The following is a 57,671-nucleotide window of genomic DNA, read 5'->3' on the forward strand; positions in this document are numbered from 1 at the left end:
ATTATACTACTAATCCCTGTATTTTTTTCTCCAATAATAATTTCATATGCTAGTATAATAAACGATATATATCTTATTAATAATAGCTCCGTACTCTTTCTCATAATTCTCTCCAATTCCTATATTATAGTTTAATAATACACCAATTTTTTCCTTTTGAATAATTATATTTTATAAAAAAATACTGCAGTAATTTTAAATTTACTACAGTATTTCTATTACTATTCTTTTCTTTTATAAACTAAGTAAATACCTGTACATACTAAAAATAAAGCTATTAATACTTTTATATCGAAGATATTTTCCTTAAGTACTATTGATGACAGTATCGTTCCAAAGACAGGTATTAAGAAATTAAAAACAGATATTATTCCTACTTTATTGTATTTTAAAAGCTGTGACCATAATGCAAAAGCTATTGCAGATAATAATGCCATATATATTAATAAGGAAGTTGATTTTATAGTAAAACCTGTAAGCTTGCCTCCTAAAATATATCCTATTATAGTTAAAATTAATCCACCTATGGCTAGTTGATAACCAGTTACAGTATAGGCATCTTTATTTTGGCTGATTTTCTTACTATATAATGATGAAACTGAAAGCATAAAGGCTGCTATCATTATAAACCCTTCTCCTTTAAATGAGAATCCACCTGATAAAGCTGAAGTTCCGCCTCCAAGATTTACAAGTATAACTCCTAAAAATCCAATTATACAACCTAAAATCTTATTAAAATTTAATTTATCATTTTTATATATAATATGAGCTAATATAATGCTAAAAAATGTACTTGTTCCATTAACAATTGAACCTTTTACACCAGTAGTATATGTCATTCCTAAATAAAAGAATATGTATTGAATAGTAGTTTGTCCAACTCCTAATATTGTCATTTCTTTTAGATCTTTAATAGATAACTTAAATATATTTTGTTTCATTATTAATTGTAATATAAGTACAAAAATCCCTGCTAAAAAAAATCTATATCCGGCAAATATAAGCTTTCCACCTACATCATTACTTGTAATATTAAAAAGCTCATATCCAACTTTTACTGATGGAAATGCACTCCCCCATAAAAACGTACAAATTATAGCAATAAAAATTATATTTATTTTATTAGTATAAAACTTTTCTTTATCCATAATTATTTTCCTTCCAACTTATTATAAAGTTATTATATAAAAGTAATTATACTATTTAAATTAATAATGGGGTAATATTTTTATAAATTCCTAGAAAATAAAGAAGTACAACTTTAAATTATTTTAATAAATTTAAAGTTGTACTTCTTAGATCCCTCATCAGTTAATAGATCAAGTATTATATAACCTCTTTTCTAGATTTATTTTTCAATAATAAAACTATTTCTTGTTTTATTTGCTATTTTTACTAATGTTAGCATTACCGGAACCTCAACTAATACTCCAACAACTGTTGCTAGTGCAGCTCCTGATTGTAATCCGAAAAGAGAAATGGCTACTGCAACTGAAAGTTCAAAGAAATTACTTGCTCCTATCATTCCTGCCGGTGCTGCTATATTATGAGGTAATTTCCAAAACTTTGCCCAAATATATGCAAATCCAAATATAAAGAATGTTTGAATTGTAAGTGGAATTGCAATTAGTAATATATGAATTGGATTATTTATTAGAGTATCACCCTGAAATGAAAATAATATTATTAAAGTTAAAAGTAATCCTACTACTGTCACATTATCAAACTTCTTTAAAAATACATTTTCAAAATAATTCTTATCTTTATTTTTAATTACAATAGTTCGTGTAACATACCCTAGTAATAAAGGAATCACAACAAATAATACAGTTGATAAAACTAAAGTTTCAAATGGTATGGAAACATCACTTACTCCTAGTAAAAATGCTACGATAGGTGCATATGCAATTAAAATAATTAAATCATTTACTGCTACTTGTACTAAAGTATAGGCTGGATCACCTTTTGTTAAGTGGCTCCATACAAATACCATTGCTGTACAAGGTGCTGCTCCTAATAAAACTGCTCCTGCTAAATATTCCTTAGCTAAATCTTGTGCGATAATTCCTTTAAATACTATAAATAAGAAAAATGCTGCAATTGCATACATAGTAAATGGCTTTATTAACCAATTAGTAATACAAGTTACAATAAGCCCCTTAGGTTTTTTTGTAGCATTTAATATACTTGAGAAGTCTATTTTTAACATCATTGGATATATCATAAGCCATATTAAAATAGCTACTGGTATTGATACATTATAGTACTCAAACTTGTTTAATGTTTCAGGTATAATAGGAAGTAATTGTCCAATTGAAATACCTATAATAATACAAACAGCCACCCATATTGTTAGATATTTTTCAAATATCCCTAGTCCCTTTCCCTTATTTTCTTCCATAATTCCCTCCTATATTTCTTTTCTGCTAATCTTTTTTGCTAAATCTTTTACCTTATCTTCTATTATTTTTGCAACTTTAATAAATTCTTCATCACTTTTACCAGTAGGATCTTCTAATCCCCAGTCTTCAACATAACTTGCAGATATTACAGGACATACTACATTGCATCCCATCTTTATTACAATATCCACATCTGGTATGTCCGTAAGTAATTTAGACTTTTGACTTCCACTCATATCAACATTATATATTTCCTTAATTATTCTTACTGCATCCTGATTTATTTGTGGCTTTGTTTCAGTTCCAGCTGAATAGCTTTCAAAAACTTCACTTCCATATAACTTTCCTAATGCTTCTGCCATTTGTGACCTACATGAATTATGAACACATATAAATGCTACCTTCTTTTTCATATTTAAATCTCCTTCTACTTAATTAATTCTAATAGTTTATCGCCTTTTACTTCTTCAGCTTTCCATTCAATTACTGCAAAATTCCCTTTAGATATTTCGTCTACTTTATTTATCCATTGTATTTCATTACTTGCTTTTGCTTTTAATATTTTATTATTAGAGTTAGTAGCATAAAGGCTTGAATTTATTACCCACCATTTGCTCTTTATTCCTGCTCTATTTAAATCCTTCTGTAATCGCACAGCTTCATATACAGGTGTAGTTTCTGCTAAGCTTACAATAATAACTTCTGTTTCATTTTCATTCCTTAGGGTTGGTAAAAGCTTTTTAACTGATTTAGGTATATCTCCCTCTGATCTTTGAATTTCTTTATGATAACTTTGGGTTGAATCTAGAAGTAATAAGGTATGACCGGTTGGTGCTGTATCAATAACTACAACTTCATTTTCAGATTTTTCAACTATTTCTGCAAAAGCTCTAAAAACTGCAATTTCTTGAGTACAAGGAGACCTTAAGTCTTCTTCAATATATTCCATATCAGCTTCACTCATAGTTTCTCTTGCTTTACTTAAAACTTCTTCCTTATATTTTTCTAGTTCTTCTTTTTCATCAATACTACTTAAGGTTATTCCGTAATTTTCATCAACAACAAACTTTAAATGAGCTGCTGGATCAGTAGTTGTTAAATGAACTTTTTTGCCTTTTTTAGCTAGTCCTATTGCAATTGCAGCCGCTATAGTTGTCTTTCCTACTCCTCCTTTTCCCATAGTAAAAATAACTTTTTTATTATTATCAAATAAATATTCTACAATATTTTTCAATTTAGGAATTGTTGTTGCCTTTATTATATCTGAGCTTATTCTTATATTGCTGTCTTTTAATAATGCTCTTACATTTTCAAGTCCAGTTATATTATAAGGTCTTAGTGGGATTTTATAAGTTTCAATGTTTTTTAAATCACTAGGCATATTCCTTAATGAATTTTGTTGTTTATTATATAATGCAGTTGATAATTTATCATCATGATTTTCCAACACTCCATTAATAACTAAAACCTGATTCTTTACACCAATTTCTTTTAGTTCATTAGATGCTCTTTCTGCCTCCTTTAATGGAGATAATTCTGGTCTAGATACAAGAATGAGAGTTGTTTTTCTACCATCTGCTAAATTATCTACTGCATTTTTATAAATTTCTTTTTTACTTTCAAGGCCTGATAATTGACCTAAGCATGACGCACCATGAGTATTTTCACTTATAAAATCACTCCAGGCTGATGGCAATTGAAGCATTCTTAAGGTATGACCAGTTGGTGCTGTATCAAAAATTATATGGTCAAATTCATCAGCTGCCTTTTCATCAGTAATAAATGAAGAAAACTCATTAAATGCAGCAATCTCAACTGTACATGATCCTGAAAGTTGCTCTTCCATATTATTTATTACAACTTCTGGCAACTTCCCCCTATATGGTGCGATAACACTTTCTTTATATTCTGATGCTGCTTTTTCTGGATCAAAATTTGCTACTACTAAATTAGGAACTTCTTTTATTTCAACTCCCTTATTGTTTAGCTCTATATCAAAAACATCTTGAAGGTTAGATGCTGGATCTGTACTAATAAGCATTATCTTCTTTCCTTCATCTGCTAAAGATACTGCTGTTGCACAAGCCACTGAAGTCTTACCAACTCCACCTTTTCCTGTGAAAAATAAATATTTAGTTAAGTTTATCTCTTTTATATCAAAGGTTTTATACATATATAACACTTCCTTTTATTTAACAGCATCCACCCTTACAAGAACAAGAATTTGAGCTTTTAATTTCTGCTTTTAATAGATTTGGAGATATTTCTAACAAAGAACAAATTTCATCATTAGTTGGATAGCTACCCATTTTTACAACTTTCCCATCAACCATTGTTACTGGAAGTACATTAACATCTTGCTTCATCAATATTTCATTTATAGTTTTGTTGTCAACAAATATTTGAGGGTTACTTGTTAAATTATATCTTTCAACTAATATTCCCTTATTATTTAAGTTATTTAATATTGTAGAAATTCTTAAAAGCTCTGGATTTACAGATGGGCCACATACCCCTGTTGAGCAGCACATTGCAGGATCAAAAATAATCATTTTCTTCATAATTTATACACCTCTTATTTTATTTTTTACATACACATTCCTTTTGCTTACAAATACATTCATCAGTATCAGTAATGATATTCATTAAATTTAAAATTAATCTGTTAGCATTAGTTATATGTAATTTATAATAATTCCATATACCTTCCTTTCTTGATAGAACTAGCCCACATTCTATTAATACCTTTATATGGTGAGATAATGTAGGTTGGGTAAAATCAAAACTTTCTAACAAATCACAGGCACATTTTTCTCCACAGGATAGAATATCTAATATTTTTAACCTATTAGGGTCTCCTAAAGCCTTAAATATTTTAGCATTTATTTCATAATCATTATTCATATTAATTCTCCTTAAATAGATATATATCTATTTGTAATATAGATTATTATCTATATAATGTCAATATAACCACATTTATATATGGTATTAATATTGCTTAAATAGATATATATCTATATGATATGTTTTTCGCTTAAATTTGTTACGCTTATAAACAAAAAATCTTAACAATTTCAAACATTGTTAAGATTTTTACTATACATTATGCATTTTCAATTATCAATTATCAAAGTATGCTCCCCATCATTGGGTAATCTTCTTCTCCATTCCCACCATTTATAGATTTTATTCCAGAATGGAGAAATGTAGATCTTATTATTGAATTATTTCCATATCTATTTCTTATAGAATCTATAGCCTTATCTAAAGCACGTTGTTTTTCTATTGTTTTATTATCAAATAAAGAGCTTTGAAAAAATTCATTACTACATAGCTTTGTTACTCTAACTCCAATTTGCCTTATAGGTTCTCCCCTCCAGCACTCTTCAAAGGCTTTAGATAACTCACTAAAAATTTCATCAGTTGAATCTGTATAGTTATCTATAGTCTTTTGATGAATATATCTTTCAAAGTTATATCCTTTTATTGATATTGAGACTACTCTGCATAAGCTTTGATGATTTCTTAATCTATTGGCAACAGATTCTGTAAGAGATAATATTATCTTTAATGCCTCGTCTTTACTAGTAACATCCCAGGCTATAGTAGTAGAATTTCCAATTCCTTTAACATCTATATAATTATATTTTCTAACTGAAGATTCATCTACTCCATTTGCATAGTTATATATTACTTTGCCATGACTTTTAAAAACACTTTCAAGAAGCTTTAAATCAAAGCTTGCTAACTCTCCAATTGTGCTTATATTTAATTTATCTAATTTTATTTTAGTTGCCCTTCCTACCATAAATAAATCTTCTACAGGTAAGGGCCACATTTTATCTTTTATTTCTTCTTTAAATAAAGTGTGTATTGAATCCTTAGGATTAAAATCACTTGCCATTTTAGCTAATAATTTATTTGTACTTATTCCTATATTAACTGTAAATCCAAGTTCACTTCTTATTCTATCTTTTATTTCTACTGCCTTTTCCATATAATTTTCTTTATAATGACCCATATCCATGAAAACTTCATCTACAGAATATCTTTGTATTTGAGGTGAATATTCATAAAGAAGGTTATACATAGCATTACTACAATCTACATATAGCTTATAATTTGGTCTAAATATTTTTAAACTAGGACATTTCTTTAATGCCTCTACGATAGTTTCCCCAGTTTTTATTCCGTATTTTTTGGCAGGTATAGATTTAGCTAGGACTATTCCATGCCTTTCATCTCTATTTCCACCTACAATGGAAGGTATTTTTCTGATATCTTCTATAGTTTCTCCTAACTGTAGCATCCTAATAGCTGTCCATGAAAGATAAGCTGAATTAACGTCAATATGAAATACTATTCTTTCATTCACTCCATTAACCTACCCTTCTAATATTTAAACAATATCCATTTGTAAGTATTTGAATCATATTTTATCTCATATAATTTTTCTTCTCCATTTATACAACTACTACATACAAATCTCTCCATTATATTACCAGCTAATCTTTCCTTTTCTCTTTTTAATATCTTCTCTATTTTTATAACTTTAACTTCATCTTCATCTATCTTAAACCTAATAGGATTAATGGAACCATCCTTATTAAACCATGCTATCATTTGTATTGGTTTAGCAACAACTTTCAAAGATATCCCTCCCTTGGAAATTTATAAATTTATTATAACCGAACATACGTTCTTTTGTAAAGATAATTATATTATGCCTTTTTATTGAACAAAATAATCAAAAAACACACTTTCTTTTATTTACATATTATTTATATTACTAAACACCTAAATAATATGATTTATTTTTAGATTACTATTCTACAATTTGCTCTTTATTAAAATTTAATCCTTCTGTAAATCTAGCTACCATCATTGTACAAACTGTATTTCCAGCAGAATTTAATAGTGTAGCTGGGGCATCTATTATTGTAGCTATTACAAGCATTAAAGCTATTGTTTCTGGAGGGAATCCCAATATACTTAAAATAAGTATTTCTCCTATTGCTCCACCACCAGGAACAGCACCTACAACAGCACCTACTAATAATGAAAGTAAAATTACCATTATTATAGTTTTAAAATTCATAAAATCAATTCCAAGTACACCCATTACAAACAGTATTTTAAACACAGCTCCAATAATAGAACCATCTTTATGGATATTAACTCCCAGTGGCATTATAATCTTTGCTAAAGTTTTTGATACACCCATTTTATTAGCAGATTCTATATTTATTGGGATACAAGCTGCACTTGAACATGTGGCTAAAGCTGTTACAGAAGGTCCCGAAATATTTTTCCAAAATATCTTAACACCATCTTTTTTACCAGCTATAAAAGCATAAAAAGTGAAAAATGCAAAGAAATAAACAATTGTTATACCAAGATAGACAACAAAAGCTTTTGCAAAACCAGTTGCTATTTGTCCTCCTAATGCTCCTATTGTGGTGGCAAAGTAACATCCAAGCCCAATTGGAGCATAGTACATAATTATACTTAGCATTTTCATCATTACTACAGAACCGCTATTTAAAAGATTAGCAAAGGGTGTGCCTTCTTCTCCAGCTAGAAAAGTAGCAAAACCTACTAAAATTGATATTAATACTATTGCAAGCATATTGCTTCTAGTTAATAGACCAGAAAAATCTCCAACAGTTATACTTAAAACTATTTTCTCAATTACACCAACCTGTTCAACTACAACTTCCTCACTTGAAGATAATAATGAAGTGAATGATGATATATCTAACCCTTTCGTTGGATTAAAAACTATATAACCAAGAGTACCAATAATTGAAGATACTACTGCTGTAAATCCAAAAATTATAATTGTAACTCCAAGAATTTTACTGAGTTTTTTACCACTTCCTATATTAGCAATTGCTGAGGATATGCTAAAGAATACTAATGGTACTAATATTGTAAAAATCAAATTTAATAATAATTCCCCAAGTGGTGCAAGAACTGAGGCTTTCTCACCCATAATTAGTCCAATTGCTCCACCTATAATAAGTGCAGTTAATAGTATAATGCTTGACTTGTAATTAGATAATACATTTATCTTTTTTGGCATTTTAAGTTCCTCCATTCATCGAAAATATTTATGCTAGTAATTATTAAATATTAATAAAAATCCTAAATTAATGACGATATTTATATCTTTTATGCTTTTTTTCACAAAAAAGAACTATTTATTTTAAAAATTCTATTTTTTGCGAAAACTTTACTTTGTCCATTTATCCTAATGTATAAGTTGGTTAAATAATAAAATCCAGTAAGATAGTTAATTGTCTTACTGGATTTTCATTATTTAAACTTATATATTAAACTTTTGTATAATCTCATTAAGCTTTTGAGCAAGTTCAGCTTGATTTTGAGCTGATTTAGCAACTTGTTCTATTGCATTTGTAGCTTCTTTCATACTTTCTCTAATATTTTCTGCTTGTTCACTTGATTCTTGTGAAGCTCCAGCCATATTTTGAATTGCATCACCAACTTGTCCAACTGTGGCTGTTATTTCTTCAGACATCGCAGCGATTTCATCAGACATTTGGCTTACAAATTCTGAATCATCATAATACTTCTTCCCTGTTTCAGCATAAGAATCTAATTGTGAATTTACTTTACTATTAATAAATTCTAATATATCAATCCCTGCTTCAGTACTATCTTTAAATGCATGTTGTACCTTTAAAATAGTTTCATGAATACTCTTTACTGCTTGTGATGATTGTTCTGCAAGAACTCTTACTTCATCTGCAACAACAGCAAAGCCTTTTCCTTGCTCACCTGCTCTTGCTGCTTCTATAGCTGCATTTAAAGCAAGTAAATTAGTTTGTCCAGCAATGTCCCCAATAGTATCTGCCATAATTTTTATACTTTCAACAACTCTACCTTCTTCAATTGCCTTTTCCATCTTTTCTTTCTTTTCATTATAGATTTCTCTAGTTTCTTTTATTGCCTCTTCGCTATTATGTCTAACATCCTTAGCTCTTTTTTTAGAAGAATTTGATACATTACTTCCATCTAGTGATTTTTCTGATAAAATATTTATACTCGCATCTACTTCCTGCATAGATGCACTTATTTCCTCTGTCACCGCTCCATTTTCTTGTATTCCTGAAGTAATAGCATCTACAGCTTCATCAATAATAACAACTTTTGAAAACAGTTCTTCTACTGTTGCTGAAAGTTCTTCTGCGGATGCACCAATCTCCTCAGAATCTTTAATTATTAACTTTATTAAATCCCTTATGTTTTCCTGAGCTTGATTTAATGCATCAGCTGTTTGCCCAAATTCATCTTTTCTCTTAAAATTAATTGGATCACTAAAATCGTAAGAAGATAATCTTATAGCGAAATCCTTTATTTTTATAAGTGGTGTTACAATTTTCTTACTTGCATACAAAGCTAAACTTAGTGCAATAGATAAAGAACTTATAAGTAAAAATATATTAATTATTATCCCATTTATTAAATCTTCTTTATGTACGGTCTCTTTTAACGCTATTATTTCATTAATATCATCTATGTAATTTCCAGTTCCTATTACCCAATTAAATGGCTCATATAGCTTGCTGTAGCCTCTTTTTTGTACAGCTTCAGTTTCTCCACTTTTAGGAAACCAATAATCTGTATATCCACCATCTTCTTTTTTCCCATTTTCAATTATATCTTTTATCATATAATTGCCTTTAACATCTTTTGAATCAAGTCTATTTGTTCCTTCAACCTCAGTTCCTAAGCATACAACATTTACTCCTTCAATTGTATCTGCCCAAAAGTATCCCTCTTCACCAAATTTTAAACTTCTTAATAAATCAGCACTTTGCTTTTTTGCCTGATCAGCTGTAAGTTCTCCTGTTTTAGTTTTTTCATTAATTGAATCTATCATTGAAATAGCAATTTCTACTTGCTCTTTAATCATTTTGTCATAATCTTCTATTAAACTCTCCCTTTGTGCAGATAATAATTTATTGTTGTTTTTTATATTTTGAATGGTCATTGTAACACTTATAAGTAAAGCTGTTACTAAGGCTATTCCCATTGTCATAAGAATTAATTTTGATTTAACTTTTTTCATATAATCCTCCTTATATAGCATATGTTATAGATTTAAGGTTCTTTTTCATCTCTCTATAAATATTCGTATAAGGAGAATAAAACTGTACTATAAAAATATATATAAATTCAGTTTTTAATATTTTTTATTTCTTAATATTTATTTTTATATAAATTAGATCTTTGATACATACTTAAGATGTATCAAACTATATAAGTAAGGTAGTTTCATCTAGCCATTTATATTCTTGATTTAAATTTCTTATGTCATTTACCAATTTAAATAAGGCTACATCTTTTTCTTTACATTCTAGCATTATATCAACATCTCTATTAAATAACTTTAATGTTTCAATAAAGCTTATAAAATCATATGCATCTATAAAATCTGAATGTTTCTTATCAACTTTATCTATTAAATTCTTATCTCTAGGAGATGAAAAATGCATCTTAGGTGGTAAATTTTCATTATTCCATGTATCTAATATATCTTTTATAATATCTACAATAGGTTCGTCATTATTATTACAATTATGATGGTGTATATCTAAAACCATAGGGATATTTAAAATCTTACATAAATTTAAGGTTTCCTTAGCTGTATATGTTTTATCATCATTTTCAATAATAAGTCTTTCTTTTATTGATTTAGGAAACTCATTAAAATTTTCTATAAATCTCTTTAGGGATTCTTCCTTCCCCCCAGTTGCTCCACCTACATGAATTACCATCTTTCCATCTTTATAATTCATATCTTCAAACCACTCTGCTTGCCTACTTAAATTAACAATTGTATTTTCTACAACCTTAGAGTTCACGCTATTTATCACATTAAATTCATCAGGATGGGTATCCACCCTCATATTTGATTCCTTAATAAGCTTTCCTATATACTGAAAGTCTTTCTTAAATATTTCTCTATGTCCCCAATAACCTACCTCAGGATGAGTTGCCAATGGGATTAAAGCAGAAGTTATTCTATAAAAATGTATTTGATTTTTTATATTATATTTTAATATTTGCTCAAGAGCTTCAAAATTTGATAATGTTACTGTCTTTAGCTTCTCAAGTTTCTTTTCTTCAGATGAAATTTTACTATAATTTGAAAAGGTAACAGTACTGGAACTTGTTGATTTTTTGCCTAATACTTTTGAAATAGCTACATATCCAAGTCTTATTTTCATATCTATTCTCCTAACTAAGAATCACTTGAAAATATTATTTCCTAATAACTTTAAATATAAACCTTTAAAACGTAGTTCATCTAAAATAATATTTGATAATAAATGACTTAATTGTAATCACTGTGGTGTTCCTTATTCATCTACTACTACATTAATCATTATTCTAGATTGTACATATTATTACAACATACTAAAAAGGTAGTAGCCCACTGATACTAAGCTCCTACCTCTTTATCTTCAAATACTCAATTATTTTACATAAGTGAAAGTAAATTTACTATAATATTTCTGCATTACTTTCTGTAACCTTTTTGAACCAATTAAAGCTCTTTTTCTTAAATCTCTTTAAGTCTCTCAAATCTGTTTCTGTACGGTTTACAAATATAAACCCATATCTTTTACTCATTTCTCCTTTTGAACTTAATATATCAATAGGTCCCCAAGTTAAGTAACCTATTATATCTACACCCTCAGATATAGCAACCTTCATTTCTTCTATATGTTTTTTCAGATAATCAATACGATAATCATCCTCTACTGTGTTATTTTCATCTAGTTCCTCTTTTACACCTAGTCCATTTTCAAGCACAAATATAGGCATATTATATCTTTCATATACATCCTTTAGCGCTAATCTAAAGCCTACTGGATCTATTGTCCATCCCCATTCGCTTGCTTTTAGATATTCATTTTTTACTATATTATCCATTCTAGGATATAGATTTATCTTATTTTCACTACTTGAGCCTATAGTTACACTCATGTAATAACTTATTCCTAAATAATCTACCTTACCACATTTTAATAACTCAACATCACCATCTTCAAAATCCACTTCAATTCCTTTGTTTCTTAAACTAGAAATATAATAATTAGGATACTCACCTCTTGAAAAAACATCTAAATACAAGTATGAGGTATATTCTTTAAATTTCGTCATTAAAACTGTATCTTCTGGATTACAAGTAGCTGGATAAGGGAATAAATAATTTATCATACCGCCCATTTTTCCATCTTTATCAATTTCACGTAGAATTTTTGTGGCTTTAGAGTGAGCGATGAAGACATTATGAATCATCTGACAATAAAATTTATCTTCATTTACTCCATCTGGGCATTTTGCTCCATATGGCTCTGTCCATATAGTACTATTAATTTCATTAAAGCTTATCCAATATTTAACCCTATCTGAATATCTTTCAAGTACTGTTCTAGCAAATTTTTCATATAAATCCACAACTTTTCTTGATGCAAAGCCATTGTACTTTTCTTGAAGAACTAATGGCATATCAAAGTGATATAAAGTCATTACTGGTTCAATACCATTATTAACGAGTTCATCTATTAAATCATCGTAGAATTTTAATCCTTCTTCATTTAGATTTTCTCCATCTGGATAAATTCTAGTCCAAGCTATATTTGTTCTAAAAGACTTTAATCCAAGCTCTTTAAATAAAGCTATATCTTCTTTATATTTATTGTAGAAATCTATAGCAACGTTCCAATCGGAAGCACCTTCTTTAATAGGTCTATTATCTACTATTGAAATACCTTTTCCGCCTTCATTCCAAGCTCCTTCTATTTGAAATGATGTTACAGCTCCTCCCCATAAAAAATTTTGTTGTAATGTACCTATATTCTTGTTCATGTTATATCCTCCTGTGTTTTATTATATTTATCTTAAGCTTCAACAGCTTCCTTATTATTTGCTCCAATATTTTCTTCTTCTAATGCCTTTTTATCTGCAATTTTAAAGAATGGATAATAGCAGATTACTGATATTAGTGATGCTAATATCACGAATATTCCGAAATTAATACCTGCTCCAGCTAAAAAACCTATTGCAAAAAAAGGAGTTGTATAAGGTGGTAACACAGCTGGAATTCCTATAATGTTAATATTCATTAAAACATATCCTACTATAAATGTTATTAATGGAGTACATATCCACGGAATAAGCATTGATGGATTCATTACAATAGGAAATCCGAAAATTATTGGCTCAGTTATATTAAATATATTAGGAATACCACCTAACTTACCTAAGGTTTTATATCTTTTACTTTTTGCTCTAAAGGCCATTAAGAAACTTAAGCCTATTGTATTCCCAGATCCCCCAAGTGCTATAGTAGTCAAGGCATAGAAGTTCATTGTAAGCATATTAGGAATTGGTTCTCCATTAGCTAATGCTATTGTATTTGCTGTAGCTGCAGCAATCCAAAAAGGCATCATGATAGATTTAGTAACAGTAGCACCATGTATACCAAAAAACCACAAAATTTGAGCAGCCATAATAACAAGTATATATGCAATAAAAGAATTCCCTATCTTTGAAAATGGTACCTGAATTAACCCATATATAAATTGATGAACGTCTTTGAATGGTGTTAATTGAAATCCTGCTCTTACTAATAAAAAGATAGTAACTATTATAAACGCAGGTATTATTGCTTCAAATGGCTCAGCAACCATCGGTGGAACTCCTTCCGGCAATTTTATCTTCCAATTTTTATTTATAACAAAGTCATAAATTTTCACTACTATAATCGCTATAATCATAGCTACAAACATACCTTGTGCTCCAATCCATGTCTTAGGAATAACGCCTTCTACTGCTATAGAATTACCAGCAGCATCTAATACATTGGTTGAAAATGGAGTAACGATAAAAAAGCTTATTAAAGATATAAATCCTACAGCAAAAGCATCTCGTTTAAACGATTTCGCTAACTGATAGGCTATAGAGAAGGCTACAAACATTCCCATTAACTCTGTTGTTGCACTTATAGGTATATTTAGAATTTTATCAAGCCCAGTGGAAGCTAAAAAATTTGTGTATCCTGCTCCCAAAGGAAGACTCTTTAATAAAGTATAAACAGCACCAATCATTGATGCAGCAGTTAATGCAATAAACCCTCTACTTATAGCAGTTATATATTTATTTGCTTGTACCTTTTCTGCTATAGGCAATAATTTTTCTTCTATAAAATTTGTATTCATAGAAACACTCCTCACTTTAACTATAACTAATAATAGTTTTATTTAAATTTTATTTGAAATTATTTTTTTCTCTAATTTAACTATAGTACTTTGCATATGTATCATCTTTTCAATTAAATCTCTAGCTAATATAGACGTCATTAAATGATCCTGCGCATGTACTAACAGTAAACTTACTTCTGTTTTATTTCCTACTGCTTCATTTTGAATTAAACTTGTCTGCATTTTATGAGCATTGCTTATTGCAATATTAGATTTTTTTATTAAATCTACTGCTTCTTCATATTTTCCAGACATCGCTTCATCTAAAGCTTCAAATGCATAGCTTCTTGCCTCACCAGAGTTTGTAATTAAACTAAATACTATTTGCTCCATTTCATCCATGTTCAATCCTCCTACTTTTAATGTATCTAATTATTATCACTTTATATGCTGCTATTAAATAGTTCCTTTGCTTGTTCTAATATTTTATCACCTCTACATAACCCATAATCCATGCTATCTATTACTCCAATAGGCTTATCAGTTTTTTTCTCAAGTTCTTTTTTTCTAAATCTAATTTGAGGTCCTAGTAAAATTACATCATAATTTTCTACCACTTCTTCAAAGTCCTCTCCAGCTTTAGCTTTAATAATAAAATCCTTTTCATCTGGTGCCAAAGCCTGTTTCATTTTTTCAACAACAAGACTTGTAGACATTCCTGCCGCACATATCAATAGTATCCTCATAAATTATTCCTCCTTATAAATATTTTCAATAACTTTAAAAGCAATTCTTGTGCCAAAATTTATAAACATCAAAAAAGGGCATTTTATATGCCATAAAATGCCCTCGTTCCTACTTATGTATTAGTTATTTAATACACTATTTATAAATTATCATACACTATTTATACTATATAACAATCTGTATTAAATACTACTACACTTATGGTTTATATTCTTTTTATAATCATTAAAATAAAACATATCTCATCTTCATCTATATCTATTGAATACAATTTTTCTATACCTCTTAAACTCTCTTTTATTATATCCATTTCACTTTGGTATTTTATCTTAAAATCAATTTTTCTTTTACAGGATTTTCTTTTGTTATTTTTAATTATGCTGTTAATCGCACAAGTCATATGAAAAGTAAGAGCTATAAACATATCTAAATCAAATTCTATATTCATCCTTTGAACTACATTTTCCAAAAATATATTAAAGGATTTTTTATAGGTTTCTATATCTAGAATTTCTAAATCGCCTCTTATTTCATCAAAAATCTGATTTTGAACATACTCATAATCTTTAAGAACTTTATTCCTTATATTATCTATACTTTTTATTATATTTCTAATTTTATCATATCTATTAAACATAACTAGATCCGTTAAAGATATAAACGGAATAGAATGAATCCCTGGATCGATACTACCAACTATAGCAACTATCCTTTTGCTTTTTAATATCTTTGATATCCTTTTATTCATTTCCTCACGTTCACTAATTGCTATAGGGATTATCTCAATATTTTTATTATCTAAATCTATGTTATCTTCGATAAGTGCTTTTATTCTCATGGCACTTCCTTCTCCAGTTATACAGACAGTAACTATTACATTTTCTTTATTTGAAACATTCTTATTAAATAATTTACTTCCATAATTTAATGACATAGCCATATTTTTATTTACATAATCACATATAGTATCAATATTTCTTTCAGTTTCTGCCCTTCTAGCTATTTCCAATGCCACAACTGTAGTAACAAGTTCTATAGTTCTAATTTTTATACCCGTTTCATTACTTATTAGCTCTCCAAACATACTTAAAGAGCCCATATCTACTAACAATATTACTCCAGATCCATTGTTTTTATCTACAATTAAAGTCTTAAGCTCTTCATAACATACCTGCGAACTTTTGTCTAAGCTCATATCATATGCTAATACTGTATCGATACTTAACAACCTATTCACAACTTCAGCCATAGAGGTTGCAGTACTTCTACCATGCATTGCTATAATAATAACTGGTTCTTTACCCCTTCCTTCTTCTTCAATCTTATCGGCACTTAAAAACATTGTCATATATGCAATTTCATCCTTAGGAATTTTAACTCCTAAATTTTTCTCTAATTCTAAACTGAAATTATTACATATTTTATACTCCTCAGGATATTTAGTAATAATATCACTAATGTTATGATTTATTATTATTTTCCCAGATCTTAATCTATCTATAGTAGCCTCAATATGAAGACACAATCCATAAAAAATCTTAGTAGAAAATGCTTTCTTAAGATTTTCAGAAGCATCCCTTAATAATATTTCTACTAAATTTATTACTTTTTTTGATACAACTTTTGAAATTTCTATATTATTATTTTGAAATCTATCTATATAACTTCTGAAGTTCTTTTCTATTTCATACTTCATTATTAATTTAATATCTTCTTCATTATAATGGTCTTTATTTAATTCATTTAATCTTTTTTCTATTCTTTCGTAAAAATTTTCTTCACAAAACTCCTCCACCTTTTTACCATTATTACCCACGCCTTTATTAGTAAAAGATATAAATTTAAAACTTATTAAATCTTCTAATTCTTTTTTATACTCTTTTTGGTAAAGCATGCCTTTTTTTACGTGCTCAGGCAAGTGTATTATTTCAACTTCTATCTTTTTAGAATTCCTTGATAAAGAATCTATAAATGCATTGGCACAAATAAGCTTTATATCACTTTTAAGTTGTCCTACATTTCCTGGGCAGTTATAAGATACTAAACTTTTTAAAACTTCATCTTTAACTACTAACTCTTTATGTACTCTACTTGCTTCTTCTTTAAAAAAGTCACTTATAAATTCAAATTTCTCTTTTATTGTACGTTCCCTTAATGATGGAATATTTATTGTCATAGGTATTCTTCTACTAAAGGTTTGTAGTAAAGCACTATCTTTTTCTTCAGTTGTTGCACATATTATCAATATGTCTACCTGTTTCTTGACACCTGCATCTCCCATTGGTGAGAACTGTCCTTTATCGATAAGATAAAACAATAACTCTTGACCTTCTGGAGGCAATCTATGAATTTCATCTAGAAATAATATTCCACCATCTGCCTTTTCTACTATTCCTACATAACTATTCTCTGCTCCAGTATATGCACCCTTTTTATATCCAAATAATTGTGATAATAGCATTTGAGGATTATTAGAGTAATCTGCACAGTTAAACTCAATAAAAGGTGCCTTAATATCTAAAACATTATTTTCTATAGCAAACCTATGCATAACTTCTGCGAACATAGTTTTTCCGACACCCGTAGGGCCTAGCAGTAAAGTATGCAATCCTTTAGGTGGATATAAAATAGCAGCTTTAGCCTGCTGTATAGACTTTTTTAATGTTTCTTCGCTTCCTATTAAGTTTCTAAAAGTAGATTTCCCCATTATCCCTTCAATACTTTTTTCATTTATCTCTGGTATTGAATATAGAACAGGCCTTCCAATTATTTTTATTATTTTCCCTTCTTTATGAAGCTTATTTAAAATAGCACTAACATTTGGACGCATTACGTTAAGAGTGTCTGCTATGTAATTTGTAGTTATCCCCTTAAAGTCATTATTTCTTTTTTCATACTCTGCCTCTATAAAATTATATATTTTATCCTCTAATTTTTCGTTTTTCATATAAAGTTGCCTCCAAAAATTATTCAGTAATTTGATTGCATTTATTATAGCTTTGGTAAATCCTTTTTGAATTATTAAATTATAAATATAACCACTTTTTTCTCTTAAAAGTAACATTTAAAATAATTTTAATATTAAAGACTCATTCTTTATTGTGAATATTGAGTTTTAAGAAATTTTGCATTGTTTGATATATAACTATTTGAGATAAGTCCTCTGGAGATTCACGTTTATTATTTTTTATCCATTTAACAAGCACGGCTATTGCAGAACTGACATTTGCTTCTAATATATAATCTGCATACTTTAAACTCATTTCATCCATATTATCTATATTATCATTGTAGTATTTCCTTAAAATATCGGCATAGGACTCATGTAAAATATTTATTCTATTAACTTTTATTAAAAGTTCAATAACACTTGAATTCTTAGACCAAAATGTAGTAAATGGCTTTGTGAGCAATGGTCCTAGAGGTATTTCATTTTTAGATTGATATTCTAAAAGATATTCCTTTAGCTCTATGCATTTTTGATCACATTTAAATCTTAAAACATCATCTTTTGTATCAAAATTTCTATAAAATGTTGATCTCCCTATATTTGCACGATTTACAATATCAGTTATATTTATACTTTCATATTTTTTTTCATCTGATAAATCCTTTAATGCCATATAAATCCATTCACTAGATTGAAATGATCTTTTATCTTCACTTATATGATACATGTATCTACCTCCTGTTTCACATCGGTATTAACCGTTGACTCTGTGTGTTCTCAATTATATAATAGTAACCACATATGGTACAAGTATATCATTAAATAATATTTATATCTTCTTACTATCATATTTACGGTTCATATGTCTCGAAATTTATATATTAAATAAAATTGTAAATTACACTTAATTATGTAAAAATTTAAAGAAAATATAAAGGAGCTATTCCATGAAAAAAAGTACAAATAAGAACTCTATGATTACTAGTAAGAATAAATTCCCCTTAAGTTTTTTAATTCCATATATACTAATCATGATTTTATCTGGAATTTTTTTATTAATCAATGATAATTCAATAATTGGCTGGGCAATTTTTTTTATTGTTGGCATTATTGTAGTAAGTTTAAAAAAGTTTATATTATTTATTAATTCTACATTCAAGGTTATTTTCTTGATTCTTATTATAGTGGTTCTTGGGTTTAATTCTATGTTTACCAATCCATTCCAAGTAAATAGACCATTATACTCTATGGAAGGACGAGTTGCAACTGATGCTGTAAAAACTCAAAACGGCTTGGTATCAGGATTTTACAACAAAGATAAAACAGTAAGGGAATTTACAGGAATCCCTTATGCTGCTCCTCCAGTAGGAGAATTAAGATGGAAATCCCCTCAACCAGCAAAATCTTGGGATGGAGTTCGTCAATTGGATCACTTCTCAGATGCAGCAATGCAGAGTAAATCACTCCCTATTTTCTCAAAATATTTAGGACTAGCACTTGGAACAGATGAATTACTGAAGAATTCTAGTATAAAATATAATGAAAAAGTAAGTGAAGATTGTCTATACTTAAATGTTTGGAGTAGCGCAAAATCAAGTAACGAACGTCTACCAGTCATAGTATATATACATGGTGGTTCATTCGTCTATGGTTCTGGTTCAATGGACGTGTATAATGGCGAAAATATGGCGAAAAAAGGCGTGGTTTTTGTTAACATTAATTATCGTCTTGGAATTTTTGGATTTATGGCACATCCAGAGTTAACAAAAGAGTCAGAATACAATTCTTCAGGAAACTATGGGATCTTAGATCAAATCGCTGCTCTTCAATGGGTAAAAAATAACATTTCAGAATTTGGTGGTGATCCAGATAATGTTACAATCGCTGGTGAATCTGCAGGTGCAGGATCTGTTAACATTCTTATGGCATCCCCGCTAGCAAAGGGCCTATTTCATCGAGCAATTGCTGAGAGTGGAGCATTCTTCAGTTCCGAAAGTAGAGAATCTGGAGGAAACCCTGAAAGAAAATTATCAGAAGCTGAAAAAGATGGAGTTGAAATTCAAAAGTCTTTAGAAAAAACTTCTATTTCTGATATGCGCGAAATGTCTGCTAAAGACTTGTTAAAACTTTCTAAGAATCAGACCATAGTTCCTAATATAGATGGTTATGTTTTACCAGATACGGTTTATAAAATTTTTAAAGAAGGAAATCAAAATGATGTACCTATTCTCGTAGGTAGTAACTCTGATGAGGGCTCTCTTTTAACTTTACCTTGGCCAGCAACTGCTACTGTTAGTGCTGATAAATTTAAAGACATTGTTGCAAAAAGATACGGCTCACTAGCAGATGAATTATTAAAACTTTATCCAGCAGATTCAAATAACAAAGCCGTAGAGTCTCAAGTTAAAATATCAACAGACCACTTGTTTACTTGGCAAATGAATACATGGGCAAAGCTACAAAGCAAAACAGGAAAGTCAAAAGCTTACTATTATTATTTTGACAAAGTACAACCTGGTCCATCTAGATTTAAAGAACTAGGTGCATATCATTCAGCAGAAATATCATATGCTTACAATAACCTGGATAAAATTGATTTACCATACACAGAGATAGATAAAAAACTATCTGATATCATGTCTTCATATTGGATTAATTTTGCCACAACAGGTAATCCTAATGGCCAATCATTACCAACTTGGAGAGAATATAATGAAGAAAGTGATCAAGCAATGAGATTAGGTGACAAGGTTGAAATGATAAAAACTCCTAATAAATCAGCTTTAGAATTGTTTGATATCCACGAAGAGAATCTTAGATTAAAGAATATAAAATAAATAAATACAAAAATGACCTCTAAATTTAAAAGAGGTCATTTTTCTTACTAATATTTTAGTTTATAAATGCCATGCTCACCTGTTTTTTTATCTTTAAAATATTCTCTCATTGGAGGTTTAAATGTAAAAATTATAAATACTATGATATGAATCACTATACCTACTATTGCTATGTATCTTAACTTTTTATTAGGTAAAGTTATGCAAGCTATGACATAGGATATTGTTTGCCCAATTAATATCCCTATTAAGTAAGCTACTATATCTACTATCATTTCAGTAGTTCCGCTAGAATCTTTGAAAAATAAATTCCACAAAGCAATTATTGAAAAGCAAACCAGATCAAAAACTAAAATTCCAATAAACTTACTAAACAAAAAATTCTTAGCTTCTTTTCTTACAAAAATATACTCTATAGCCGAGTATATTAAAATTGGATATAAGCCCAATTTCCAATGTTCCCAAACACTTTCATTTATTGGTGCTATAAGTCCTATAAGCATATTCTCATTTGAAAATTCATAAAGAGAATGCCATAGAGAACCTAAAGCAAAAATAACTAACACCCCAATAATTTCAAACTTAAACAACCTTTTACATTCCATATTATTTCTCCCCTTAAAATATCTCTATAATATTTTATGGAGAAATTTAAAATAAATACATTTTCCTGAATTAAGCATTAAAGATTTTTATAAGGTTTTCTTTTGTTCTATAATCACAAAAGGCTGCTTGTACATTATTTCTATAAATTTCTTTATATTCATCTAAAGTCATATTGAATGTATTTATCACATTATTAGTTTCTTCATTTAAAGATATATTTGAAACTGTTCTATTATCAGTACTAATGTTTACTTTTATTCCATCCTTATGATATTTATATATAGGATGCTCACTATACATATTCACAGCTTTTGTATCAATATTACTCTTTGGACACATTTCTAAAGTAACTCCCAAGTCCTTTACTAAATTATAAGCTTCTTCATCATTATAAATAAATAAACCATGTCCAATTCTTTCTGCTCCTAAGAGCTTTATAGCATCTCTTACATTCTTCCCAAAGCCTGTTTCACCTGCATGAATAGTAACTCTAAATCCTTTTTCCTTAGCCAATTTTATTGCATCTACATATTCATAAACAAAGTCTTCTCTTTCTGCAGCTGCTAAATCTATTGCAACAACACCTTTTCCAAGAAATTTTTCTCCTGCTTCTATAGACTCATATACATGTTCCAATCCTAATCCTCTTATACAAGATACTATTATATTTCCCTTTATATCATAAATCTTTTCTGCATCTCTAATTCCTTCAATTACACTTTGGATTACTTCCTCTAATTTAAGTCCTTTTTTTATATGAAAAATTGGAGCAAATCTCACTTCTATATATTTAACATTTTCATTTGCTGCATCTTCCAATAATTCATATGCTGCTCTTCTTAAGTTTTCTCTAGTTTGTAATACCATATTAGGTAAATCAAACTTTTGTAAATATTCATCTAAAGAACTACATGTCTCTCCAACTGTCAATAAATTTTTTACGTAGCCATATTCATAACTTTCTAAAACTATCTCTTCCTTTTTAGCAAACTCTATAACAGTTTCAACTCTTAGACTTCCATCTAAATGACAATGTAATTCTACTTTTGGCAACTTACTAATATCCAAACAATCACTTCCTTTTTTATATAAAAAAAATTCCTGACTACGAAGAAATCACAAATAAATGATTTCCTCGTAATCAAGAATTATTGGTTCTTGGTAGAGACCCCTAAACCGTATTATTAGGGTTATACGAAGTATTTTATATTCCTTTTAAATTATACTAATTTTAACACAAATACTAAAATAGTCAATAAAAAATTATACTTTTTTGTCCTTCATAATAATAAATACTCGTTGTAGTATTATAAATAAACATAAAAGTGCTGCAATAACAATTTTTGTCCACCAAGAGCTCAATGTTCCTTCAAAAATTATTATAGTTTGTATAACTCCCTGTGTAAGTACTCCAAGCAAAGTTCCAAATACGTATCCAACTCCACCTGTTAACATTATTCCCCCTATTACAGCTGATGCAATTGCATCCATTTCTAAACCAACTGTATGTTGTCCATAACCTGATAACATATAAAAACTAAATACAACTCCTGCAAGTGCTGAACAAAATCCACTTAAGGTATAAACTAAAATCTTCGTCCTATCAACATGTAGTCCCATAAGTCTTGCTGATTGCTCATTTCCACCAATTGCATATACTGCCCTTCCAAACTTTGTGTACTGTAGTATATATATTGCTAAGACTAAAACTACTATGGCAATAACTACACCCCAGGAAATAAATCCATCACCAATTTTTATTCTAGCTTGGCTTATTTTTGAATAAGTTTCATTAGTAATAGTTATAGTATCTATACTTACAAGGTAACATAACCCTCTAGCCAAAAACATTCCTGCAAGTGTTGCTATAAAAGGCTGAATTTTAAATTTTGTTACTAAAATACCCATCAATGTTCCAAAAACACATCCAATTAGAAGCATAAATAAAATAACAATCCAAGGATTCCAACCCCTATTTTCAAGAAGATCTGCAGATAGCATACATACAAAAGCAATTACGGCTCCAACAGATATATCTATACCACCAGTAATAAGAACAAATGTAACACCAATGGCTGTTATAAGTAGAAAGGCATTATCAATAAGCAAATTCAAGAATGTTTGTAGTCTAAAGAAACCTGTATATTTAAAAGTTCCAAAAGCACATAAACCTAAAAATAGAATTACTGTTATAAATATAGGTAAGTATTTAGTTTGTAATATTTTGTTTTTCAACACTAGTAAGTTTTGCACTATTAATCCCCCTCTTCTTATCAATCAAATTCCTAAAAATAGTTCTAAATTGTTCAGATTGTAATAAACAAATAGTAATTACAACTAAAGCTTTTACAACTAATGTAACTTCAGGTGGAACACCAAAAGAGTAAATAGTAGTTGTTAGACTTTGAATAATCAATGCGCCAACCATACTACAAGGAATAGAAAACTTACCTCCTGACATAGGATTTCCTCCAATAGCAACAGCTAAAATTGCATCTAGTTCTACATATAGACCTAAATTATTGGCATCAGCAGATTTAATATTAGAGCTTAATAGTATAGCTGCAATACCTGCACATAAACCTGATATTGTATAAACAAAAACCTTAATCCAATCAACTTTAATCCCAACATATTTACTTGCTGTAGAATTACATCCTGAAGATTGTATAAATAATCCAAAGGCTGTTTTCTTAACAAGAAGTATTATAAGCAAAAGACAAATAGCTACTATATAAATAGAAAATGGTAATCCAAATAAATATCCTCCACCAAAAAAGAAATATGGCTTATAATAAATTGTAATTATCTGAGCCTTTGTTATAAGCTGTGCTATTCCTCTTCCAGCAACCATTAATATCATAGTTGCAATAATAGGCTGAATTCCAATTTTCCCTATTAATACACCATTCCAAAGACCGAGAAGGGAAGCTACTACTAGTCCAATAATAATTGCTAAAGGCATTGGAATTAGACTAACATATTCTTGAACTCCATCTACAAAACTCATTTCTCCACCAATTAAGCTTGCAACTATAGCTGCTGTAATTGCAATTACAGATCCAACTGAAATATCTGTACCAGAGGTTGCTATTACAAGGGTAAGACCTATAGATAAAATCATTAAAGGTGCACCTCTATTAACAATATCTATTAAGCTACCAAATAAATGTCCATCTCTCATTTCTATTTTGAAGAACCCTGGAGTAAAAAATAAATTAAATAATAAAACTAAGGTAAGTGCCACAAGAGGCCAGAATATTTGATGTTTCCTTATACTTTTTATTGCATTCATATTAATTACCTCCTGCTATAGTATTCATAATAATATTAGTTTCTAAATCCTTGTCCACAAGCTCTTTAATCTTAACTTTATCTCTTAAGACTATCAATCTACTACAAGTTCTAAGCATTTCGTCTAACTCTGAAGAAATAAATATTACCGAAATTCCTTGATTTGCAAAATCTAATACTAACTTTTGAATTTCAGCTTTTGTTCCAATATCTATTCCTCTTGTTGGCTCATCTAGTATTAAAAGCTTTGGTCTTGTTAATAACCACCTAGCCAAAATAACCTTTTGCTGATTGCCTCCACTTAACTCATTTACAAGTTTTTCTGCTGATGGAGTCTTAATATCTAAAAGTTTAATATATTCTTCTGCTATTTTCTCCTGTTCTTTAAGTGGAATATATTTAATCCATCCTCTTTTTACTTGAAGAGCTAAAATAATATTTTCTCTTATTGATAAATTAGGTATTACTCCTTCTTTCTTTCTATCTTCTGGACAATATGCAATTTCTTTTTTTATCGCCTCTAGAGGATTTTTTATTTTACTTTTCTTATTATTTATAGTTATCTCCCCTGTATCAGCCTTTTCTATTCCAAATAATAAATTAACTAATTCAGTTCTACCAGAACCTAATAATCCGGCTAATCCAAGAACTTCTCCCTTATAAATTACTGTATCAAGTGGTTCTAAAAGATTCTTCTTGCCTAAATTTACTGCCTTTAAAAATACTTCTCGTTCGGTTTTGTCTTCTATATTATCAATTGGCTTGATAATTGAATTTATCTCACCATAATCTTTTCCAATCATTTTCCCTACTAATTGAACCTTTGGCAATTCACTAGTTTCATACTCTCCAACTAATTTTCCATTCCTCAATACCGTAATCTTATCTGAAATTTCATATACTTGATCTAAGAAATGAGTAATAAATATAATTCCTATACCTTGAGATTTTAAATTCCTCATTATTTCAAATAACTTTTTAACTTCCCCTTCATCTAAACTAGCAGTTGGCTCATCTAAAATTAATATCTTAGCTTCAATATCAACAGCTCTTGCAATTGCAACCATTTGTTGAATAGCAATAGAATAACTATCTAAATTTTTTGTTACATCAATATCTATATTTAATTTTTTCATAGCTAAACTTGCTCTTTTATTTATTTCCTTCCAATTAATTCTTCCAAACTTCATAGGTTCTCTTCCAATAAATATATTTTCTGCTACAGAAATGTTATTACACAAGTTTACCTCTTGATATACTGTACTAATTCCAAGTTCCTGAGCTTCATATGTTGATTTTGGATTTATTTTATTATCTAAGAAAAGAATTTCTCCACTATATAACTTTTCAACTCCTGTTAATACCTTAATTAAAGTTGATTTTCCTGCTCCATTTTCCCCCATTAATGCATGGATTTCTCCTGCTCTTAAGGTGAATTCAACATCATCTAATGCCTTTACACCAGGAAACTCTATGCTTATATTTTTCATTTTTAGTAATATATCTTTTTCTTTCATAGCTACATCTCCTTTTTTGTTATATTTAACATAAGCTGTTGCAATAGTATTTTTTATGCAACAGCTTACATTAAATTAAAGAAAATTAATATAAATTAATATTTTCTATTTGGAAGATCGTCTGCTGCTGTATCTTGTCTATATACACCCTCTTCTGATGGTATAACCTTAGGAACTTCTTTTCCTGCAACTATATCTTCACAAACATCAAAGAATTGAGGTCCAAGTAGTGGATTACATTCTACTGTAACATTTAATTTTCCAGCTATCATAGCTTCAAAAGCACCTTTAACTGCATCAACTGAAACTATTTTTATATCTTCACCAGGTTTCTTTCCATACTCTTCAATAGCTTGTATAGCTCCTATTGCCATATCATCATTATGTGCAAATAAAGCTTGAATATTTTCTCCATCAGACTTTAAGAAAGCTTCCATAACTTCTTTACCCTTAGCTCTTGTAAAATCACCAGTTTGAGATTTAATAATTTTTATATCAGGATATTTTTCCTCTAATCTTTTTAAGAATCCTTCTTGTCTTCCAACAGCTGCTGAAGATCCAACAGTTCCTTGAAGTTCAACTATATTTCCCTTTGAATTTATTAATTTAGCAAGTTCATCTGCTGCCTTTATTCCTTCTTCTACGAAGTCAGATCCTAAATAACAAGCATATAAATCCTCTGGAACATCAGCTTTTCTATCAACTAATACTAGTGGAATTCCAGCATCTTTAACTTCTTTAAATACAGTTTCCCATCCAGATTCAACAACTGGAGATACACCTATAACGTCAACACCTTGAGCTATAAATGAACGTATAGCTTTTATTTGATTTTCTTGCTTTTGTTGAGCATCAGAGAATTTTAAATCAATGCCTCTTTTTTCAGCCTCTTCTTTAACAGAGTTAGTACATGCAGTTCTCCATTCACTTTCTGCTCCTAATTGTGCATATCCTACAACAAGTTTCTTATCTCCACTATCTTCCCCCTTAGGTTCCTCTTTACCACCAGAACATCCAATAGAAAGAGCCATAGCACTAGCTAAAACTAATGATAATAATTTTTTAACCTTCATTATAATCCCCCTTAATTTTTGATTACGATTACAATTAAATTCTAATATTTTTACCATTAAATGTATTTACAATAAACAAGCTTAATTTATAAAATTCTGCACAATAAAATAAAGGAGATAGATATTATATTCCTTGAGACCTCACAGGCTCCAAGTCGCCAGAATATAATATCTATCTCCTTATAAATCAAACTTTATCTAATTACAAATATAAAAATCCAAACTAAAAAAATAAATATTGCAGCACATAAATTAACAATAGCAACTACTTTATTTTTCTTCCAATTCTGAATGGCTTGAATCAATAATACTACACCCAGTAATGGTTCAAATACATTTATTGCATTTTCCCAGATACCAAAAATCTGCATACACGCTAATACTATTATGATTATCGAGCAAATAACAGAAATTATAGATAATACTTTCTTACTAGTACTTTTTGAGCTCCATACCTCTTTAATCATTCTCTTTATACCTCCTATATATTCCCATAACTACAAATTGGAATTTGCCTCTATCAATACTTATAAAAAACTCTCGTCCTCCGTTGGATAATGTTGTGGCAAAGTAATATACCATCTTGCACCAAATTTATCCATTACAACAGTTGCTAAAGGACTCCACGGAAATTCGCATACATCAGTTATAACTTTACCTTCCTTTTTCAAAATTGAAAAAATTCGATAAAACTCATCTTTTGACTTAACTGTATAACCCATCTCAATAGGATTATCATACGACAAGTTCATGCCATTAGGAAGGTTCTCATCATTTGCTTCCGCAACCGCGAGAAAAGGCTCACCATCCTTCAACAATTCTGAATGAAAGTAATTTCCGTCTTCATTTAGCACATGATATCCTACTTCAAGTCCAAATACATTACAATATAGCTCTACAGCTTCTTTACTGTTTTTTGCATAAATGCCTATTCCAATACTCATAATTCATCTTCTCCTAACTTAAAATATTGTAAATTCTGATCAGTCTCTACAAATTCTTATTTATATATGTTATCAGAATTATTCTTAGTTGGCATTATAATACAATTACTAACTTCCTATATATTAATTAATTTTTTTCATTAAATACATATATAAACTTTTCACCATTTTCAATTGTATCTTTCTTGTGAGTATTATCATACCCTATTAATTCTAAAGCTAAAATTTTATGCTCATCAATCTTGTTTATGGTGTACTTATATACTGCATCTCCGGAGTGTATTTCACTTCCTTGTACCTTCATTTCAGAAACACCATTTTTCCCATCACTTCTGAAGGTTTCCATAATTCCTTTTGAAATTTCTATATAATCCTTTGAATTTAATTGGTTAGGTATATCAAAATCTGTATTTATATCATTTCCATTGTATAGATACCATCTTCCATATAATTCTTCATATGATGAATTATATGGTTTCTCATATGAAACAAAAATTACTATCGTAAGTATTAATAAACAAATTAGTCCTATAACGCAAAACTTTTTATTCTTATCCATATAATCTCTCCTATTCTTATCTCCAAAGACTTGCTTTATTTTATTTTCAATAAACTTTTCAATAAAAATCCCTCTTATAAAAATTCTCATTTCCAAGTTTCTTTGCTGTAAGTCTAAATATAACGCAGCCATCTGGACATACAATATCCTTGCTGTATTCACTATCTCCTCCGATATTTTGTAAATCTCCACCACTTCTTACCGCTTCCATAATTGGGAACATAAGCATCATCACCTTAGAACAAATCCCCTGTCCCTCTGCATTTACAGGACATCCATAGGTACAAGTATACTTATCTCCTACTTCCTCACCATTTCGACAATACCCCTCTGTGTAGTCACTATGAAGAAATCCCGTTACCTCAATCTCAAATTCATATTCCTCATCATACCATTTTTTCATAATTCCCCTCCAAACTCTAATTTAAAAATAAACCTGTCTCTTCTTATAATTCTTACTGATTTCCTATAACTTGATGAATCCATAGTAGTTTAAAGTTACTAATTAATTAAATTTCTGAGTATCCTGTCTCACAATTACAGGGAACTTTTCAGGGAGCATCATAAGGCCAACAGTCTCGCCATCTTCATTTTCATATTTAACAAAATAATCTCCAAATCCATATGAGTATTCACCACTCTTAAATTTGAATCCTTTAGTAGGATAATTTATAGTAATATAAACTTGAGATGATACTCTTGCAACTATATTTGGTAAAATACCTGTAAAATGAAATACTATTAGGCAGGTTAGAATTATTCCTATTAGCACTGTTAAAGCTGTAGTTTTATATTTATTTTTCATTTACTTCCTCCTCAATACCAATACAAAAGGCAAATTGTACTATTTATTATTCGATAACTTATAATATTTTTCTTCATTTATATTCCATCTAAATGGTAAGCCAATTATATTGCCTATTAATAAACCAAAGAATAAACCTAAATTAAAGTCATTCCTTCTGAATACTGAATAGATTATCAAAATTACCAAACTCACTATACTATTAATTATAAGATTATATAAAACGTACTTTAATTTATATTTTTTCTATTCTTCAAAGCCCTCAATTAATTCTTCATCAATTCAAATCTATGGATAAGCCTCATTGGAATTTCATACACTTCAAGAGCAACAATGGTTCCTCTTATACTGCTAAAATTATCTCTAAAATAATCAAAAATACTGTTAAAATCACTTTTATCACAAACTGTTACTGTTGAATGAAACACTGGATAACCACATTTTACAGAGTATTCAAAGCCAAAACTCCCACAATATTCATCTAACTTTTGGTGGAAACCATAGTAAAAATCAACTAAAGGTGAGGAAATACATGGGCTTGCATATATTACATCAGTATTACAAGAATGTCCATGAGTATATACGCCCAAAGATTTAAACTCAATTTGTAAAGGTGCTTTTGATTTAGCATATTCCTCGAGCCAATTACAAAGAAGTGTTTCATCAATATCCTCATAAGCAGCAATAGTCATATGTGGTGCCCATGGCTTATCAGAATAATAACTTTTCTGTATAGAATAAGCTCTTTGCTTCCATCTCAAAAGTAATTCCTCTGTTTTTTCATCAAATCTAGCTATTACACAATACTTCTTCATTGTATATCCCCCTAATTAACTTTAATCTAATTATTCATTTTTATTTTAAGTTTATACATACAATATCCAATAAAATATCCTAAAAAGTTTATTAAAAAGCATATATAAGGGGATATTGAATTAAGCGTAGAAGACGTCTCATTTATTAAGTATCTTAATCCATATATGGGGGCACCGTACCAAATTATAATAGGTGCAAGAAGCATACCGTTAAAATTAAGAATTGAAATAAGTCCTATAAGCAAATAAGTAATAATGCTTATCCCCCAATATATTAAAGTAAATTTGATATATGATTTTTCGTTTTTCAAGCCACAATAAACGCTTAGTAAAAACCAAAGAATTAAAAATGTAGTAGATACTTTTAAATTTAAAATGGTTGCATTATTCCCCATAAGGTGGTTTCCAAAATTCAATATTATAGCTGGTATGGTTATTGTAATAATAAAAAAACTTAATGCATATCTCTTATTTATTTTCACTAAATCCCCCCGTTTTATATTTAATACTCTTATAAAATACTCATTTAATTCAATACTAACATAATTTGTAAATTAATTCTATTTATTCCTTAATCAATGCATAATGCATACTTTATAATGCATACTTTATAATGCATACTTTATGAAATAACTCAGACAAGCTAAAATAATGCATAATGCATAATTAATAATGCATAATTTATGGAATAACTCAGACAAGCTGAGTTATGAAATTTATAAATTCCGACACAGGAGGAATTTACACCTTAATTCTTTCATTTTTTCATTCTTTCATTACTTCCTTTTTCAAAACTCCGTTAGGAGTTTTCTCCTTAATTATTCATTGTGCATTACCCATTATGCATTTTCCTCTAGCAATAAGTTCTTTCACTTCGATTTTGCGAATGCAAAAGAGAATCTTCACTATTTTATTTAATGAATGACGATACAGAAGGAATTTACACATAAATTATCCATTACACACCTCAATCAATGCATAATGCATAATTGATAATGCATAATTTATGGAATAACTCAGACAAGCTGAGTTATGAAATTTATAAATTCCAAAGGAATTTAATCCATAATTTTTTCATTAATTCCTTTTTCAAAACTCCGTTAGGAGTTTTCACATTAATTATCAATTACGCATTATGCATTATCCATTTTGCGCTAGCAATAAGTTTTTTCATTCTTTCATTTTTTCATTCTTTCATTTTACAAAACTCCGATAGGAGTTTTATCCTTAATTATCCATTACGCATTATCCATTATGCATTCATAACCTCTGCTCCTAGTAGGCTCTGCTTAGCCACTCTATATCAAAGTTCTCTTCTTCAAAGATTTTTTCATCTGTGATTATCATGCTAGTTGAATCTTTTCCGCTTAATATATCCTTTGAAATCTTCATAATCTCTGGACCAATTAGCGGATTACATTCTATTATGCAATTGATTTTCCCATCCTTCATAGCTAGAATCCCTTGTTTTATAGCATCTATTGATATTATTTTTATATCAACTCCTGGCTCGAACCCAAAATCCTCAATTGCTTCTATTGCTCCAAGTGCCATATCATCATTATGAGAAAATACAACGATTTGTGAAGACTTACATTTTTTATATTCTTCTTTTAAAAAATTCTCCATGACTTTTTTCCCACCTTCAATGGTGTAGTTTCCATTTTCAGATGCTACTATTTCAATATTTCTATTAGAAGCATAAATTACTTCTTCAAATCCTATTTTTCTTTCTATTGATGGTGTAGATCCAAAAATACCCTTAATCTCAAAAACACTTATATTATCTTCTAAATTTTCTAAGCACCATTTCCCAGCTCTTCTACCTTGTTCTCTCATATCACTTCCTAAATAAGTATTGTATAAGGTTTTATCTTCTATATTAATAGTTCTATCAGATAAAATAACTGGAATATTAGCATCTTTTGCTTTCTTTAATACTTCTTCAAATCCATAATCCCTTACTGGTGAAAAAGCAATAATGTCTACCTTCATATCAATAAATTCATTTAATATCTTAATTTGATTTTCATAGCTTAAATCAGCTTTAGCATAAATTAAATTAATACCAAAATCCTTTGCTGCATTTTTTATAGATACTTCATTTGCTGCTCTCCATCCACCTTCATCACCAACATTACAAAAGCCTAATGTTATTTCTTCCTTTTCAACCTTATTTTCATTTTTAAACTTATATTCATCTATATTATTTTTAGTAATTAAGCTACTTCTTAAAATAACCTTCTTAGGAATCCCCTTTTCTTTATTTAAAATATCCATTGCATATTGAATTGCTTCTTTTCCACCTGTTGGACAAGTAAATGTACAATTAAGAATGTCTTTCTCAACTAAATTTAATCCACCAGTATCCCCAGTTAACCCATCTATACCAATAAACTTTACATCTTTTTTATAATTAGAACTTTTATAAGCATTATAAGCACCTAAAGCCATGGCATCACTATGTGCAAATACTAAATCAATATTATTATTTTCTTCAAAAATTCTTTTCATTTCATCTTCTGCTTCATCACGATTCCAATTCACACTTATATCTTTCATTAAATTAATATTGTTATATTCATTAATTTTACTTCTAAATCCACTACTTCTTTCTATGCTGGCATTAGAATATAAATTTCCCTTTATTTCAACAACATTACCGCCACTATCTTTTAATAAATCTACTACACAATTCCCAACTTGCTTTCCCAAAACACTATTATCAGGACCTATATACAAGGTATAGTCATACCCCTCTACACCTCTATCTAAAACTATTACTGGAATATTTTTATATACTTCTGCAACTTTTTCTGTTACATCCTTAGAATTAGATGGAGAAATAACTAATAAATCTATGTCATATTGCATAAGCTTATCAATATCATCAATTTGCTTACTTGAACTACCTACAGCATCTAAATATATAACTTGAAGATTATCATAATTACTAGCCTCTTTCTTTATTTCTTCATTAATTTTGATTTGCCAAGGCTCCATTAACTGTGATTGAGAAATACCAATTACAAAATTTTTTTCTTCATTATTTTCTTTGCCTAAAAAATTATTATAAAAAGTGACTATAACTGCAAATACTGAAAAAACTACAAGTAATATAAGCGCAAAAAAATAAACAAAATCTTCATACTTTATCTTCATTATTCATACACATCCTATAATCATTTGGAGATATCTTCATATGCTTTTTAAATACATTGCTAAAATAATGTTGAGTACTATATCCAACTAAATTAGCAATTTCATATATTTTGATATCCGAATCTTTCATAAGCTCTATAGAATTTTGAAGTCTAACATGAGTTAAATAATCAATAAAATTCATTCCAAGCTCTTTTTTTAATAACCTGGTTAAATAAGTTTGGCTAATTCCAAGTTTATTAGATAGTGTTTCTATAGATAAGTCTGAATCATAATAATTCCTGTTAATATACTTTTGTACTTCTAAAACAATTGGAGTCTTTTTGCTTTTTTCTATTACATTCTTTTTTAACTTATTAAATGTATCTTTAATATTTATTGGATCTTTATCTAATAATGAATTTTCTATTATAATATCAATATTAAATAATTTGCTTATATTTTCCTCTAACTCTATTAATGTTTCCTTCCACTTTTTTATAGATTCAACTTCTAAAATTATAACTATTCTTGATGCTGAATATTGAAATACATATGAATTTTTAAAACTACTTACAAAATCTCTTGATATATTTATGATTCCGAAAGATACTAGTTCTTTTTCATTTTTATTAACAATACCAACAAAATTCTTTTCTAATATTTTTATAAGAGCTAGTCCCATATTATTATTGTAATTAAAGTTGAAATTTTCCATTCTAAGCTTCAGTTCATCAGAATTCAATTTCCCACTAACCCAAGCTTTAAAGAAGTTATCCTTTAAATAAGAAATATTACTTTCAAGAACTTCTTTCTTAAAATTCTCTTTTTCATTTTCTTTTTTTCTTAAAATAAATTCTTCTTTTACTTTATTAATTAAATTCTTAAAATTCTCTCTATCTATTGGCTTTAAAATATAATCAAAAACCCTAAGCCTTAATGCTGCTTGAACATAATTAAATTCATCATATCCTGATACAATTACTATAATTGGATTAAATAAAACTTTATTTATTTCTTCTATTAACTGTATTCCATTTAAAAATGGCATACAAATATCAATAAATAATATATCTGGCTTTTTTTCTTTTACTAAACTTAAAGCTTCTTCCCCGTCCTCTGCTTCACCAACTAGTTCAAAATCATTTTCTTCCCAGTTTATTGTATTTTTAATACCTCTTCTTATCCTAGGTTCATCGTCAGCAATTAAAACTTTAATCAAAAATAACTCACCCCTATTCCTTATAATTATTTTCAAGTGGTAGCCTTATTTCTACCTTAGTAAAATCCCCCAGTTTACTACAATATCTTAATCCATATGAGGTTCCATAACTAAGCTTGATTCTAGTATTAACATTAGATATGCCATAACCAGATCCACTTTCAGAATCAATATAAAAACTGTTGCTTGTTTCTAACATAGAATTTATATTTTGAAGTCTTTCTTCTGATATTCCCGCTCCATCATCTTCAACAATAATAAGAATTTCATCATCCAACTTCCTAAAATTAATTCTTATATTTCCCTTTCCCCGCTTTTCTTTTATTCCATGATAAATAGCATTTTCTACTATAGGTTGTGTTATAAGTTTTAAAATTAAAATATCCAAAATATCTTCATCATAAGTTATCTCGTAGCCTAACTTATCTTCATATCTGTATTTTTGAATAGTTAAGTAACTATTAATATGCTCGATCTCATCTCTAAGCTTAATAAATTCCTTCCCTTTACTTAGCCCAATTCTAAATACCTTAGTTAAAGCTCCAACTAAATGTACAATCTCCTTTGCATTGTAATCTTCAGCCATCCAAGCTATAGTATCTAAAGTATTATATAAAAAGTGAGGCTTTATTTGAGATTGTAAGATTTCAATTTCTGCTTTTCTCTTGCTCCTTTGCTCTTTATAAACCATATTTATAAGCTCTTTGATCTCACTAACCATATGATTAAAACTATGACCAAGTTCTCCAAACTCATTGTTATACCTTTTATCTTCAAATTTTAAGTCTAAATCCCCTGATTCTACCCCCTTCATTAATGTTCTTAATTCCTTAATAGGAGTTACTATACTATTAGTAAATAAAAGAGAAAAGAATACAGCCAATAATAAAGTTGATATAGTTATAACCAACGTAAACCTTTCCATAACGGTTATATCTTTTGAAATATCCTTAAAAGAAAAAACTCCAATACTTTTCCATCCTGTTACATCACTTGTGTTATACATAATCTTAAAGGTTTCATTATTTATAGATTTTATAAAGCTTCCATAATCATTATTAAAATTATTATTACTTATTCTATATATAATAGGATTTACAGGTGAATAAACAATATTGTTGTTATTATCTAAAAGATAAAAGAATCCAGTTTCTCCAATATAATTGTCCCTTATTATATCATCAAACTTTTTTAAATTAATATCTGCCATAATAACACCAATTATATTATTTGTATCTTTATCTATAACTGCCTTGCTAATAGTAATAATATCCTCTGCACTATAGTTTTTATAAGATTTTAAATTTCTCCCAATAGGCTTACTAAAAAAATTAACTTTTTCCTCTTGATTTATTGCTTCTACATACCATATTTCTTTTGTTAATTTATCCCTTGTCTTTTTTTCAAGATCATTACTTATATATTTATCATCATTATTTACAACTAAAAGCCCAGCAATCTCAGAATTAACCTCTGTATATATACTTAAGCTCCTCTTAATTCTATCTTCTAGGATTTTCGCTTCATTTTCTGTTAATGTATCTTCTTGATTTAAGAAATTTATTATATCCTCAGAATTTGAAATATACATTAAAATATTTTCAACAGATTTAATATAATTATCTATATTAATTTCTATTTGATTTATCATTTGGCTAGTATGCTGATCAACCTTGCCTTCTACAATTCTTGTATAAACTAAATTAGAAAATACACCTAAAGTAGTTATAGGTAAAAACATGATAACTAAAAAGAATATTAAAAGTCTATTTCTTATAGTTTTCTTAAACATAATCTTCTGAATACCCCCTATATGAATTATACCTTTTGCTAACAGTAAATGGAATATTTTACAAATAAAAATAGTAGATAAATTATATAATTTATCTACTATCTTTATTTAAGAAGTATTGGTTCATTTTAATTATCCCTATAATCTATAGTTATTAAATAAGTCAATTGATTAAAATTTAAATGTATCAGGATCTGGTCCTGTTCTAAGATTTTTATTCATATCATCGATTAATTTAACTTCTTCATTAGTTATCTCAAAATCAAATACATCTGCATTTTCTTTAATTCTCTCTTCATGTACAGACTTAGGAAAAACTACAATTCCTTTTTGTAATAACCATCTAATTATTACTTGTGCCACTGATTTATTATACTTCTTACCTATTTCTTTTATCACATCGTTTTCTAAGCATACACCTGAACCAAGGGGAGACCATGCTTCTAACACTATTCCTTTTTCTTTACACATTGCTAAAATATCATTATCTTGCATTTGTGGGTTAAACTCCATTTGGTTAACAGCTGGAACAACCTCTGTATTATCTAATAAATCTTGAAGATGGTGGGTTTTAAAGTTTGAAACCCCAATTGCTTTAGCTCTTCCACTTTTATAAATCTCTTCCATAACCTTATAGGCTTTAATATACTTATCCTTAACTGGCCAATGTATTAAGTATAAATCTACATAATCTAATCCAAGCTTATTTAAACTAGATTCAAAGGCTTCCATTACTCTTTCATCTCTCATATCCTGATTCCACAACTTTGTTGTTATAAATAATTCTTCCCTTGGAATTCCACTTTCTCTTATTGCTTCACCAACAGCTTCCTCATTTTTGTATCCTGCTGCAGTATCTATATGTCTATAACCAGCTTTCAATGCAGCCAATACAGCTTTTTTTGTTTCTTCTCCAGTTCTCCAGACTCCAAGTCCAAACTGATAAATTCCATTCCCAGTATTCATTGTTATCTTACTATTTATATTCATAGTACACCTCCTAAGTAATTTATTACTTTTTATTATATCAAAAAAATTTAGAAAATAATGAAAATTAAAATTTTAACAATAAACCCCGCAGATATTATTGTAATATTTATGAAAGTATTCAATAAAAATATATTTAGATATAGATAAATTATTTTAGACTTTTTTAAAATATAATGATAAAATATATATATAATTATATTTTAGAGGTGGTTTAATGATTGGGTATTCAGATTCTAATGAGAATAAAATTAATAAACTCTTAAACTATGTTCATGCATTCTTTCTATCAAGTATATATTTTGGAATATGTAATATACTATTCATTTTACCAGTTTATTTATTAGAACTAAACTTCTATATTATATTTATATCCTTAGTATTTTTAGGTCCAGCTTTAGTTGCATTATGTTCTTTTATAAATAAACTAATCTTTGATGAATGTTTTGCAGTGACTAAAGAGTTTTTTAGAGGATATAAAAATAACTTCCTAAGTTCATTAAAAGTATGGATCCCTCTATTAATCATAGCTTCTATAATTATTTTCGATTTAAGATTATGTTTAGCAAATGGTAAATTCACATTATTAATTATCCCACTAACTATAATGTTAATAATAGATATAATTTTAATGTCATATTCATTAGTAATCATATCTAAATATAAGATTAAGACTTTAGATACTTTAAAGCTTTCATTATACCTTCTAATAAGAAACCCTTTTACTTCAATATTAAATTTAGCTATTATAATATTATGTACCTTTATTTTAATAAACTCTAAATCAATAATTGCATTTTTCATTGTAAGTATTGGTTGTTTTTTAGTTATAAAAAATATGAAGAATTTATTTTTCTTTATAGATAACACTTATTTAAAATAATAAATAATGTGAAAATATATTATTTAAATAATCAATAACAGAAAGGAGATTTCTTAGAGTTTTTATCTTCTCTAAGAATAATTACTACAGATATGATACATATAAAAGATTTAAAGGATGGTATTTCAGTTTTTAAAGCCCTAAGTTCAGAGGTAAGAATAGATATATTAAATTTGCTTTCTGAATATAAACAATTAAATATAAATGAATTATCTGAAAAGCTTAATTTAACCAACGGCGCTTTAACTATGCACATAAAAAAATTAGAAGAGTGTGGACTTATAGTTACAAATAATTTAACTGCTAAACATGGATTACAGAAGATTTGTTCTTTACATGAAGATAAAATTATAATAGATATGGAATTAGACACCCCTGAAAACTCTTATGATTTAGATTTATCTATAGGACACTATTCTTCTTACGAAATAGAGCCAACTTGTGGTATTGCAACTAAAGATAAGTTAATTGGTGAAGTTGATAATCCAAATTATTTTGCAGATCCAGAAAGAATAAATGCATCTATACTTTGGTTTACTAAAGGATTTATAGAATATAAAATTCCCAATTATTTAAAACCTACTCAAAAGTTTTCAGAAATTCAACTTTCTATGGAAATAAGTTCTGAAGCTCCTGGTATATGTAATGATTGGCCTTCTGATATTAACTTTTCTATAAATGATATAAATCTTGGAAGTTGGACCAGTCCTGGAGATTTCGGAGATAGCAAAGGCCTTCTTACCCCTTCTTGGTGGTTTCCAAATTGGAATCAATATGGACTTTTAAAATTGCTATCAATAAACCAATATGGGACTTTTATAGATGGATTAAAAATATCAGATGTAACATTAGACGATTTAAATTTAAGTTATAAAAGCGATCTTTCCTTAAAAATATCTGTTCCTGAAAGTGCAAAACATATAGGGGGGTTAACTATTTTTGGTAAAGATTTTGGAAACTACAATCAAGGTATCCATATGCGCGTTATATATAACTAAAAGTGGAGAAATAATTTATTCTCCACTTTTTTTATTAGTATATATTAATTTCATATCACTTATCCCTTAATACCAGTAATAGCAATAGATTCTATTATCCACTTTTGGAAGATTATAAAAACTATTATTATTGGTACCATTGACATAATGGATGCAGCCATAATTAGTGGAAAATCTGTTTGAATAGCGTATGTTGCATTAAAGGATTGTATAACCGTTTGTATCGTCATTCTTTCAGGTGTATTTATATATATAGAAGGAGCTAAGTAGTCGTTCCATATTCCCATAAACCAAAGAATAACTTGAGCTGATATTGCTGGCCCTGATAATGGTAATATTATCTTATAATATATTTTAAAGAATGAGCATCCTTCTAATCTTGCTGCTTCAATAAAATCAGTTGGTATGCTTTGCATGTATTGCCTTAAGAAGAATATCATACTAACATTACCAAATAATCCTGGAATTATTAATGGCTTTAATGTATCAACCCACCCTATTTTTGAAAAAATTATAAATTGAGGTATCATAATTATAGCGAAAGGAATCATCATAGTTCCAAGCAATGCTAAGAAAATAGTATTTTTATGTGGATATCTTAATTTGGCAAAAGAAAATGCTGCTAAGCTTGATGTAAATGTACCTATTGTAGTTACTAATACACATACTATTAAGCTATTTTTTAATCCACTTAATAAAGGTCCTTTTGTCCATATCTCTGAATATTTAATCCAATTAATTTCGGATGGTATCCATACTGGTGGCATTGCAAAGACTTCTAATTTGTTTTTTACTGAAGTTGATAACATCCAAATCAAAGGAACTATCATAACTAATGAGCCAGCTAAAAGTACTAAGAATAAAATAAAATTAACTAATTTATGCTGCTTTTTACGGCTATGGGTCTTTGTTTCTTTTTGATTTTTCTTAACACCTATATTTTTTTCAACATTTAGCATTAATTTCACCTCCTACTCTCCAAATACTTCATTACCTTTATATTTAAATTGAATTAAAGTTATTGTAAATATAAAGATAGCTAATAACCATCCTACAGCACTTGCATAACCCATTTGATAGTTTTTAAATGCCTTATCCCATAAATAATAAACAATAGTTGCAGCACTATAATTAACACCACCGTTATCAACCATTATTGAAGGTTCAATAAACATTTGTGATCCACCTATAATACTTGTAATAATCAAGTAGAAAGTAACAGGTTTTAAAGTTGGTATAGTAATATATCTAAATAATTGAAAAGTATTAGCTCCATCTATTTCAGCTGCTTCTTTTAAGTCCTTTGGAATACTTTGTAATCCTGCTAAATATAGTAGCATAGATGTACCTAATCCCTTCCATATAGTCATGGCCATAATAGCTGGTTTAACTGTAGTCTCATTATTTAACCAGTTTGGACCATCTATTCCAAATATACTTAATACTTGATTTAATAATCCATAATCACCGTTATAAACCCATCTCCATAATATAGACACTGCTGCAATAGATGAAATAACTGGAATATAGTATAACACCCTAAAAGTGTTCTTTCCTGGAATATCTCTGTTCATGGCAAGTGCTAATAATAAAGATAATACAAGTCCTATCGGTATCCCTATCATCATAAATAAAGTATTCCATATAGATTTCCAAAAGTTTGTGTCTGCAAAGATTTCTTTAAAATTTTGTAATCCTATGAATTCAGCTTTCCCTATTGATGTCCAATCTGTAAATCCAGCATAAAGTGAGAAAAGTAATGGTACAAATGCAAATAAGAAAAATTGTAATACAGGTGCAAGAACGAATAAATATCCTTCTCTTCTTTCTTTTGCATAATATCCGGATTTAAACTTAGATTTAGCTTTTAACTCCATAACGCCCTCCCATATATTCAACATAAGTGCTAGGGTTTCTCCCTAACACTTATTTGAAATTATTTTAATTCTTAGCTTTTTCTTTTGCTTCTTTTTCGATTGCCTTATCTAAAAGAGCTTGCATTTCAGGTTCAACTTTTTCACAATAATCCTTAGCTGAAATTTTGCCATCTAATACATCTTGGATTCCTTCAAAGAATTTGTTATACCATTCAGCATTATATGTTCTTTCTCCTGGAAGCGGCTTACCATATTTTTCAATTAAATCAATAAATACTTGTTTATTCTGAGGATTATTATCTGTATTTAAATAATAATCTTTAGCTAATGATTTTATATTTGGAACTTGTATTTGTTTATCTGCTACCATCTTATTTGCATCAACATCTGTAGATAAGAAAATAGCTAAATTAACTGCCTCTTGAGGGTATTTAGTATTTGCTGAAACTGCGAAACCAACTGATCCTAACCAACTAGATGTTTCTCCTGTAGATCCTGCTGGCCAAGGGATTAAGTCATACTCAAATGGAAGCTCTTCAAATGCTGCTATATCCCAAGGAGCAACTGCAAAGAAAGCTAACTGTCCTTTTATCCATCTTTGATAAGTATCTAAAGTTTGTGCTTGTTCTGCTGATGGTGTAATTTTATATTTTAATGTTTGATCTGCAAAGAATTGAAGTGCTTCTACAAATTTTGGATCTGTTACTGTAACTTTAGTCGCATCTTCATTTAGCCAATCTGCACCATTACTATATACGAATGGTTGAAGTGACCAGTTAACATTTAAACCAGTTCCCCAAGAAGAATCCTCTCCACCTGTATCATTAGTAAGTTTTTTAGAAACTTCCATGAATTCTTCCCATGTATATGGCTTTTCTTTATCTGGCAAAGGAATTCCTAACTTCTCAAATAATGTCTTGTTATATCCAAAACCAAAAGGACCTACATCTTTTGGCAATGCATATAAACTTCCTTCTCCAATTAATTCTCCATCATATTTATATTTCTTTAATGCAAGTTCCCAAATATCATCTAAGTTAATAATTCCATCAGCCTGTGCTTTTTCAATATATTCATCTAAATTGAGCATTTTACCTGAATTAACCCATGCCTTTACATCTCCAGGTCCCATATAAACAACATCTGCCATAGTATTAGAAGCCATTGCAGCTTGAATTTTTTGACCATATTGATCTTGCGTAGTTGAAACAAGCTTAACTTTAACATCTGGATATTTTTCTTCAAATTTTTTTATAACTTGCTCATAAACTTCTGTTTCTTGAGGTTGTCCAAAACCCATCCATGTTATTTCTTTTTTTCCATCAGTAGTTTTAGCTCCTTCACCCTTGGAACTATTGCCACATCCTACTAAAATAAGAGCTGTAGCCATCATAGCAAAAAATCTTTTTGACCTTTTTAACATAAATAACCCTCCCAAATTAAATTATTCTCTTTTATACCTCTAAAATTTAACAATATATCTATAAGTTTAAACTTCAAATTCCTTATTATCTTTTGAGGGAACTCCAAAATTAGGTGTTCCATCATCATTCCAATAAATAATTTCAACTCTTGCATGCCTATTTGGGTCTGATAAAGGATCTCCCTTTAACTCTAAATAATTTCTAGAATGGTAAACTAGTAAATCTAATTTTCCATCTTCTGATATTGTGAAACTATTGTGTCCAGGTCCATATTGCTTATTTTCATAAGAAGATTTAAATACTGGTTCTTTTGCTTTAACCCACGAATTTTTATCTAAAAGATTACTATTTTCATTTGCTATTAACATTCCCATACAGTAGTTTTCATCTGTAGCACTAGCAGAATATGTTATAAATATCTTTCCATTCTTTTTAATAACTGCAGGTCCTTCATTTACCCAATACAATTTTGTTTCCCAATCATATTCTGGCTTTGATAATAAAACAGCTTTACTTTTCAACGTCCATGGATTTTCCATTTCAGCTATATAAATGTTTGAATTAGATTTAGGTTCAACTTCACCTTCTTCTTGGGCCCATACATAATATAATTTGTCATTATGTGAAAAAGTAGTAGCGTCTAATGAAAATGAATCCCATCCTGTATCAATTCTTCCCTTTTCAATCCACTTCCCTTTTAAAGGGTCCTCATCTTCACATTCGATTACATACATCTTATGATTAAATGTTTTTCCAGTAATATTTTTATCTGGAGCTGCTGCAAAATATATATACCATTTATTATTGATATAATGAATTTCTGGAGCCCATATTAATTGACTCATTTCTCCTGATTGGTGTTTTTCCCATACTTTAAAAGTCTCTGCATCTTGTAAATCATTTATTTTTTTTGCTCTCCTAAGTTCTATATAATCAAATGAAGGTACTGAAGCCGTAAAATAATAATAACCATCTATATGCTTATATATACAAGGATCTGCTCTTTGAACTACAATTGGGTTATTGTAGATATTACTTACCATAAATTCTCCTCCAAATTCGTACTGTAATTTTCTGTGTAACTTTTTAAATATTATTCAACTAAAATAGCCTACTGATACTCTTTGTACATATTAAAAACATGGTAGGTTCTCGTTAAAACCATTTTTTATCTTCTGTCAATATAACTACTTATAATACGTTTACAATTTCAGCTGAATTAGTAATATTAATACTGAAATCTTAATTGTTTTAGAGCTTGTACAATATCTCCATTTGTATCGTTTACATTGGGTGTGTAAATTTTTTTGAAACATATATTTCCTCATAAATACTTCTTCCTAGATGCTTATAAAAGTTCTATTTATTTCTTTATTCATCTTAGAAAGTTTTTTCAATATTTAAGCCCTCTCTCACCCCTTAGTTATATATAATAAAATCTACATTTATAATATACTATTTTTTATTATAATAGTCAATAAATTGTTTTAGATAAACCTAAAATAATTTAATTATATTCTATTATTTTTAGATTTTAAATAGCTTTTTCTAGCATTTAGATACTTAATTTTACTTAAAAAAATAAAAATAGATATTATTTTATAGTTTGTTAAAATAATACCTATTTCAGGAAATTCCCATAGATTTATTATATATTTTTATATAATATTAGTGTATTTAATTTTTAATTCCCCATAAAGCTACACCATTATCACTACCCATAAGGGTAAAAGTCATAGTATATGCTTTTTTATTTATATCATATTGCTTAATAAATACCCCTTTGTACTCTTCTCCATCTATGTTAATATTTATTTTATTTCCATCTTTAAATTCAAAAGTCCCATCAACATCTCCTGTTATTGTTCCATTCTTATTTAATTTTATATTTACAAATTCTCTAACAAAATCAAATATTTCTCTTCCATGATTAATAAAACTATATTCACCTAAAATATCTTTTTCTTTATACTCATCAATAACTTCTCCAATATATCTATATGGAGAAACTACAAACCAACCATCCTCATTTAAATACATTTGATGAACTCTAACTTGATGAGATTCACCTGTATCAGGAAACCTAGTATGAAATATTAAAAAATATCTCTCTGTTTCTTCATCATAATAAACAGAATTGTGTCCTGGTGATACATATCCTCGATCTGATGGATCTAAAAAGGTCTCATCTACGTCACTATTTACTGGGTATCTAAAATTTCCAAATAGTTTATTACCGTAATTCATAATATATTGATTTTGTGATGCTAATGCTTTTCCTCTTACCCCTTTTGATTCAATCATATCATTTCCCATGGCATCATAATATGGCCCATCTGGATTTTTAGATCTAGCTACTCTCATATTATAACCAGCATCCGCTGTTAAACCTCCAAAAGATAGGAATAAGTAATAATATCCTGTTTCGCTGCTATAAGTAACATATGGTGCTTCTATTTGAGAGTGATATCCACCTAATAATTTTTTGCCATAAGTTCCTTGTCCATCTAATATAGACCCATTGTTAGGATTTAATTCCAATATAAATATTCCCCCTGAATATGAACCATACATCATCCAAAATCTGCCTTCGGCATCATAAAAAATAGCAGGATCTATAGCATTAGGATTTATATTTGCATCATATATTTTTTCTTCTCCATTTTCATCTAAGTATTTTAACTCTTCTTTTCCACTAGATTTTACTAATAATCCTAAATTTTTAAAGGGTCCATCAATACTATCTGCAACTGCATACCCTATGGCCCCTTGTGGAGATGATCCTTCACATACACAATAATATAAATAATATTTTCCATCATTTAATTTTATCCAATCACTAGCCCAAAAAGTAGAAGTTTGCCCCCATTCTAATGCTTCTTTTAACTCTAATTTTATATTATCAAATAACTTTTGATTTATAACAGAGTCTGAAATACTTGTCCAATTTATTAAATCTGTTGATTTAGCCTCAGCCATATGTGATCCAGTTATATAAAAGGTATCATCTACTCTTATAACTGCAGGATCATGAACAGAAACATTTTGAAAATTTATATCAACCTTCTCATCTTTTGAGTCGCAGCCAACATTACTTAAAATTAAGCCTGTAATAACTGCTACTGAAATATATTTATTTATGAATTTATTCATACACTCCTCCTTAATTTAGATTTTTATATGTTATCCTAGATGAGAATTTTTTGTTATTCATTTTATATTCTAGTAAAATAAATACTATATCTTTCGTGATGAATTTTATAAAATGGTATTAGCTTTATGAAATCCTCATTATTATCATTGGTGAATTTAAGTTTAAACTCTAAATCTTTATCTCTTAATTTCTCTATATTGTTTAATAAGCCTCTATCTTCACCAGATATTTTAGGAATACTTATGCCCATATGATTATTTAAGCTTAAATGATCTTCTACTATATCACTTTCTGGAAAGTTTTCTCTCCCCAATGCTCCTGCTAACACTAGAGGTCCATACATAAAACAAACTTTATTTTTATCTTCTCTTGATTTATAGATGTGTAAATTCATATTTAAATCTATATCTAAAGTATCTCCCTTTTGCCACACCTTACTTATTGAAATATATCCTTTTTCTTTTTTAAAAGGTATTTCATTATTATTTAACATAACTTTAATATCATTATTTATCCAATATGGAACTCTTATTTTTATTTCATAATCATGATTATTACTTTCTTCTATTATTATTTTAGTTTTTTCTTCTCTTGGGAAATCTGTAATTTGATTTATTTTTATATTTTTATCTTCTATTTCTAGACTAGAACTTATAAATAGATTAATATATAGAGAATTATCATCTAAATAATATATGTTTTTCGTGTACTTACCCGGATTCTCCATACCTGTTCCTGTACAACACCAAAATGAATTATCTGGTGAACAATATACCTTAAAATGACCTGGTTTTGTGGATACAAAATATGTTTTCATTCCACTTACAGGATCTTGTGATGCAAGTATATGATTATATAATGCTTTTTCATAATAATCCATATACTTACTCTCTTTATTCCACTTATATAGATACTCTGTAAGCTTTAGCATATTATACGTATTACATGTTTCGGCTGTTGTAACCCCTAAAGCTTCACTTCCTATTTTACCAAAATGCTCATCTATACTATTTCCACCAATTGCGTATGATCTTTCACTTGTAACTATATGCCAAAAATACTCACTTGCCTTCCTATATTTCTCTTCCTTTGTTATATCATAAAGCTTTGCAGCTCCAAGAATTTTAGGAATTTGTGTATTAGCATGTTTCCCTTCAAGTTCATCTTTCTCATTCATAAGCGGATATATAATTTCCTTATCTATAAATCTTATTGCTAAATTTAAGTAATCTTCATCTTTAGTTATTTCGTATAAATCTCCCATTACCTCGCACATTCCACCATGCTCACAATAAAGCATTCTATCAAATTCGTCTTCTGATAGATTATTTAATCCTTCCTTTGCCCAATTTGATAACTTTATTAATATCTCTAAAGCCTTTTTATTATTTGTTAACTTATATGAATCTAAAAGCCCTGAGTAAATTTTATGAATACTATACCAAGGAACCCAACTACCACCTAATTCAAATCTCGTTACATTAAAAGTTTTACTAAAAACTTTATCAAAGCAGTCTCTTTTAAATCCGCTTACGTAATCACTGCCTTCTATATCTTGTAAATATCCTAATTCATCTATTGTATACTCTAACTTTTCTTTAATTTTTTCATCTTCTGTTGCTACATACATATATGATAATGCTGAAAGATAGTGTCCTAGAGAGTGTCCACTTATTTCCCGTTCTTCCCATCCACCATATCTCTTATCTTTAGGCTCTAATCCTATTGCTTCATAACATGGAGCCAATAACCTATCAGCATTTAAATAAAGTAAATATTCTTTTCCTTTATTTTGGGCTTCTTTAAATATTCCACTTAATAATCTTATTTTACTCATATATTAACCTCTCAATTTTTAATATAAAAAATAATACCAATCCTCATACTAGTAGTACTTAAATTGATATTATTTTTTATTTATTATTTTACCAATACCTGTTTTTATTAGGACAATAGTTCTTTTTTACGGCAGCTCTAATTTCTACGAAGCATCCACATAATTTACACATTCCATTTATTAGTAAGTCACATTCTTTACATATATTTAATCTTCTTTTATATTCTTCATCACTAGATTTAATATAGTCATCTATTGCTGAAATATATTCCTTCATATGGATATATTCTGCTTCACTTAAAACTTCGTCCATAAGACATCTTTTGCAAAATACTTTACTCATATTATTCAATAATAAATCTCATAACACTGCATTTTGGAATTGTGAAACTTAATCCATTTTCTGATACAGTAAAGTTATTGAATTCTTCAATCTTAACTAAATTGGACTCTTCAAATGTATTGCAAGCATTCATTTCATTAGTTAATATATTTGCTGTAATCTTGGTAGGCTTTTTACCTAGCAATTCTGTTTCTACCTTATAATCATCACTGATAGATAGATTATTAATAGTAAATATTATTCTACCATCCTTATCTACTGAAGCTGATTCATGTAAATTAGGCACTAAATTTTCCTCTTCTAATCCTATTTCTTTACTTTCAATATAACTTTCTAATAAAGTTGCTTCTTGATGATCCTTATACATATTAAATACATGATAAGTTGGTGTTAACACCATATTTTCACCTTCTGTTAATATAACAGCTTGTAATACATTTACAATTTGAGCTATATTGGCCATTTTTACTCTTCTTGAGTTTTTATTGAAAATATTTAAGTTAATACCTGCAATAAGAGCATCTCTCATTGTGTTTTGTTGATATAAAAATCCTGGATTACTTCCAACTTCTACATCATACCAGCTACCCCATTCATCTACAATTAAATCTACTCGTTCTTCTTTATCATATTTATTCATGATATTTATGTGATTTTTTATAAACTCATCCATTCTAAGAGTCTTTTTCAGTGTTTTATACCAAGTCTCATTATCAAAATCTCTTGCATCGCCTTTTTTAGCCCATTCTCCAGGTAAAGTATAATAATGTAAGCTTAAACCATCCATAAAATTGCCAGCTATTTTCATTACTTCTTCTGTCCAATTATAATTATTATCAGGTGGCCCACATGCTATCTTATATAATTTGTTTCCTGGATAGTTTCTGCAATAAGTTTGATATCTTCTATACATATTAGCATAGAATTCTGGAGTCATATTTCCACCACAGCCCCAATTTTCATTACCTATCCCAAAATACTTAACCTTCCAAGCTTCTTCGTGTCCATTTTCTTTTCTAAGATCAGCCATTGGAGATACTCCATCAAAAGTTAAATACTCTACCCATTCTGACATTTCTTGAACTGTACCACTACCTAAATTACCATTTATATAAGGTTCACATTCAAGCTGTCTACATAACTCCATAAATTCATGAGTTCCAAAGCTATTATCTTCTAAAGTTCCACCCCAATGAGTGTTTATAAGTTTCTTTCTTTTTTCTTTTGGTCCAATCCCATCTTTCCAATGATATTCATCAGCAAAGCAACCACCTGGCCATCTTAAAACTGGAATCTTTATTTCTTTTAAAGCTTGTACAACATCTATTCTCATACCATTTACATTAGGTATATCAGAATCCTCTCCAACATATATACCTTCATAAATACATCTTCCTAAATGTTCTGAAAAATGTCCGTATATCTCTTTACTTATTTTTGAAAGTTTTTTCTCAGTATTTATTATATATTTAGCCATTTTCTCACTCCTTAGTTTTTATCTCTTATTTATTTAACATCCAATAGATGCTATTCCACTTTAACTCATTTGAAAAGTCTCTTATATTAGTATTTTCCCCTATAACAACTGCTTCTAAGCCATACATATCTGCAATATCGCATAATTGTTCTGAATCAACAACATATGAAAATGAAGTATGATGAGCTCCACCAGCTAATATCCATGCTTCAGCACCAACTTTTAATGATGGTTCTGGTGTCCATAAAACTCTAGCAACAGGAAGATTTGGTAAATCATTTTTTACTTCCTTTGCATTTACCTCATTTATTATTAACCTCATTCTTCCACCTAAATCTATTAATGAAGCACATACAGCCTTGCCTGCTTGACCATTAAATATAAGTCTAGCTGGATCATTTTTTCCTCCTATTGATAAAGGTTTTACATCTATTCTAGGTTTATTATCAGCAATAGTAGGACATACTTCTAGCATATGAGCTCCTAATATCATTTCATTATTTGGCTCAAAATGATAAGTGTAGTCTTCCATAAATGAAGTTCCAATATTACTTGACATTATCTTCATTAACCTAACTAAACCAGCAGTTTTCCAATCTCCTTCTCCGCCAAATCCATATCCATCTTCCATAAGCCTTTGTACTGCTAAGCCTGGTAATTGTTCCATTCCATGTAGCACTTGGAAATTAGTTGTGAAAGCTGTATATTGTCCTTTTTCAAGAAATCTTCTTAGTGCAATTTCTACTTTAGCTTGGTATCTTATAGAGTCTCTAACACTACCCTCTATTTTTCCTTCTTCACAAATATCATATTTTTCTTCATATACCTTAATCAAATTATCTACTTCTTCTGTTGTAACTTTATCTATCTCTTCTACTAAATCACCAATACCATATGCATCACAAGTCCATCCAAGTTTTATTGTTGCTTCAACCTTATCTCCTTCAGTTACAGCAACATCTCTCATATTATCATCAAATCTAGCTATTTTTATATTTTGTCCTTCTACGAATGCAGTTGCAACATTCATCCATTTATTAATATCCTTATGAACTTCATTGTCTTGCCAATGTCCAACTACAACTTTTCTCTTATTTTTCATTCTTGTATTTATAAATCCAAACTCTCTATCTCCATGAGCTGATTGATTTAAATTCATAAAGTCCATGTCAATACTTTCCCATGGTATATCTCTATTAAATTGTGTGTGTAAATGAAGCTGTGGCTTATTTAAAATTGACAAACCTCTAATCCACATTTTTGCTGGTGAAAAAGTATGCATCCATGTAATTATTCCTGCACAGTTTTCATCATTATTTGCCGCACTACAAACCTCATATATTTCTTTAGAATTTCTTACTGTTGGTTTATAAACTATATTATATTTAATTTCTTCTATTCCATTTAATCCTTCTACGATTTGTTTAGAATCTATAGCAACTTGCTTTAATGTTTCTTCTCCATATAAATCTTGGCTACCTGTTACAAACCAAAAATCATATTCTTTACTTTTTAACATATCAATCCCTCCTACCCTCTTATTTTAAATTAATTATTTTTGTCCATAGTATGCATTCTTCCCATGTTTTCTATAGTAATGTTTATCTTGAAGTTCTTTATCTATTGGAGTTATACTATTATTTAAGCTTTCTGTCATAAGAGCCATTTTAGCAACCTCTTCTAATACTACTGCATTTGAAACTGCTTTACTTGGAGTTTCTCCCCATGAAAAAGGCCCATGACTTCCAACTATTATTCCTGGAACGCTTAACACTTCTATACTTTTTGATTCTAAGGTTTCTATTATTACAAAACCTGTATTTCTTTCATACTCTGTTTTTATTTCTTCATTTGTTAGTTTTCTAGTACATGGAACAGAGCCATAGAATGTATCAGCATGAGTTGTCCCATATGAAGGAATATCTCTTTTTGCTTGTGCCCATGATGTAGCAAAAGTTGAATGAGTATGAACTATTCCTCCTATATTAGGATACTTTTTATAGAGTTCTATATGAGTAATTGTATCTGATGAAGGTCTTAGACTTCCTTCAACTACATTGCCTTCTAAATCTACAACTACCATATCCTCTTCTTTCATATTGTCATAACTTACTCCACTTGGCTTTATAACTACTAAGCCTTTTTCTCTATCTATTCCACTAACATTTCCCCAAGTTAAAACAACTAAATTATTTTTAACTAGGGCTAAATTTGCTTCAAAAACTTCTTTTTTTAATGATTCAACCATACAACCTCCTAAAGTTTTCTCATTTTCTTCAAATCTTTCATTACATTATTTTCGCCTCTTCCAAAGTAGTCATGTAATCTGTCATAATGAGAATAAATTTTTGAATAAATTTCTACATTTTCAGATATAGGTGTTATTACTTCATCTAGTAATTTAGGTATTACTTTTGCTGCTTCATGTATTGACTCAAAACCTCCATTATCCTTTCCTGCTACAACTGCACCAAACATAGCTGATCCTAAAGCTGGTGTTTGAGATGATTTAGAAATTCTAATTGGAAGATTAGTTACATCAGCATAAATTTGAATTAGCATTCTATTTTTTTGTGGTAGTCCTCCACAAACATATAATTCATTTATTTCAATACCATGGTTAACAAATGTGTCTACAATTTTTTTATGTCCATAAGCTGTAGATTCAATTAAAGCTCTATATATTTCTTCTGGTTTTGTATTTAAATTCAATCCTAGTATAAGCCCAGTTAAATCTGTATCTACTAAAACAGTTCTATTACCATTTAACCAATCTAATGCTAAAAGTCCTGAATCCCCTGGATTTAATTTTTCTGCCTTCATTGTTAAATATTGATGTATATTTAAGCCTAGCTTGTCCGCTTCATTTATATAAGATTGTGGCACACAATTTTTAACAAACCATGCAAATATATCTCCAACAGCTGATTGTCCAGCTTCATATCCATAAAGACCTGATATTATACCATCTTCTACATATCCACAAATACCTGGTACTACTACCTCTTTATCTGATAAAACCATACTACATGTTGAAGTTCCCATTATCATAACCATCTTTCCAGGCTCTGTAACTCCCATTGCTGGAACAGCAACATGGGCATCTACATTTGCTATAGCAATTGGCATTCCTGGATTTAATCCAATTTTTTTAGCCATTTCTTCAGTTAACTCTCCTGCTTTTTCTCCTAAGCTAGTAACTTCACAATCATATTTCTCTTCAAATAGGTTTTCTAATCTTGGATCTAAAGCCTTTAAAAATTCTTTTCTTGGGAATCCTTCTTGTTTATGCCAAACTGCTTTATATCCTGCTGTACAACTATTTCTAGTTTCTTTTCCTGTAAGCTGCATTATTACCCAATCTGTTGCTTCTATAAATTTATCTGTTGCTTCATAAACTTCTGGATCTTCATTTAATACTTGCCATACTTTTGGAATAAACCATTCTGAAGAAATTTTCCCACCATATCTACTAATAAATTTTTCACCCATATTATTTGCTATTTCGTTTAACTTATTAGCCTCATCTTGAGCTGCATGATGTTTCCATAGCTTAACATAAGCATGAGGATTACTTTTGAATTCATCTAAGTAACAAAGAGGAGTACCATCCTTCTTCATAGGTAATATTGTGCATGCGGTAAAATCAATTCCAAGACCTATAACATCATTTGCACTTATTTCTGCTTTTTCAATAACTTTTCTAACTACATATTCTAATACATCTATATAGTCCTTAGGATGTTGCAAAGCCCAAAAAGGTTCTAGTTTCTTACCACATGGCAATTGTTCAGACATAACTAAATGTGGATATTCCATCATTTCTGATGCAACTTCTTCCCCTGTGTTAATGTTAAGCAATAATGCTCTAGCAGATTCAGTACCATAGTCTACTCCAATAGAATATTTACTCATAAATTACCCTCCATTTAATATATATAAATATAAAAGATCTTAAATTAAACATATTTAGTACGTACAATTATGAAATATATATTTATATTACGTACAATTAAATAATAACAAATTAAGCATATAATGTAAACATTTAAACTTAAAATTTTATTATAATTTTCAGACAAATATAACCCTTATAAAAAAAGTAAGTATTAACCTTTAATCGTTAATACTTACTTTAAACTATTTATATAATATTAATTTATATTTTTTACACTATCCTTTTTAACTATCATTGGATCATATACGTAATTTACATTATCCATTTCTTTATTAATTAATGATACTAACATTTCCGCTGCCTTTTTTCCCATTTCTTCTTTAGGATGATTTATAGTAGTTATTCCATAATCTAATATTTGAGAAATAGTTTCATCATTATCATATCCAACAATAGATAAATCTTCTGGTATTTTTAACCCTAACTCTTTAGCAACTTTATTTACTTTTATAGCTGTTTTGTCATTATAACATACAATAGCTGTTGGCCTATTAGCTCTACTTAGTATGCTCTTTGAAAAAGCATATACATAGAAGTCTTCTTCATAAGTTTTAAAGTTTCCTATTATTGTACTATCAATTTCTATTTTATTTTCTTCTAGTGCCGTTAAATACCCTTTCTTACGTTCTAGCCCTTGTATATCATCTTCTTTAAAAATTCCAGCAATTTTTTTATGACCTAAATTAATTAAATAATTACAAAGTTTATAAGTTCCTTTTTCGTCATCCATTATAACATAAGAATGCTTTTCCTTATCATATGTTGCATTTATCATTAAATATGGTATATTGCTTTTGTCTAATTCCTTATAATAATCCTCATTAGTATTTCCTAAAGCACTTGCTGTTGGCTCAATTATTGCTCCAGCAACATCATATTCCAATAGTTTCTTTAACTGTTCTCTTTCTTTGTCCTTATCATTATTTGTGTTTAATAATAATATATCATAACCATGTTCATTTAATGTTTCTTGAATCCCTTTAATTAAATATGGAAATATATACTCAGATATATATGTTGTTATTACTATAATAAGCTTACTATGTGTCTTTTTTGATTTATCTAATGTTTTAACATAAGCACCTTTACTTTTTTCTCTATAAATATATCCTTCCTTTTCCAATTCCACTATTGATTGTCTTACAGTATGTCTACTTACAGAGAAAATTTGGCCAATCTCTTGTTCAGTTGGCAGCTTTTCATTTTCCTTTATTTCGCCCGACAATATTTTATCTTTATAAAATTCAAATATTTCTATGTATTTTATTTTTTTATCCATATTTCAAATACCTTTCTTATATTGTACTTACAATTATATTATATATTAAAAGTTGTTTGCAATATATTGTTTTATGTATAATTTTTTACAATACCTTCTAATTATTATTTTCTTAGAATAATACTCCCCAGTTTAGTCAATAATCAAAACAGATTATTAAAGGGAGGCCAGTATTTTGGAAAAGAAAAAAAGACTAATAATCCTATCAGGGATAATTCTTCTACCTATATTTTTACTAGTTTATCAAATTTCTTATAATCTTAATAAAGCTAAAAATGATATAGAAGCTGATAAACCCATTCTTTCAGATTTGCCTACAAATGATGTTCCTACTTCAAGTGAGGATACAAATGATGATATCACAGAAAATTTTGATTCTACAAACCTTTTAGATGTTTCAAAGTCAATTTCAATAGAATCATATAAATCAACTTTGACAACTTATCAGTATCAAGTTCAAGCTGGAGATACTGTAAGTAGAATACTAAGAAATTATGAAGATACATGTAATTATAAGACTGGAATTAAATACTTGAAATTACTTAATCCATACTTAGATTTAAATAATCTAGAGATTGATTCAATTCTTAATTTACCTACTGATGCATTTACCAATGGAAGATTATATAAAGTTATAAAAGGAGATACTTGGTATGACTTATCTAAATCAAATTATCCTGGATATGATACAGATGATATTATAGATTTTTTAATATCTATTAATGATTTACCTAGTTCTAAACTTCCATCAGGTGAAAATATATTTTTGCCTAATTTGTAAATACATAAGTTTATAAAAATAATTACCTCAATAAAAAAAGTTCTATAAAATAACTAAGTTTATTTTATAGAACTTTTTACTTATTATTCATACTCCATGTTTTATGCCATAATTTTTATAATAATTTATATTATTTACTATATAACTAGCATTGCGAATAATCTCTTTCACTTTTTCCTCACATCTATTAAATTTATAGACAGTTTAATATTTTTATTTGTATATGTCAAATACCCATATAAATAAATCATCTAATTCTATATTTTCACCATATAAATTGCATATTATTTTATTAATAGATTCACTTATACGATTATTACTAGTATAATTAAATAAAACAAACTATGGAGGAAATATGAATGAGTAATATAAGAGTAATTATTATGGATGTTGATGGTACTTTAACTAATAGTAAAAAGGTAATGACTGAAAAAACAAAAAATGCCTTAATTAAAGCACAAGAATCAGGAGCTATACTTGTTCTAGCATCAGGGAGACCTACATCTGGATTAACCGATCTTGCTAAAGAATTAAAAATGAATGAAAATAATGGTATTTTAGTTTCATTTAACGGATCTAAGGTTGTTGATTGTCAAACTAATGAAGTTTTATTTAATGAAACTATGAGCATAGAAGACGGACAAGCTGTACTTGAACATATGAAAAAATTTAATGTTAAACCTATGATTGACAAAGATGACTATATGTATGTTAATGATGTTTTTAGCAACACTATTAATTATAATGGTGCACCTTTTAATATAATTCAATATGAATCTCGTGGTGGTAAATTTAAACTTTGCGAAAAAGATGATTTAGCAGCTTTCGCTGATTACCCTTTAAATAAGATTCTAACTGCAGGAGATCCTGAATATTTACAAGCTAATTATAAAGAAATGATGGAGCCATTTAAAGACAAATTAAATTGTATGTTTACTGCAGCATTCTTCTTTGAGTTCACTGCTAAAGGAATAGATAAAGCTAAGGCTCTAGATTCTGTACTAATCCCTATGGGCTATAAAAAGGAAGAAATGATTGCTTTTGGAGATGGTCATAATGATGCTTCTATGGTTAAATATGCTGGTATAGGAGTTGCAATGGATAATGCTGTAGATGATTTAAAGGCTATAGCTGATGAAGTGACTTTATCTAACGAAGACGATGGGATTGCTTATACATTAAGTAAATACATAAAAGGTATAGATTTTTAATAATTCTTTTAGAATTACATAAATAATTCTAAATTTCACATTCTACATTTTTAATTAAGGAGTTGCCTAGGCAGCTCCTTTCTTCAATTTATGATATCATATAAAGTAAACTTTTTATTTTTTAGTACACTTAATAAAATTAGTAATTATAATTAATGAAGTAAATATCAATACAATTATAATTATACTTATTGGAATGAGTGTAAATAATTCTATTGAATAAGATAGTGTAAAAGCTGTGATTAGTTTTGATATTATTGCTATAATAATAAATTTATATCCATTAATTTTAGTAATTGCTGTTCCCATACAAATTACCTCATCTGGAAGTATGGGTAATATAAATAATAATAAAATAATTAACATTTCATTTTCCTTTATATATTCATTAAACCTCTCAACCTTGCTGTTATTTATAATCTTTTTAACAAGCTTTTGGCTAGCATATCTAGAAAAGAGAAACATACATACTATCCCTAATATAGTTCCACTGAAACCTATTATAGCGCCATTAAA

The 57,671-nt window shown here is 28.6% G+C and carries 51 protein-coding genes and 1 riboswitch (1 of these 52 running past the window's edge); of the genes, 5 read left to right on the plus strand and 46 right to left on the minus strand.

Going from position 1 to position 57,671, the window contains the following annotated elements; translation table 11 throughout:
• Positions 1–221: 221 nt before the first annotated feature.
• The 17 genes from QK892_RS08320 to QK892_RS08400 all read right to left on the minus strand — a co-directional run bounded on the left by QK892_RS08320 (position 222) and on the right by QK892_RS08400 (position 19,068).
• Positions 222–1,148, minus strand: a complete 927-nt coding sequence (locus tag QK892_RS08320; RefSeq protein WP_317273079.1) for a DMT family transporter — start codon at positions 1,146–1,148, stop codon at positions 222–224.
• Positions 1,149–1,348: 200 nt separating this feature from the next.
• Positions 1,349–2,401 (minus strand): ACR3 family arsenite efflux transporter, encoded by a 1,053-nt coding sequence (gene arsB, locus QK892_RS08325; RefSeq protein ID WP_317273080.1) that lies wholly within the window; start codon positions 2,399–2,401, stop codon positions 1,349–1,351.
• A 9-nt stretch (positions 2,402–2,410) separates the two neighbouring features.
• Positions 2,411–2,815 (minus strand): arsenate reductase ArsC, encoded by a 405-nt coding sequence (locus QK892_RS08330; RefSeq protein WP_317273081.1) that lies wholly within the window; start codon positions 2,813–2,815, stop codon positions 2,411–2,413.
• 14 nt (positions 2,816–2,829) lie between these two features.
• On the minus strand, positions 2,830–4,575 hold the full coding sequence (arsA, locus tag QK892_RS08335; protein WP_317273082.1) for an arsenical pump-driving ATPase: 1,746 nt from the start codon (positions 4,573–4,575) through the stop codon (positions 2,830–2,832).
• Positions 4,576–4,594: 19 nt separating this feature from the next.
• Complete coding sequence (arsD, locus tag QK892_RS08340; protein WP_317273083.1) at positions 4,595–4,963, minus strand: arsenite efflux transporter metallochaperone ArsD; 369 nt, start codon at positions 4,961–4,963, stop codon at positions 4,595–4,597.
• Between the two features lie 19 nt (positions 4,964–4,982).
• On the minus strand, positions 4,983–5,306 hold the full coding sequence (locus QK892_RS08345) for an ArsR/SmtB family transcription factor (RefSeq protein ID WP_317273084.1): 324 nt from the start codon (positions 5,304–5,306) through the stop codon (positions 4,983–4,985).
• A gap of 226 nt (positions 5,307–5,532) precedes the next feature.
• Positions 5,533–6,780, minus strand: a complete 1,248-nt coding sequence (locus QK892_RS08350; protein WP_317273085.1) for a DNA polymerase Y family protein — start codon at positions 6,778–6,780, stop codon at positions 5,533–5,535.
• A gap of 17 nt (positions 6,781–6,797) precedes the next feature.
• Entirely contained in the window at positions 6,798–7,055 is a 258-nt protein-coding gene (locus tag QK892_RS08355) for a hypothetical protein (RefSeq protein WP_317273086.1), read from the minus strand.
• Between the two features lie 175 nt (positions 7,056–7,230).
• The gene (locus QK892_RS08360; protein ID WP_317273146.1) at positions 7,231–8,478 is read right to left on the minus strand and encodes a dicarboxylate/amino acid:cation symporter; all 1,248 of its coding nucleotides are present in this window, start codon (positions 8,476–8,478) and stop codon (positions 7,231–7,233) included.
• 255 nt (positions 8,479–8,733) lie between these two features.
• Positions 8,734–10,500: a methyl-accepting chemotaxis protein gene (locus QK892_RS08365; protein ID WP_317273087.1), complete on the minus strand. Its 1,767-nt coding sequence runs from the start codon at positions 10,498–10,500 to the stop codon at positions 8,734–8,736.
• 187 nt (positions 10,501–10,687) lie between these two features.
• Positions 10,688–11,662, minus strand: a complete 975-nt coding sequence (gene uvsE / locus QK892_RS08370) for a UV DNA damage repair endonuclease UvsE (protein WP_317273088.1) — start codon at positions 11,660–11,662, stop codon at positions 10,688–10,690.
• A 277-nt stretch (positions 11,663–11,939) separates the two neighbouring features.
• Positions 11,940–13,310 (minus strand): glycoside hydrolase family 1 protein, encoded by a 1,371-nt coding sequence (locus QK892_RS08375; RefSeq protein WP_317273089.1) that lies wholly within the window; start codon positions 13,308–13,310, stop codon positions 11,940–11,942.
• Positions 13,311–13,342: 32 nt separating this feature from the next.
• Complete coding sequence (locus QK892_RS08380) at positions 13,343–14,662, minus strand: PTS sugar transporter subunit IIC (protein WP_317273090.1); 1,320 nt, start codon at positions 14,660–14,662, stop codon at positions 13,343–13,345.
• 42 nt (positions 14,663–14,704) lie between these two features.
• Positions 14,705–15,046, minus strand: a complete 342-nt coding sequence (locus tag QK892_RS08385; RefSeq protein WP_317273091.1) for a PTS lactose/cellobiose transporter subunit IIA — start codon at positions 15,044–15,046, stop codon at positions 14,705–14,707.
• A 41-nt stretch (positions 15,047–15,087) separates the two neighbouring features.
• Positions 15,088–15,390, minus strand: coding sequence for a PTS sugar transporter subunit IIB (locus tag QK892_RS08390; protein ID WP_317273092.1), 303 nt, complete (start codon positions 15,388–15,390; stop codon positions 15,088–15,090).
• A 206-nt stretch (positions 15,391–15,596) separates the two neighbouring features.
• Complete coding sequence (locus tag QK892_RS08395; protein ID WP_317273093.1) at positions 15,597–18,338, minus strand: sigma 54-interacting transcriptional regulator; 2,742 nt, start codon at positions 18,336–18,338, stop codon at positions 15,597–15,599.
• A gap of 142 nt (positions 18,339–18,480) precedes the next feature.
• Complete coding sequence (locus tag QK892_RS08400) at positions 18,481–19,068, minus strand: TetR/AcrR family transcriptional regulator (protein WP_317273094.1); 588 nt, start codon at positions 19,066–19,068, stop codon at positions 18,481–18,483.
• Positions 19,069–19,525: 457 nt separating this feature from the next.
• On the opposite strand from QK892_RS08400, the gene QK892_RS08405 reads away from it, so the two are divergent.
• A complete protein-coding gene (locus tag QK892_RS08405) occupies positions 19,526–21,178 on the plus strand; it encodes a carboxylesterase/lipase family protein (protein ID WP_317273095.1) in 1,653 nt (550 codons plus the stop codon).
• A gap of 47 nt (positions 21,179–21,225) precedes the next feature.
• Here QK892_RS08405 and QK892_RS08410 read toward each other — a convergent pair whose 3' ends face one another.
• From QK892_RS08410 to QK892_RS08485, 16 genes are all read right to left on the minus strand, one after another.
• Positions 21,226–21,783, minus strand: coding sequence for a DUF6512 family protein (locus tag QK892_RS08410; RefSeq protein WP_317273096.1), 558 nt, complete (start codon positions 21,781–21,783; stop codon positions 21,226–21,228).
• Between the two features lie 70 nt (positions 21,784–21,853).
• On the minus strand, positions 21,854–22,852 hold the full coding sequence (gene add / locus QK892_RS08415) for an adenosine deaminase (RefSeq protein WP_317273097.1): 999 nt from the start codon (positions 22,850–22,852) through the stop codon (positions 21,854–21,856).
• A gap of 50 nt (positions 22,853–22,902) precedes the next feature.
• Positions 22,903–23,002, minus strand: a riboswitch (purine riboswitch).
• 45 nt (positions 23,003–23,047) lie between these two features.
• Entirely contained in the window at positions 23,048–24,037 is a 990-nt protein-coding gene (yjfF, locus tag QK892_RS08420; protein WP_317273098.1) for a galactofuranose ABC transporter, permease protein YjfF, read from the minus strand.
• Positions 23,994–25,079, minus strand: coding sequence for an ABC transporter permease (locus QK892_RS08425; RefSeq protein WP_317273099.1), 1,086 nt, complete (start codon positions 25,077–25,079; stop codon positions 23,994–23,996). The genes yjfF and QK892_RS08425 overlap by 44 nt, the downstream gene beginning before the upstream one ends.
• Position 25,080: 1 nt before the next feature.
• A complete protein-coding gene (locus tag QK892_RS08430; RefSeq protein WP_317273100.1) occupies positions 25,081–26,595 on the minus strand; it encodes a sugar ABC transporter ATP-binding protein in 1,515 nt (504 codons plus the stop codon).
• A gap of 95 nt (positions 26,596–26,690) precedes the next feature.
• On the minus strand, positions 26,691–27,668 hold the full coding sequence (locus QK892_RS08435) for an ABC transporter substrate-binding protein (RefSeq protein WP_317273101.1): 978 nt from the start codon (positions 27,666–27,668) through the stop codon (positions 26,691–26,693).
• A 194-nt stretch (positions 27,669–27,862) separates the two neighbouring features.
• Positions 27,863–28,135 (minus strand): DUF3953 domain-containing protein, encoded by a 273-nt coding sequence (locus tag QK892_RS08440; protein ID WP_317273102.1) that lies wholly within the window; start codon positions 28,133–28,135, stop codon positions 27,863–27,865.
• Between the two features lie 60 nt (positions 28,136–28,195).
• Entirely contained in the window at positions 28,196–28,612 is a 417-nt protein-coding gene (locus QK892_RS08445) for a VOC family protein (RefSeq protein ID WP_317273103.1), read from the minus strand.
• 127 nt (positions 28,613–28,739) lie between these two features.
• Entirely contained in the window at positions 28,740–29,171 is a 432-nt protein-coding gene (locus QK892_RS08450) for a hypothetical protein (protein ID WP_317273104.1), read from the minus strand.
• 58 nt (positions 29,172–29,229) lie between these two features.
• A complete protein-coding gene (locus QK892_RS08455; RefSeq protein WP_317273105.1) occupies positions 29,230–29,574 on the minus strand; it encodes a TIGR04076 family protein in 345 nt (114 codons plus the stop codon).
• A gap of 102 nt (positions 29,575–29,676) precedes the next feature.
• A complete protein-coding gene (locus QK892_RS08460; protein WP_317273106.1) occupies positions 29,677–29,976 on the minus strand; it encodes a hypothetical protein in 300 nt (99 codons plus the stop codon).
• Between the two features lie 266 nt (positions 29,977–30,242).
• Complete coding sequence (locus QK892_RS08465; protein ID WP_317273107.1) at positions 30,243–30,791, minus strand: 2'-5' RNA ligase family protein; 549 nt, start codon at positions 30,789–30,791, stop codon at positions 30,243–30,245.
• Positions 30,792–32,066: 1,275 nt separating this feature from the next.
• Positions 32,067–33,953, minus strand: a complete 1,887-nt coding sequence (locus QK892_RS08470) for a substrate-binding domain-containing protein (RefSeq protein ID WP_317273108.1) — start codon at positions 33,951–33,953, stop codon at positions 32,067–32,069.
• Positions 33,937–35,154, minus strand: coding sequence for a response regulator transcription factor (locus QK892_RS08475; protein ID WP_317273109.1), 1,218 nt, complete (start codon positions 35,152–35,154; stop codon positions 33,937–33,939). The genes QK892_RS08470 and QK892_RS08475 overlap by 17 nt, the downstream gene beginning before the upstream one ends.
• A gap of 13 nt (positions 35,155–35,167) precedes the next feature.
• The gene (locus QK892_RS08480) at positions 35,168–36,946 is read right to left on the minus strand and encodes a sensor histidine kinase (protein ID WP_317273110.1); all 1,779 of its coding nucleotides are present in this window, start codon (positions 36,944–36,946) and stop codon (positions 35,168–35,170) included.
• A 171-nt stretch (positions 36,947–37,117) separates the two neighbouring features.
• Positions 37,118–37,936, minus strand: a complete 819-nt coding sequence (locus QK892_RS08485) for an aldo/keto reductase (protein WP_317273111.1) — start codon at positions 37,934–37,936, stop codon at positions 37,118–37,120.
• 214 nt (positions 37,937–38,150) lie between these two features.
• Here QK892_RS08485 and QK892_RS08490 point away from each other — a divergent pair, with 214 nt between their 5' ends.
• Positions 38,151–38,816, plus strand: coding sequence for a YesL family protein (locus QK892_RS08490; protein ID WP_317273112.1), 666 nt, complete (start codon positions 38,151–38,153; stop codon positions 38,814–38,816).
• Positions 38,817–38,908: 92 nt separating this feature from the next.
• On the plus strand, positions 38,909–39,814 hold the full coding sequence (locus QK892_RS08495; RefSeq protein ID WP_317273113.1) for an ArsR/SmtB family transcription factor: 906 nt from the start codon (positions 38,909–38,911) through the stop codon (positions 39,812–39,814).
• A gap of 59 nt (positions 39,815–39,873) precedes the next feature.
• Here the strand turns inward: QK892_RS08495 and QK892_RS08500 are convergent, their stop codons facing one another.
• The 12 genes from QK892_RS08500 to QK892_RS08555 all read right to left on the minus strand — a co-directional run bounded on the left by QK892_RS08500 (position 39,874) and on the right by QK892_RS08555 (position 55,163).
• Entirely contained in the window at positions 39,874–40,773 is a 900-nt protein-coding gene (locus QK892_RS08500; protein WP_317273114.1) for a carbohydrate ABC transporter permease, read from the minus strand.
• 12 nt (positions 40,774–40,785) lie between these two features.
• Entirely contained in the window at positions 40,786–41,691 is a 906-nt protein-coding gene (locus tag QK892_RS08505) for a carbohydrate ABC transporter permease (RefSeq protein ID WP_317273115.1), read from the minus strand.
• A gap of 64 nt (positions 41,692–41,755) precedes the next feature.
• Positions 41,756–43,114: an ABC transporter substrate-binding protein gene (locus QK892_RS08510; protein ID WP_317273116.1), complete on the minus strand. Its 1,359-nt coding sequence runs from the start codon at positions 43,112–43,114 to the stop codon at positions 41,756–41,758.
• Between the two features lie 66 nt (positions 43,115–43,180).
• On the minus strand, positions 43,181–44,158 hold the full coding sequence (locus tag QK892_RS08515) for a glycoside hydrolase family 43 protein (protein ID WP_317273117.1): 978 nt from the start codon (positions 44,156–44,158) through the stop codon (positions 43,181–43,183).
• 634 nt (positions 44,159–44,792) lie between these two features.
• The gene (locus tag QK892_RS08520) at positions 44,793–46,268 is read right to left on the minus strand and encodes a glycoside hydrolase family 43 protein (protein WP_317273118.1); all 1,476 of its coding nucleotides are present in this window, start codon (positions 46,266–46,268) and stop codon (positions 44,793–44,795) included.
• A 62-nt stretch (positions 46,269–46,330) separates the two neighbouring features.
• On the minus strand, positions 46,331–48,106 hold the full coding sequence (locus QK892_RS08525; protein WP_317273119.1) for a glycoside hydrolase family 127 protein: 1,776 nt from the start codon (positions 48,104–48,106) through the stop codon (positions 46,331–46,333).
• A gap of 88 nt (positions 48,107–48,194) precedes the next feature.
• Positions 48,195–48,449 carry a DUF6171 family protein gene (locus QK892_RS08530; protein ID WP_317273147.1) on the minus strand — a complete coding sequence of 85 codons (255 nt, stop codon included), beginning with the start codon at positions 48,447–48,449 and terminating at the stop codon, positions 48,195–48,197.
• 1 nt (position 48,450) lies between these two features.
• Positions 48,451–49,926: an alpha-N-arabinofuranosidase gene (locus QK892_RS08535; protein ID WP_317273120.1), complete on the minus strand. Its 1,476-nt coding sequence runs from the start codon at positions 49,924–49,926 to the stop codon at positions 48,451–48,453.
• Positions 49,927–49,951: 25 nt separating this feature from the next.
• Positions 49,952–51,445: an L-arabinose isomerase gene (araA, locus tag QK892_RS08540; protein WP_317273121.1), complete on the minus strand. Its 1,494-nt coding sequence runs from the start codon at positions 51,443–51,445 to the stop codon at positions 49,952–49,954.
• 33 nt (positions 51,446–51,478) lie between these two features.
• Positions 51,479–52,174, minus strand: a complete 696-nt coding sequence (locus QK892_RS08545; protein ID WP_317273122.1) for an L-ribulose-5-phosphate 4-epimerase — start codon at positions 52,172–52,174, stop codon at positions 51,479–51,481.
• A gap of 8 nt (positions 52,175–52,182) precedes the next feature.
• Positions 52,183–53,841, minus strand: a complete 1,659-nt coding sequence (locus QK892_RS08550) for a ribulokinase (protein ID WP_317273123.1) — start codon at positions 53,839–53,841, stop codon at positions 52,183–52,185.
• 239 nt (positions 53,842–54,080) lie between these two features.
• Complete coding sequence (locus tag QK892_RS08555; RefSeq protein ID WP_317273124.1) at positions 54,081–55,163, minus strand: GntR family transcriptional regulator; 1,083 nt, start codon at positions 55,161–55,163, stop codon at positions 54,081–54,083.
• A gap of 175 nt (positions 55,164–55,338) precedes the next feature.
• On the opposite strand from QK892_RS08555, the gene QK892_RS08560 reads away from it, so the two are divergent.
• Positions 55,339–55,944 (plus strand): LysM peptidoglycan-binding domain-containing protein, encoded by a 606-nt coding sequence (locus tag QK892_RS08560; protein WP_317273125.1) that lies wholly within the window; start codon positions 55,339–55,341, stop codon positions 55,942–55,944.
• A 359-nt stretch (positions 55,945–56,303) separates the two neighbouring features.
• Complete coding sequence (locus QK892_RS08565; RefSeq protein ID WP_317273126.1) at positions 56,304–57,155, plus strand: Cof-type HAD-IIB family hydrolase; 852 nt, start codon at positions 56,304–56,306, stop codon at positions 57,153–57,155.
• 114 nt (positions 57,156–57,269) lie between these two features.
• Here the strand turns inward: QK892_RS08565 and QK892_RS08570 are convergent, their stop codons facing one another.
• A protein-coding gene (locus QK892_RS08570; protein WP_317273127.1) for a VTT domain-containing protein crosses the window boundary here: on the minus strand, positions 57,270–57,671 show its 3' portion. Its footprint extends 117 nt past the window's final position; only the last 402 of its 519 coding nucleotides appear in the window; its start codon lies off the right edge, out of view; its stop codon occupies positions 57,270–57,272.

Origin of the sequence: Clostridium lamae (genome assembly GCF_033043255.1) — a bacterium.
Lineage (GTDB): Bacteria > Bacillota > Clostridia > Clostridiales > Clostridiaceae > Clostridium > Clostridium lamae.

Bases quoted from the DNA above. Each gene is read 5' to 3' on its own strand.
- QK892_RS08320 (WP_317273079.1), bottom strand. From the start codon at position 1,148: ATGGATAAAGAAAAGTTTTATACTAATAAAATAAATATAATTTTTATT.
- arsB (WP_317273080.1), bottom strand. From the start codon at position 2,401: ATGGAAGAAAATAAGGGAAAGGGACTAGGGATATTTGAAAAATATCTA.
- QK892_RS08330 (WP_317273081.1), bottom strand. From the start codon at position 2,815: ATGAAAAAGAAGGTAGCATTTATATGTGTTCATAATTCATGTAGGTCA.
- arsA (WP_317273082.1), bottom strand. From the start codon at position 4,575: ATGTATAAAACCTTTGATATAAAAGAGATAAACTTAACTAAATATTTA.
- arsD (WP_317273083.1), bottom strand. From the start codon at position 4,963: ATGAAGAAAATGATTATTTTTGATCCTGCAATGTGCTGCTCAACAGGG.
- QK892_RS08345 (WP_317273084.1), bottom strand. From the start codon at position 5,306: ATGAATAATGATTATGAAATAAATGCTAAAATATTTAAGGCTTTAGGA.
- QK892_RS08365 (WP_317273087.1), bottom strand. From the start codon at position 10,500: ATGAAAAAAGTTAAATCAAAATTAATTCTTATGACAATGGGAATAGCC.
- uvsE (WP_317273088.1), bottom strand. From the start codon at position 11,662: ATGAAAATAAGACTTGGATATGTAGCTATTTCAAAAGTATTAGGCAAA.
- QK892_RS08375 (WP_317273089.1), bottom strand. From the start codon at position 13,310: ATGAACAAGAATATAGGTACATTACAACAAAATTTTTTATGGGGAGGA.
- QK892_RS08380 (WP_317273090.1), bottom strand. From the start codon at position 14,662: ATGAATACAAATTTTATAGAAGAAAAATTATTGCCTATAGCAGAAAAG.
- QK892_RS08385 (WP_317273091.1), bottom strand. From the start codon at position 15,046: ATGGATGAAATGGAGCAAATAGTATTTAGTTTAATTACAAACTCTGGT.
- QK892_RS08390 (WP_317273092.1), bottom strand. From the start codon at position 15,390: ATGAGGATACTATTGATATGTGCGGCAGGAATGTCTACAAGTCTTGTT.
- QK892_RS08395 (WP_317273093.1), bottom strand. From the start codon at position 18,338: ATGAAAAACGAAAAATTAGAGGATAAAATATATAATTTTATAGAGGCA.
- QK892_RS08400 (WP_317273094.1), bottom strand. From the start codon at position 19,068: ATGTATCATATAAGTGAAGATAAAAGATCATTTCAATCTAGTGAATGG.
- QK892_RS08410 (WP_317273096.1), bottom strand. From the start codon at position 21,783: ATGGAATGTAAAAGGTTGTTTAAGTTTGAAATTATTGGGGTGTTAGTT.
- QK892_RS08425 (WP_317273099.1), bottom strand. From the start codon at position 25,079: ATGAATGCAATAAAAAGTATAAGGAAACATCAAATATTCTGGCCTCTT.
- QK892_RS08430 (WP_317273100.1), bottom strand. From the start codon at position 26,595: ATGAAAGAAAAAGATATATTACTAAAAATGAAAAATATAAGCATAGAG.
- QK892_RS08435 (WP_317273101.1), bottom strand. From the start codon at position 27,668: ATGAAGGTTAAAAAATTATTATCATTAGTTTTAGCTAGTGCTATGGCT.
- QK892_RS08440 (WP_317273102.1), bottom strand. From the start codon at position 28,135: ATGATTAAAGAGGTATGGAGCTCAAAAAGTACTAGTAAGAAAGTATTA.
- QK892_RS08445 (WP_317273103.1), bottom strand. From the start codon at position 28,612: ATGAGTATTGGAATAGGCATTTATGCAAAAAACAGTAAAGAAGCTGTA.
- QK892_RS08450 (WP_317273104.1), bottom strand. From the start codon at position 29,171: ATGGATAAGAATAAAAAGTTTTGCGTTATAGGACTAATTTGTTTATTA.
- QK892_RS08455 (WP_317273105.1), bottom strand. From the start codon at position 29,574: ATGAAAAAATGGTATGATGAGGAATATGAATTTGAGATTGAGGTAACG.
- QK892_RS08460 (WP_317273106.1), bottom strand. From the start codon at position 29,976: ATGAAAAATAAATATAAAACTACAGCTTTAACAGTGCTAATAGGAATA.
- QK892_RS08465 (WP_317273107.1), bottom strand. From the start codon at position 30,791: ATGAAGAAGTATTGTGTAATAGCTAGATTTGATGAAAAAACAGAGGAA.
- QK892_RS08470 (WP_317273108.1), bottom strand. From the start codon at position 33,953: ATGAAGATAAAGTATGAAGATTTTGTTTATTTTTTTGCGCTTATATTA.
- QK892_RS08480 (WP_317273110.1), bottom strand. From the start codon at position 36,946: ATGTTTAAGAAAACTATAAGAAATAGACTTTTAATATTCTTTTTAGTT.
- QK892_RS08485 (WP_317273111.1), bottom strand. From the start codon at position 37,936: ATGAATATAAATAGTAAGATAACAATGAATACTGGGAATGGAATTTAT.
- QK892_RS08490 (WP_317273112.1), top strand. From the start codon at position 38,151: ATGATTGGGTATTCAGATTCTAATGAGAATAAAATTAATAAACTCTTA.
- QK892_RS08495 (WP_317273113.1), top strand. From the start codon at position 38,909: ATGATACATATAAAAGATTTAAAGGATGGTATTTCAGTTTTTAAAGCC.
- QK892_RS08500 (WP_317273114.1), bottom strand. From the start codon at position 40,773: ATGCTAAATGTTGAAAAAAATATAGGTGTTAAGAAAAATCAAAAAGAA.
- QK892_RS08505 (WP_317273115.1), bottom strand. From the start codon at position 41,691: ATGGAGTTAAAAGCTAAATCTAAGTTTAAATCCGGATATTATGCAAAA.
- QK892_RS08510 (WP_317273116.1), bottom strand. From the start codon at position 43,114: ATGTTAAAAAGGTCAAAAAGATTTTTTGCTATGATGGCTACAGCTCTT.
- QK892_RS08515 (WP_317273117.1), bottom strand. From the start codon at position 44,158: ATGGTAAGTAATATCTACAATAACCCAATTGTAGTTCAAAGAGCAGAT.
- QK892_RS08520 (WP_317273118.1), bottom strand. From the start codon at position 46,268: ATGAATAAATTCATAAATAAATATATTTCAGTAGCAGTTATTACAGGC.
- QK892_RS08525 (WP_317273119.1), bottom strand. From the start codon at position 48,106: ATGAGTAAAATAAGATTATTAAGTGGAATATTTAAAGAAGCCCAAAAT.
- QK892_RS08530 (WP_317273147.1), bottom strand. From the start codon at position 48,449: ATGAGTAAAGTATTTTGCAAAAGATGTCTTATGGACGAAGTTTTAAGT.
- QK892_RS08535 (WP_317273120.1), bottom strand. From the start codon at position 49,926: ATGGCTAAATATATAATAAATACTGAGAAAAAACTTTCAAAAATAAGT.
- araA (WP_317273121.1), bottom strand. From the start codon at position 51,445: ATGTTAAAAAGTAAAGAATATGATTTTTGGTTTGTAACAGGTAGCCAA.
- QK892_RS08545 (WP_317273122.1), bottom strand. From the start codon at position 52,174: ATGGTTGAATCATTAAAAAAAGAAGTTTTTGAAGCAAATTTAGCCCTA.
- QK892_RS08550 (WP_317273123.1), bottom strand. From the start codon at position 53,841: ATGAGTAAATATTCTATTGGAGTAGACTATGGTACTGAATCTGCTAGA.
- QK892_RS08555 (WP_317273124.1), bottom strand. From the start codon at position 55,163: ATGGATAAAAAAATAAAATACATAGAAATATTTGAATTTTATAAAGAT.
- QK892_RS08565 (WP_317273126.1), top strand. From the start codon at position 56,304: ATGAGTAATATAAGAGTAATTATTATGGATGTTGATGGTACTTTAACT.